At 62.4% G+C, this 56,774-nt stretch carries 49 protein-coding genes, 1 tRNA gene and 1 pseudogene (1 of these 51 running past the window's edge); 21 read left to right on the plus strand and 30 right to left on the minus strand.

The genetic code is table 11. The features are described 5' to 3' along the window. Positions 1 to 115: 115 nt before the first annotated feature. From PG896_RS08160 to PG896_RS08185, 6 genes are all read right to left on the minus strand, one after another. Positions 116 to 1,081, minus strand: coding sequence for an alpha-L-glutamate ligase-like protein (locus PG896_RS08160; protein ID WP_039039849.1), 966 nt, complete (start codon positions 1,079 to 1,081; stop codon positions 116 to 118). A 3-nt stretch (positions 1,082 to 1,084) separates the two neighbouring features. After that, a complete protein-coding gene (locus tag PG896_RS08165) occupies positions 1,085 to 2,623 on the minus strand; it encodes an inactive transglutaminase family protein (RefSeq protein ID WP_010674088.1) in 1,539 nt (512 codons plus the stop codon). 3 nt (positions 2,624 to 2,626) lie between these two features. Beyond that, positions 2,627 to 3,415 (minus strand): ATP-dependent zinc protease family protein, encoded by a 789-nt coding sequence (locus tag PG896_RS08170; protein ID WP_039039848.1) that lies wholly within the window; start codon positions 3,413 to 3,415, stop codon positions 2,627 to 2,629. Between the two features lie 52 nt (positions 3,416 to 3,467). Next, on the minus strand, positions 3,468 to 4,445 hold the full coding sequence (gene cmoB / locus PG896_RS08175; RefSeq protein ID WP_161469606.1) for a tRNA 5-methoxyuridine(34)/uridine 5-oxyacetic acid(34) synthase CmoB: 978 nt from the start codon (positions 4,443 to 4,445) through the stop codon (positions 3,468 to 3,470). Between the two features lie 3 nt (positions 4,446 to 4,448). After that, positions 4,449 to 5,186 carry a carboxy-S-adenosyl-L-methionine synthase CmoA gene (gene cmoA, locus PG896_RS08180; protein WP_010674091.1) on the minus strand — a complete coding sequence of 246 codons (738 nt, stop codon included), beginning with the start codon at positions 5,184 to 5,186 and terminating at the stop codon, positions 4,449 to 4,451. Positions 5,187 to 5,519: 333 nt separating this feature from the next. After that, on the minus strand, positions 5,520 to 6,368 hold the full coding sequence (locus tag PG896_RS08185; protein ID WP_010674092.1) for a DUF72 domain-containing protein: 849 nt from the start codon (positions 6,366 to 6,368) through the stop codon (positions 5,520 to 5,522). A gap of 428 nt (positions 6,369 to 6,796) precedes the next feature. Here PG896_RS08185 and aspS point away from each other — a divergent pair, with 428 nt between their 5' ends. From aspS to PG896_RS21185, 4 genes and pseudogenes are all read left to right on the plus strand, one after another. Then, the gene (gene aspS, locus PG896_RS08190) at positions 6,797 to 8,563 is read left to right on the plus strand and encodes an aspartate--tRNA ligase (RefSeq protein WP_045525291.1); all 1,767 of its coding nucleotides are present in this window, start codon (positions 6,797 to 6,799) and stop codon (positions 8,561 to 8,563) included. Positions 8,564 to 8,663: 100 nt separating this feature from the next. Further along, the gene (locus tag PG896_RS08195; RefSeq protein ID WP_010674094.1) at positions 8,664 to 9,404 is read left to right on the plus strand and encodes a YebC/PmpR family DNA-binding transcriptional regulator; all 741 of its coding nucleotides are present in this window, start codon (positions 8,664 to 8,666) and stop codon (positions 9,402 to 9,404) included. A gap of 585 nt (positions 9,405 to 9,989) precedes the next feature. Then, the gene (locus PG896_RS08200) at positions 9,990 to 11,615 is read left to right on the plus strand and encodes a phosphoethanolamine transferase (protein ID WP_041212708.1); all 1,626 of its coding nucleotides are present in this window, start codon (positions 9,990 to 9,992) and stop codon (positions 11,613 to 11,615) included. Positions 11,616 to 11,761: 146 nt separating this feature from the next. Next, positions 11,762 to 11,862, plus strand: a pseudogene (locus PG896_RS21185) (phosphoethanolamine transferase); the annotation flags it as partial. Between the two features lie 69 nt (positions 11,863 to 11,931). On the opposite strand, the gene nagC reads toward PG896_RS21185, so the two are convergent. From nagC to nagB, 3 genes are read right to left on the minus strand one after another with little or no spacing between them, the layout of a single operon-like run. After that, entirely contained in the window at positions 11,932 to 13,146 is a 1,215-nt protein-coding gene (nagC, locus tag PG896_RS08205; protein WP_010674096.1) for a DNA-binding transcriptional regulator NagC, read from the minus strand. Between the two features lie 4 nt (positions 13,147 to 13,150). Next, entirely contained in the window at positions 13,151 to 14,296 is a 1,146-nt protein-coding gene (gene nagA, locus PG896_RS08210; RefSeq protein WP_039039842.1) for an N-acetylglucosamine-6-phosphate deacetylase, read from the minus strand. A gap of 9 nt (positions 14,297 to 14,305) precedes the next feature. Then, positions 14,306 to 15,106: a glucosamine-6-phosphate deaminase gene (gene nagB, locus PG896_RS08215; RefSeq protein WP_010674098.1), complete on the minus strand. Its 801-nt coding sequence runs from the start codon at positions 15,104 to 15,106 to the stop codon at positions 14,306 to 14,308. Between the two features lie 272 nt (positions 15,107 to 15,378). On the opposite strand from nagB, the gene nagE reads away from it, so the two are divergent. The 3 genes from nagE to glnS all read left to right on the plus strand — a co-directional run bounded on the left by nagE (position 15,379) and on the right by glnS (position 21,623). Then, positions 15,379 to 16,833 carry an N-acetylglucosamine-specific PTS transporter subunit IIBC gene (gene nagE, locus PG896_RS08220; protein WP_039039841.1) on the plus strand — a complete coding sequence of 485 codons (1,455 nt, stop codon included), beginning with the start codon at positions 15,379 to 15,381 and terminating at the stop codon, positions 16,831 to 16,833. 122 nt (positions 16,834 to 16,955) lie between these two features. Further along, positions 16,956 to 19,619: a beta-N-acetylhexosaminidase gene (locus tag PG896_RS08225; RefSeq protein WP_244812367.1), complete on the plus strand. Its 2,664-nt coding sequence runs from the start codon at positions 16,956 to 16,958 to the stop codon at positions 19,617 to 19,619. A gap of 342 nt (positions 19,620 to 19,961) precedes the next feature. Continuing rightward, positions 19,962 to 21,623, plus strand: coding sequence for a glutamine--tRNA ligase (gene glnS / locus PG896_RS08230; protein WP_139736996.1), 1,662 nt, complete (start codon positions 19,962 to 19,964; stop codon positions 21,621 to 21,623). A gap of 99 nt (positions 21,624 to 21,722) precedes the next feature. Here the strand turns inward: glnS and fur are convergent, their stop codons facing one another. Further along, on the minus strand, positions 21,723 to 22,151 hold the full coding sequence (gene fur / locus PG896_RS08235; protein WP_010674102.1) for a ferric iron uptake transcriptional regulator: 429 nt from the start codon (positions 22,149 to 22,151) through the stop codon (positions 21,723 to 21,725). A gap of 231 nt (positions 22,152 to 22,382) precedes the next feature. Here fur and PG896_RS08240 point away from each other — a divergent pair, with 231 nt between their 5' ends. Beyond that, the gene (locus tag PG896_RS08240) at positions 22,383 to 22,856 is read left to right on the plus strand and encodes a DUF4442 domain-containing protein (protein ID WP_010674103.1); all 474 of its coding nucleotides are present in this window, start codon (positions 22,383 to 22,385) and stop codon (positions 22,854 to 22,856) included. A gap of 68 nt (positions 22,857 to 22,924) precedes the next feature. On the opposite strand, the gene fldA is transcribed toward PG896_RS08240, so the two are convergent. The 4 genes from fldA to PG896_RS08260 are packed head-to-tail and all read right to left on the minus strand — an operon-like array spanning position 22,925 to position 24,848. Continuing rightward, the gene (fldA, locus tag PG896_RS08245) at positions 22,925 to 23,449 is read right to left on the minus strand and encodes a flavodoxin FldA (protein WP_010674104.1); all 525 of its coding nucleotides are present in this window, start codon (positions 23,447 to 23,449) and stop codon (positions 22,925 to 22,927) included. Between the two features lie 40 nt (positions 23,450 to 23,489). Further along, positions 23,490 to 23,786 (minus strand): LexA regulated protein, encoded by a 297-nt coding sequence (ybfE, locus tag PG896_RS08250; RefSeq protein WP_005325670.1) that lies wholly within the window; start codon positions 23,784 to 23,786, stop codon positions 23,490 to 23,492. 20 nt (positions 23,787 to 23,806) lie between these two features. Beyond that, entirely contained in the window at positions 23,807 to 24,028 is a 222-nt protein-coding gene (locus PG896_RS08255; protein ID WP_010674106.1) for a DUF2788 domain-containing protein, read from the minus strand. 55 nt (positions 24,029 to 24,083) lie between these two features. Next, positions 24,084 to 24,848, minus strand: coding sequence for an alpha/beta fold hydrolase (locus PG896_RS08260; protein WP_109112016.1), 765 nt, complete (start codon positions 24,846 to 24,848; stop codon positions 24,084 to 24,086). 290 nt (positions 24,849 to 25,138) lie between these two features. Between PG896_RS08260 and seqA the strand changes: the two genes are divergently transcribed. Then, the gene (seqA, locus tag PG896_RS08265) at positions 25,139 to 25,648 is read left to right on the plus strand and encodes a replication initiation negative regulator SeqA (RefSeq protein ID WP_010674108.1); all 510 of its coding nucleotides are present in this window, start codon (positions 25,139 to 25,141) and stop codon (positions 25,646 to 25,648) included. 53 nt (positions 25,649 to 25,701) lie between these two features. After that, on the plus strand, positions 25,702 to 27,351 hold the full coding sequence (gene pgm, locus PG896_RS08270) for a phosphoglucomutase (alpha-D-glucose-1,6-bisphosphate-dependent) (protein ID WP_010674109.1): 1,650 nt from the start codon (positions 25,702 to 25,704) through the stop codon (positions 27,349 to 27,351). Positions 27,352 to 27,424: 73 nt separating this feature from the next. Here the strand turns inward: pgm and PG896_RS08275 are convergent, their stop codons facing one another. Continuing rightward, positions 27,425 to 28,306, minus strand: a complete 882-nt coding sequence (locus tag PG896_RS08275) for a DMT family transporter (RefSeq protein WP_202043974.1) — start codon at positions 28,304 to 28,306, stop codon at positions 27,425 to 27,427. A gap of 94 nt (positions 28,307 to 28,400) precedes the next feature. Between PG896_RS08275 and PG896_RS08280 the strand changes: the two genes are divergently transcribed. Further along, entirely contained in the window at positions 28,401 to 28,883 is a 483-nt protein-coding gene (locus PG896_RS08280) for a MarR family winged helix-turn-helix transcriptional regulator (RefSeq protein WP_119196808.1), read from the plus strand. A gap of 44 nt (positions 28,884 to 28,927) precedes the next feature. Here the strand turns inward: PG896_RS08280 and mltB are convergent, their stop codons facing one another. The 10 genes from mltB to PG896_RS08330 form a co-directional block, all read right to left on the minus strand. Beyond that, positions 28,928 to 30,025: a lytic murein transglycosylase B gene (gene mltB / locus PG896_RS08285; RefSeq protein WP_010674112.1), complete on the minus strand. Its 1,098-nt coding sequence runs from the start codon at positions 30,023 to 30,025 to the stop codon at positions 28,928 to 28,930. Positions 30,026 to 30,119: 94 nt separating this feature from the next. Next, positions 30,120 to 30,722, minus strand: coding sequence for a CDP-alcohol phosphatidyltransferase family protein (locus PG896_RS08290; protein WP_161469602.1), 603 nt, complete (start codon positions 30,720 to 30,722; stop codon positions 30,120 to 30,122). Further along, positions 30,715 to 31,377 (minus strand): ATP-binding cassette domain-containing protein, encoded by a 663-nt coding sequence (locus tag PG896_RS08295; protein ID WP_171864868.1) that lies wholly within the window; start codon positions 31,375 to 31,377, stop codon positions 30,715 to 30,717. The genes PG896_RS08290 and PG896_RS08295 overlap by 8 nt, the downstream gene beginning before the upstream one ends. 4 nt (positions 31,378 to 31,381) lie before the next feature. Further along, on the minus strand, positions 31,382 to 33,019 hold the full coding sequence (locus PG896_RS08300) for an ABC transporter permease (protein WP_171864869.1): 1,638 nt from the start codon (positions 33,017 to 33,019) through the stop codon (positions 31,382 to 31,384). 6 nt (positions 33,020 to 33,025) lie between these two features. Beyond that, on the minus strand, positions 33,026 to 34,195 hold the full coding sequence (locus PG896_RS08305; protein WP_161469599.1) for an ABC transporter substrate-binding protein: 1,170 nt from the start codon (positions 34,193 to 34,195) through the stop codon (positions 33,026 to 33,028). A gap of 19 nt (positions 34,196 to 34,214) precedes the next feature. Next, positions 34,215 to 36,371 (minus strand): FAD-dependent oxidoreductase, encoded by a 2,157-nt coding sequence (locus tag PG896_RS08310; RefSeq protein ID WP_244812368.1) that lies wholly within the window; start codon positions 36,369 to 36,371, stop codon positions 34,215 to 34,217. Next, positions 36,368 to 36,943, minus strand: coding sequence for a carboxymuconolactone decarboxylase family protein (locus PG896_RS08315; RefSeq protein ID WP_244812369.1), 576 nt, complete (start codon positions 36,941 to 36,943; stop codon positions 36,368 to 36,370). The genes PG896_RS08310 and PG896_RS08315 overlap by 4 nt, the downstream gene beginning before the upstream one ends. Next, a complete protein-coding gene (locus tag PG896_RS08320) occupies positions 36,933 to 37,643 on the minus strand; it encodes a DUF1499 domain-containing protein (RefSeq protein ID WP_119196805.1) in 711 nt (236 codons plus the stop codon). Before PG896_RS08320 ends, PG896_RS08315 begins: the two co-directional genes overlap by 11 nt. 127 nt (positions 37,644 to 37,770) lie before the next feature. Continuing rightward, on the minus strand, positions 37,771 to 38,049 hold the full coding sequence (locus tag PG896_RS08325) for a peptidylprolyl isomerase (protein WP_010674120.1): 279 nt from the start codon (positions 38,047 to 38,049) through the stop codon (positions 37,771 to 37,773). 59 nt (positions 38,050 to 38,108) lie between these two features. After that, on the minus strand, positions 38,109 to 38,504 hold the full coding sequence (locus PG896_RS08330) for a hypothetical protein (RefSeq protein ID WP_043154193.1): 396 nt from the start codon (positions 38,502 to 38,504) through the stop codon (positions 38,109 to 38,111). Positions 38,505 to 39,040: 536 nt separating this feature from the next. Between PG896_RS08330 and tamA the strand changes: the two genes are divergently transcribed. Together tamA and tamB are read left to right on the plus strand one after the other, a co-directional pair. Further along, positions 39,041 to 40,816, plus strand: coding sequence for an autotransporter assembly complex protein TamA (gene tamA, locus PG896_RS08335; protein WP_042017328.1), 1,776 nt, complete (start codon positions 39,041 to 39,043; stop codon positions 40,814 to 40,816). Between the two features lie 76 nt (positions 40,817 to 40,892). Beyond that, positions 40,893 to 44,666: an autotransporter assembly complex protein TamB gene (gene tamB, locus PG896_RS08340; protein ID WP_244812370.1), complete on the plus strand. Its 3,774-nt coding sequence runs from the start codon at positions 40,893 to 40,895 to the stop codon at positions 44,664 to 44,666. A 207-nt stretch (positions 44,667 to 44,873) separates the two neighbouring features. On the opposite strand, the gene PG896_RS08345 is transcribed toward tamB, so the two are convergent. Continuing rightward, positions 44,874 to 44,958: transfer RNA gene (locus PG896_RS08345), tRNA-Tyr, on the minus strand. A gap of 126 nt (positions 44,959 to 45,084) precedes the next feature. On the opposite strand from PG896_RS08345, the gene PG896_RS08350 reads away from it, so the two are divergent. Next, positions 45,085 to 45,597, plus strand: coding sequence for a VC2046/SO_2500 family protein (locus tag PG896_RS08350; protein WP_102948204.1), 513 nt, complete (start codon positions 45,085 to 45,087; stop codon positions 45,595 to 45,597). 63 nt (positions 45,598 to 45,660) lie between these two features. Here the strand turns inward: PG896_RS08350 and hpf are convergent, their stop codons facing one another. Then, entirely contained in the window at positions 45,661 to 45,993 is a 333-nt protein-coding gene (gene hpf / locus PG896_RS08355; protein WP_010674126.1) for a ribosome hibernation-promoting factor, HPF/YfiA family, read from the minus strand. A 392-nt stretch (positions 45,994 to 46,385) separates the two neighbouring features. On the opposite strand from hpf, the gene PG896_RS08360 reads away from it, so the two are divergent. From PG896_RS08360 to yciA, 5 genes are all read left to right on the plus strand, one after another. Continuing rightward, complete coding sequence (locus PG896_RS08360; RefSeq protein ID WP_182954360.1) at positions 46,386 to 48,905, plus strand: putative bifunctional diguanylate cyclase/phosphodiesterase; 2,520 nt, start codon at positions 46,386 to 46,388, stop codon at positions 48,903 to 48,905. An 83-nt stretch (positions 48,906 to 48,988) separates the two neighbouring features. After that, the gene (locus PG896_RS08365) at positions 48,989 to 50,905 is read left to right on the plus strand and encodes a transglycosylase SLT domain-containing protein (RefSeq protein ID WP_244812383.1); all 1,917 of its coding nucleotides are present in this window, start codon (positions 48,989 to 48,991) and stop codon (positions 50,903 to 50,905) included. Positions 50,906 to 51,082: 177 nt separating this feature from the next. Beyond that, complete coding sequence (locus tag PG896_RS08370; protein WP_244812371.1) at positions 51,083 to 52,081, plus strand: LacI family DNA-binding transcriptional regulator; 999 nt, start codon at positions 51,083 to 51,085, stop codon at positions 52,079 to 52,081. Positions 52,082 to 52,326: 245 nt separating this feature from the next. After that, positions 52,327 to 53,139: an NAD-dependent epimerase/dehydratase family protein gene (locus PG896_RS08375; RefSeq protein ID WP_244812372.1), complete on the plus strand. Its 813-nt coding sequence runs from the start codon at positions 52,327 to 52,329 to the stop codon at positions 53,137 to 53,139. A 139-nt stretch (positions 53,140 to 53,278) separates the two neighbouring features. Beyond that, the gene (yciA, locus tag PG896_RS08380) at positions 53,279 to 53,677 is read left to right on the plus strand and encodes an acyl-CoA thioester hydrolase YciA (RefSeq protein ID WP_029314261.1); all 399 of its coding nucleotides are present in this window, start codon (positions 53,279 to 53,281) and stop codon (positions 53,675 to 53,677) included. 6 nt (positions 53,678 to 53,683) lie between these two features. On the opposite strand, the gene PG896_RS08385 is transcribed toward yciA, so the two are convergent. Continuing rightward, positions 53,684 to 53,908, minus strand: coding sequence for a hypothetical protein (locus PG896_RS08385; RefSeq protein ID WP_010674132.1), 225 nt, complete (start codon positions 53,906 to 53,908; stop codon positions 53,684 to 53,686). Between the two features lie 111 nt (positions 53,909 to 54,019). Here PG896_RS08385 and PG896_RS08390 point away from each other — a divergent pair, with 111 nt between their 5' ends. Next, positions 54,020 to 54,865 carry an endonuclease/exonuclease/phosphatase family protein gene (locus PG896_RS08390; RefSeq protein ID WP_029314263.1) on the plus strand — a complete coding sequence of 282 codons (846 nt, stop codon included), beginning with the start codon at positions 54,020 to 54,022 and terminating at the stop codon, positions 54,863 to 54,865. A 95-nt stretch (positions 54,866 to 54,960) separates the two neighbouring features. Here PG896_RS08390 and PG896_RS08395 read toward each other — a convergent pair whose 3' ends face one another. Further along, positions 54,961 to 56,211, minus strand: coding sequence for a LysM peptidoglycan-binding domain-containing protein (locus PG896_RS08395; protein ID WP_010674134.1), 1,251 nt, complete (start codon positions 56,209 to 56,211; stop codon positions 54,961 to 54,963). On the opposite strand from PG896_RS08395, the gene PG896_RS08400 reads away from it, so the two are divergent. Beyond that, the gene (locus tag PG896_RS08400; RefSeq protein WP_010674135.1) at positions 56,212 to 56,484 is read left to right on the plus strand and encodes a hypothetical protein; all 273 of its coding nucleotides are present in this window, start codon (positions 56,212 to 56,214) and stop codon (positions 56,482 to 56,484) included. A gap of 87 nt (positions 56,485 to 56,571) precedes the next feature. Here PG896_RS08400 and gloB read toward each other — a convergent pair whose 3' ends face one another. Next, positions 56,572 to 56,774: the final stretch of a hydroxyacylglutathione hydrolase gene (gloB, locus tag PG896_RS08405; protein ID WP_109112289.1), read on the minus strand. The gene runs 562 nt beyond the window's last position; the window shows 203 of its 765 coding nt (coding positions 563–765); its start codon lies off the right edge, out of view; it ends in the stop codon at positions 56,572 to 56,574.

The following is a 56,774-nucleotide window of genomic DNA, read 5'->3' on the forward strand; positions in this document are numbered from 1 at the left end:
TTTGGAGACAGCCAGTTTACCAGCACCCTGTCTGTCAACTTCCACTTCCCCAAGATCCCGCGAAGAACCATAAAAAAACGCGCCGGTGGGCGCGTTTTTGCAGAAGGGGGGCGGACTATTCGTCGAAGATACCGAAGTGATCCTTGGCGAAGTTGACCCGCTGCTCCACGTTCATCTTGACCTGACCCAGCTTCTCGATGGTCTTGAGGTTGGGCACCAGGCCGCGACCGTTGGCGATCTGGATGGCAAGGCCCGGACGGGCGTTGAGCTCCAGCAGCATGGGGCCGCGGAACTTGTCCAGCACCATGTCGGTCCCGATGTAGCCAAGACCGGACATCTCGTAGCAGGAGGCCGCCAGGTTGAGCAGGGTGTCCCAGTGAGGCACCTTCAGATCATAGAGATCCAGGCCGGTGTCCGGGTGGTGGCGCAGCGGGTTGCCAAACTGCACCGCCCGCAGGGCGCGGCCGGTGCGCAGGCACAGGCCCACCCCCACGGCGCCCTGGTGCAGGTTCGCCTTGCCATCGGAAGCCGAGGTCGAGAGGCGCATCATGGCCATCACCGGGAACCCCTTGAAGATGATCACCCGGGCATCGGGGACCCCTTCGAAGGAGTAGCCGTCGAACACGTCGTCGAAGTTGATGAGGCCTTCGACCAGCGCCACGTCGGGCTTGCCGCCGAGGGAATAGAGCCCCGCCAGGATGTTGGAGACATGGCGCTCCAGATCCTGGCCGTTGGCGGCGCTGCCGTTGGGCTTGTAGAAGAGGCCGTCCTCCTGGCGCAGGATCACTAGGATCCCCTTGCCGCCGGAGCCGCGGGCCGGCTTGATGCAGAAGCCCGGCCAGTCCTTCACCAACTCGGTGATGCGAGTCACGTCGTGCTGCTCGCGGATGGTGCCGATGAGTTCAGGCACCGTCACCCCCGCATCCAGCGCGATGCGCTTGGTCTTGAGCTTGTCATCCACCAGCGGATAGAGGCGGCGCGGGTTGTAGCGGCTGATGTAGGAGTGGTTGCGCTTGTTCATGCCGAGGATGCCTGCCTGGGACAGGCTCCACGGACTGGTGTATTTCTGCCAGAACCACATCTGTTACTTGTCCTTACCCGGGGTGGCACCAGACTTCATCTCGTCCACCAGCGGCTTGAAGCGCTTGAGCTCGCTCAACTTGTAGCCGGTGTAGTTACCCATCAACAGCACGGTCGCCATCAGCACCAGCTGCAGGCCGAGGAAGTTGAAGGTGAGGTGACGAATGAGCTCGTTGTCCATGGCCAGGTAGGCGATGACCGCCACCAGCAGGGAGCCGCCGCCCTGGCGGAACACCTCTTTGGGACCCTCTTCTTCCCACAGGATGGACATGCGCTCGATGGTCCAGGAGAGGATGATCATCGGGAAGAAGGTGATCTTCATGCCGTCGGTCAGCCCCAGCTTGAAGGCGAACGCAGAGAAGATGCCGATCATCGAGATCACCATGATGATGATCGCCGATATTCGGGCGACCAGCAGCAGGTTGAGCCTCGAGAGGTAGGAGCGGATCACCAGGCCGGTGCCGACGATCAGCAGGAAGCCGATGAGGCCGGTGACCAGCGAGGTCTGGATGAAGGCGACCGCGATCAGCACCGGCATGAAGGTGCCGGAGGTCTTGATCCCCACGATGACCCGCAGGAACACCACCATCAGCACGCCGATGGGGATGAGCAGCAGACCCTTGAACAGGGCTTGCTCTTCCAGGGGCAGGCTGTGGATGGAGAAGTTCATCATCTCGGATTTTTCGAACTTCTGGGCCAGGGCCACGTTGACCGGTTGCTCCTGCTCGATCATCGAGAAGGTGACGCGGGAGTTGTGACCGCCGGTGACGTCCAGGAGGGCGCCGGAGTTGTACTCCCACAGCAGCAGGTTGGCCGGTTGACCCTGTTCACCGCTTTGCGGGTTGAACAGCTTGTAGTCGGTCGGGCTGTTGAAGACCTGCAGGTAATCCACCAGCTCCTGACGGCGACGGCCATCTTCCAGGCTGAGGGCGTGGACCACCCGGGCCGGGACGTCCGCGTTGTTGAGCAGCTCGGCAATCAGATTGGCGCGGCTCTTGTGGGACTTGAGCAGCTCGGCATTCTGTTCCTGCTTCTCGATCTCCTTGATGATCTCGCGGGTCAGGGTGTAGCCGTCGGCGGAGCGCTCCTGGGCGCGCTCCAGGATCTGCTTCATGGCCGTGGCGTAGGGCTCGCTCTCGATCTGCTTCTCGATGGCGGGCGGCTGCGGGTTGGCGGCGGGCTTGGCATGGGCATCGGCCATCATGTCGACCCGGTAGTAGAGCTCCTGACGGCCGGAGGCGGTGCGGATGGACCACTCGGCGCGGGCATCCCCGTCTTTTTCCACGAACGACAGGCCATAGCCCGGGCTCGCGGCGTTCTCGTTCATCAGGGTGAAGCCGGGCTGGGTGCCCGGAATGGCCAGGGAGGCGATCACCGGCTCGCCGGTGGCCTCGAACTCGAGCTTGGCTTCGATGGACCAGATCTGGCGCTTTTCACCCGGCGTGAGCGGGACGTCCAGCGCGATGTGATGATAGAAGGTCATCCCCAGGCCGACGATGTAGAGCAGGGCGACCAGCAGATAGAACGGCTTACGGGAAACCATGGATTATTTCACATCCTTGAGCTTGGGTTTGGGTTGGATATATTCGCGGGCCACGTCGACCACGGCGATGTCTTTGAGGAATTCACGGCCCAGCAGCACGGGGAAGGTCATGTCGCTGCGGTCCTTCAGGGTAAATTCGGCCTTCTCGGTCATGTCGCCGATGCGCACGGCGAGGCGGACCACGGGGCGACGGTCGAGATCGTCGGCGGAAGCCTGACGGACCCGCACGTGACGCACCAGGGGGGCTTCAATCTGGATCTTGTCGTCCATCTCCTGGTGGCTCAGGAAGAAGCGCACCCAGTTCTTGCCGTTGCGCTCGAAGATGGTGATCTCCTGGGCGCTGATGGAGGAGGTGGTGGCGCCGGTGTCGACCCGGGCCTGGAAGGCGTCGTTGGCGGCGTCAACCCAGATCCACTCCGCTTCACCCACCAGCAGCTTGCCATCGACGGTGTGGCCCTGGCTCGGCGCCGGGCACTTCTCGGTGGGAATGGGCATGGCCTTGGGCGGCTCGGGAGGCAGGGTAGCCAGCTTGCTGTCGACTTTCTTCACGGACTCTTTCATGTTGGTGACATCGGTGTTGAGCTGAACCAGCAGGTGCTGTTGCTGCACATACTGCTTCTGTTGCTGTTCCATGGATGTTTGCAGACGTTGCTCGCTCAACGAGATCTCGTTGCGCAGCTCGGCCAGCGTCAGGGTCGGGGCCGGGGGGGCTTTTTCCATACTGACACACCCGCCGAGACTGAGCAGGGAGAGCAGGGTCATTCCTTTTAATTTGCTTTTCATGTCATTCATTTAACTGTGCTTCCTGGAATTGGGTCAGTGTAACTTCCACAGCCGCCATCGGCTAGTCTTTGGCCTTTCTGGCGATCAGTACGGCACGTTTGGGTGCCGGGTATCCTTCGACCGTGAGTGCAGGATTGTGTGGATCCAGATAGTCACTCAGGGACTCGTTAATCATCCAGTCGGTACGACGCTGTTCGTCGGTGCTGGTCATATTCTCGTCGACGATGCGCACATCGGTGAACCCGCAGCGCTCGACCCAGCGTGTGAGGGCCGCGCTCGAGGGGAGGAACCAGACGTTGCGCATCTTGCCGTAGCGATCGGAGGGCATCAGCACCTGGTTTTCGTCGCCGTCCACCACCAGGGTCTCGAGCACCAGCTCCCCATCGTCTTTGAGCTGGTTGCGCAACTGCTCGATGTGCTCGATGGGGGACTTGCGATGATAGAGCACCCCCATGGAGAAGACGGTGTCAAAGGCCCGCAGATCCGGCAGCTCCTGGATACCGAGCGGCAGCAGGTGGGCGCGCTGGTCGTTGTCCATGAAGTGGCGAATGGCTTCGAACTGGCAGAGGAACAGCGGGCTCGGGTCGATGCCGACCGCCAGTTTCGCCCCTTCCCCCACCATGCGCCAGAGGTGGTAGCCGCTGCCGCAGCCCACGTCCAGCACGTAGCGGCCCTGGAGCGGGCTGATGTGGGGCAGCACCCGATCCCACTTCCAGTCGGAGCGCCACTCGGTGTCGATGTGGATGCCGTGCACATGGAAGGGGCCCTTGCGCCAGGGCATGAGCTGGCGCAGCAGGCTCTCGGTCTTCTTGCGCTCACCCTCTCCCAGGCTATCGGGGCCGCCGATGGCGACCCGCTCTTTGAGCTCGATCCGGCCGGGGGCCACGACGGGCAGCTTGGCGAGGGCGCGGTTCCAGCGCGGCAGATCCCCGTGCAGGTTGTCGTGCTGCCAGGCGTGCAGCTGGGCGGGCAGGGTGTGCAGCCAGTGGCTCAACCGGTTCTTGGCGATCAGTTGATAAAAATGGGCGAAATCGATCATGGCTTAGTTGGTGTCGCTGGCTTTGATGGCAATCATGGAGCCGAAGTTGAAGCACTGGAACCAGAGGTCCAGGTGGGTGAAGCCGGCGTCCCGCAGGCGCGCCTGATGGACCGCCAGGGTGTCGGTGCGCATCACGTTCTCAAGGGCGGTGCGCTTCTGGCTGATTTCCAGCTCGCTGTAGCCGTTGGCCCGCTTGAAGTCGAGGTGCAAGTCGATGAGCAGCTCGTTGACCTGCTCGTCATCGAAGCGGAACTTCTCGCTCAGGATGAGGATGCCGCCGGGGCGCAGGCCGTCAAAGATGCGCGCGATGAGGGCGGCCCGCTTCTCGGGGGCGACGAACTGCAGGGTGAAGTTGAGCACCACCACGGAGGCGTTCTCGATGGGGATGTCGCAGATGTCCGCCTCCACCAGCTCCACCGGCACCTCGGACTTGAAGCCCGAGAGGTGAGCGCGGGCCCGCTCGATCATGGGGTGGGAGAGATCCACCGCCGTGATCTGGCAGCCGGGCTGGGTGACGTGGCGGCGCATGGCCTGGGTCGCGGCGCCGAGGGAGCAGCCGAGATCGTAGAGGCGGCTCTGGGGCTGGGCGTAGCGGGCGGCCATCATGCCGATGGCGGAGATGATGTTGCTGTAACCGGGCACCGAGCGCTGGATCATGTCGGGGAAGACGTCGACGACCTGCTCGTCAAAGCAGAAGTCTCCCAGACGGGCGATGGGGGCGGCAAAAATCTGATCGTGCATGCTGACGCAACCTGACAGCCGGTGTGGTGGGCGGCTGTTTTATTCAATTGAATCTTGGGTGGACGGGCATCGAAATGGCGTCGTCACCGGTTGACGAACGGGGTGGCTTGCTCCGGGATCCTTCGGGCTGCCCCTGTTCGCAACGGGCCATGGTCCGGGCCCTCAGGGTGCCGGGCTGGGGTGGGCAACGCATTGCCATGCACCCAGGCCCGGGACCTTACTTGGGGCGCTAGTGTAGAGGAAAGGCGGGCGTTTGTCTTGACGCCAACCCCGGTGGGACCACAAAAAAAGCGGCTTTTTTTGGGGATGGAGAAGGGGCGGGGAGGGGGCCGCTCAAAAGGGCAGCACCCCCTGGCGGGCGCGATCGTTTTCTCCCGGCCAGGGGGCCATCTCCTGGCCGAGCAGGCGGCTGATCTGCCGTGCGAGTTCGGGGGCCCGGGCATTGTCGGCGGTGTGAACAAAGAGGTAGAGATCCTTGCCCTCCTGGAGCCATTGTTTCCAATGTGGCAACCATGGTGGCAAAAATGGGTGATTGTCCTCGATTTGAGGCAAACCAATCAGGCGCACCACCGGGGCACCCCCCGTGGCCAGCAGATGGACCGGCAACCTGGGTTTCTTGCCCTGGGCATCGATCATGGCGGCCGTGGTGGCGGGCACCGAGAAGAGCGGGCGGCTGTCGAGCATGATGCGATTGATGCCCCGCGCCATCAGCATCCGGTTGAGGGCCCGTTCCGCCTCCCCCTTGGCGAAGAAATCGGGGTGGCGCACCTCGAGGGCATAGGTGAAATCCTGGGGCAGCCGCGCGAAGAAGGCATCCAGACGGGCCAGCCCCTCTGGCCCGAAGCGGGCGGGCAGTTGCAGCTTGAGTAGCCCCAGCTTGTCATGCAGGGGGGCCAGCAGGCGGATGAAGGCCGTCACCTGTTTGTCCGCGCTCACCAGATCGCTCTGGTGGCTGATCTCCTTGGGAAACTTGAAGCTGAAGCGAAAGTGGTCGGGGACCGCATCGGCCCAGCGCTGCACCGTCTCCGGGGTCGGCGAGGCGTAGAAGGTGGTGTTGCCCTCCACAGAGTTGAACACCCGGGCATAGTCGGCGAGGTGCTCGGCGGGCCTGGCATTCATCCCCAGCAACTGGCCGGGCCAGGCCGGGTGTGACCACTGGGGCAGGCCCAAATAGAGGCTCATGATGGTTCCTGTCGGCAGGTTGGCGCACTTTTGCCCTCCTTTTTGCGCCAGAACAACAAAAAACAGGGTAAAGGGGGCTGCGGGCCATTTTACCCAAATGGAGGTTTTCCTCTATAATGCCAACCCTTTTGTTTGCCACATTGTCGTAATGCGCGCGACCGAGCCCCCGGGTGACGATGATCGCGGCCCGGCAGTGGCCAGACAACGACGCCAGCCGATACCCCGGCGCCCACTCGTCATCCCGGTCGGGAGCGGGGGCATGCCTGGGACGGCGGCAAGAATCCGGCTCGGGGAGCCGGATGACCCGAGACAGATTTCAAACCGGGCAAGAAGCAGGATCTGGCCAGCTGTGAGACAGACGGTGCTTGCCAGTCGTGCCCGGCGACCCAGGATGAACCGTCTCTCTACCATTTCGAAGGAAGAAGTCCATGCGCTCTATCTATTGCGGACAGGTCAATGAGGCCCATGCCGGGCAGACCATTACATTGTGCGGTTGGGTCCATCGTCGTCGTGATCTCGGCGGCCTCATCTTTATCGACATGCGCGACCGCGAGGGCATCGTGCAGGTGTTCTTCGATCCGGACAAGCCGGACGCCTTTGCCCTGGCCTCCGAGCTGCGCGGCGAGTTCTGCATCCAGGTGACCGGCGTGGTGCGTACCCGCCCCGACTCCCAGCGCAACAGCGACATGGCCACCGGTGCCATCGAGGTGTTCGCCCACGAGCTGACCATCATCAACCGTGCCGAGCCGCTGCCCCTTGACTTCAACCAGGTCAACAGCGAAGAGGTGAGCCTCAAGTACCGCTACCTGGACCTGCGTCGTCCCGAGATGGCCAAGTACCTGAAGACCCGTGCCAAGGCCAGTGCCTTCGTGCGCCGCTTCATGGACGAGCACGGCTTCCTCGACATCGAGACCCCGATGCTGACCAAGGCGACCCCGGAAGGGGCCCGTGACTACCTGGTGCCGAGCCGCGTGCACAAGGGCAAGTTCTACGCCCTGCCGCAGTCCCCCCAGCTGTTCAAGCAGTTGCTGATGATGTCCGGCTTCGACCGCTACTACCAGATCGTCAAGTGCTTCCGCGACGAAGACCTGCGTGCCGACCGCCAGCCGGAATTCACCCAGATCGACGTGGAGACCTCCTTCATGACCGCGCCCCAGGTGCGTGAAATCATGGAAGAGATGATCCGCAAGCTCTGGCTGCACATCCTGAACGTGGACCTGGGTGACTTCCCCATCATGACCTTCGACGAAGCCATGCGCCGCTTCGGCTCCGACAAGCCGGACCTGCGCCTGCCGATGGAGCTGGTGGACGTGGCAGATCTCTTGACCGAGGTGGAGTTCGCCGTGTTCGCCGGTCCTGCCAAGGATCCGAAAGGCCGTGTGGCGGCCCTGAAGGTACCGGGCGGCGCGGAGCTGTCTCGCAAGCAGATCGACGAGTACACCAAGTTCGTCGGCATCTACGGTGCCAAGGGCCTGGCCTGGATGAAGGTCAACGAAGCCGGGAGCGGCCTCGAAGGGGTGCAGTCCCCGGTGGCCAAGTTCCTCTCTGACGCCATCGTGCGCGAGATCCTGGCCCGCACCGGCGCGATGGATGGCGACATCATCTTCTTCGGCGCCGACTCCAAGAAAGTGGTGTGCGATGCCATGGGCGCCCTGCGCCTGAAGGTGGGCCGCGATCTGGGTCTGGTGGAGAACGTCTGGAAGCCCCTGTGGGTCATCGACTTCCCCATGTTCGAAGAAGATGGCGAAGGCGGCCTGGCGGCCATGCACCACCCCTTCACCGCCCCGAGCAACCTGGGCCCGGCCGAGCTGAAAGCGAACCCGGTGGGCGCTTACGCCAACGCCTACGACATGGTGATCAACGGTTACGAAGTGGGTGGCGGCTCTGTGCGTATCCACAACAGCGAGATGCAGTCCACCGTGTTCGACATCCTGGGGATCACCCCGGACGAGCAGCGCCTGAAGTTCGGCTTCCTGCTGGATGCCCTGAAATACGGCACCCCGCCCCACGCCGGCCTGGCCTTCGGTCTGGACCGCCTCAGCATGCTGCTGACCGGCACCGACAACATCCGGGATGTCATCGCCTTCCCGAAAACCACGGCGGCCGCCTGTCTGATGACAGACGCCCCGAGCTTTGCCAACCCGGCCCAACTGGGCGAGCTGGCGATTGCGACCACCGTCAAGGGTGACGAATAAGCCGTTATCGGCAACAAAGGCCGCAGCGATGCGGCCTTTCCCGTTTCCCCCTGGGCGCAACCAGTGTTACTGAAATTTCCAACTATAACGGAGAGTCCCTATGGCAGGTCACAGTAAATGGGCCAACATCAAACACCGCAAGGCGGCGCAAGACGCCAAGCGCGGCAAGATCTTCACCAAGCTGATCCGCGAAATCACCACCTCCGCGCGTCTGGGTGATGCCGATCCTGCCAACAACCCCCGCCTGCGTGCAGCGGTGGCGGCAGCCCTGACCAGCAACATGACCCGCGACACCATCAACCGCGCCATCGCCCGTGGGGCCGGCGGCGGTGACGGCGAGCAGCTCGAGACCATCGTGTACGAAGGGTACGGCCCGGCCGGTTCCGCCGTCATGGTGGAGTGCCTGACCGACAACCGCAACCGTACCGTGGCCGAAGTGCGTCACGCCTTCAGCAAGTGCGGCGGCAACCTGGGGACCGACGGCTCCGTGGCCTATCTGTTCACCAAGAAGGGGGTGCTGACCTTCGTGGGCGCCGATGAAGACGCTCTGATGGACGCCGCGCTGGAAGCCGGTGCCGACGACGTGGTGACCGAAGAAGATGGCACCATCGAGGTCTACACCACCCCGAACGACTTCGGCACCGTGCTGGACGGTCTGGAAGCCGCCGGCTTCAAGCCCGAGAGCGCCGAAGTGACCATGATCCCCTCCACCGAGGCGGAACTGGATGCCGAGACCGCGCCCAAGCTGATGCGCCTCATCGACATGCTGGAAGATCTGGACGACGTGCAGGAGGTGTACCACAACGGCTCCATCTCCGACGAGATCGCCGCGACCCTGTGATCCCCCAGGGCAAGGGGAGGGCGACCACAACGGTCCTCTTCCCCGGCTCCGACGAGATTGCCGCGACCCTGTGATCCCCCAGAGCAAAGGGGAGGGCGATCACAACGGTCCTCTCCCCCTGCTCCGACGAGATTGCCGCGACCCTGTGATCCCTCAGGGCAAAGGGGAGGGCGACCACAACGGTCCTCTTCCCTGGCTCCGATGAGATCGCCGCGACCCTGTGATCCCCCAGGGCAAGGGGAGGGCGACCACAACGGTCCTCTTCCCCGGCTCCGACGAGATTGCCGCGACCCTGTCATTGTCTCTCGTGACCCTGTTCAGGTTCGCGAACACACAGGTGCGACACCTTGTTCACCTTCGCAAAAACGGCAGCCCGGGCTGCCGTTTTTTATGTTGCCAGACCGAGCACCTCCCCTTGTGGTTCGATTTCCTCTCTTAATGTTCGCTTAAGTTTGCCGTCCTAGGATGACCCCGTATCTGGACCTCCCTGGCTCTTGTCCTGTTTTTCCAGGGCCGAGCGCCGGGATGGTCACCACGAAGCCTGCTGGCAGGTTGTTAGTTCCACTGGTTTGTCGGAGTCTCTCTATGCGTCTCACTCTGGGAGTGATGAAGGTCAATCTGTTGCTGGTGCTGCTGTTTGCACTGGTCTTCAACTGGCCCATTTTCCTGCACTTTTATCGCATTCTCAGCGCCCTTGAACACGTCAAGGCGGGGTTTGTCCTCTCCATTCCCCTGGTACTGGTGGCGGCCCTCAACGCGGTGTTCCTGCCCTTTACCTTCCGTTATCTGCTCAAGCCCTTTTTCGCCTTGCTCATCCTGACCGGCTCCCTGGTCAGCTACGCCATGCTCAAGTACGGGGTGATCTTCGACATGGGCATGATGCAGAACATCATCGAGACCAACAGCGGGGAGGCGGGCTCCTACCTCAACGGCTCCGTGGTGCTCTGGTTCCTGCTGACCGGCCTGCTGCCGGTGCTGGTTCTGTTGTGGGTGAAGATTGAGTATCCCCGTCCCTGGTACAAGGGGCTGGGTCTGCGCCTCGGTTCCATCGCCCTCTCCTTGCTGTTTCTGATGGGGGCTGCCGCCCTCTATTACCAGGATTACGCCTCGGTCGGGCGCAACAACAAGTCCCTCGGCAAGGAGATAGTGCCCGCCAACTATGTGCACGGGCTCTACAAGTACGCCCGGGATGTGGTCTTCGCCACTCCCATTCCCTACCAGCAGATCGGCACCGATGCCAGGGTGATCGGCCAGCATGAGAAGCCGACCCTGATGTTCCTGGTGGTGGGGGAGACGGCCCGCAGCCAGAACTACTCCCTCAACGGCTACAAGAAGGAGACCAACGGCTTCACCGAGAAGGAGGCCAATGTCGTCTCGTTCAGGAACGTGCGCTCCTGCGGCACCGCCACTGCGCTCTCCGTGCCCTGCATGTTCTCGAACATGACCCGGCGTGGCTATGACGAGGCCAGGGCCCAGTCCCAGGATGGCTTGCTGGACGTGCTGCAACATGCCGGGATCTCGGTGCTCTGGAAGGAAAACGACGGCGGCTGCAAGGGGGTGTGCAAAAACGTCCCCACCATCGAGATTGAGCCCAAGGCATTCCCCGCATACTGCTCCGGCAATGCCTGTCATGACGAGGTGCTGTTGCAGGGGCTGGATCAGCAGATCGCCGACATGCAGGGCAAGCAGGGCAGCAAGCTGGTGGCCTTCCACCTGATGGGCAGCCACGGTCCGACCTACTATCGCCGCTACCCGGCCGCCGATCGCGTCTTCCTGCCGGACTGCCCGCGCAGCGACATCGAGAACTGCAGCAACGAAGAGCTGGTGAACACCTATGACAACACCATCCGCTACACCGACAAGGTGCTGGCCCAGCTCATCGACAAGCTCAAGAGCCTGGAGAGCCAGTACAACGTGGGGCTGGTCTATCTGTCGGATCACGGCGAATCCCTCGGTGCCATGGGGCTCTATCTGCACGGCACCCCCTACAAGTTCGCACCGGACGATCAGACTCGGGTGCCGCTCCTGACCTGGTTCTCTCCCCAGTTGCAGGCAGACCGTCAGCTCAATCTGGATTGCCTGCAACAGGAGGCAGCCAGCAAGCGCTTCTCCCACGACAACCTGTTCCACTCCATGCTCGGTATCATGGACGTGCAGACCCAGGTCTATGACGGCAAGCTGGATCTGTTCAAACCGTGCCGGGCGGGGTAAATGGGCCCGAGCGGTTGAGCGGCGCGACAACCTGTTGCCCCGCACCATGCTCGGCATCATGGACGTGCAGACCCAGGTCTATGACGGCAAGCTGGATCTGTTCAAGCCGTGCCGGGCAGGGTGAATGGGCCAGAACGGTTGAGCGGCACGACAACCTGTTACCCGCACCATGCTCGGCATCATGGACGTGCAGACCCAGGTCTATGACGGCAAGCTGGATCTGTTCAAACCGTGCCGGGCGGGGTGAACCGGCGAAAACAGACCATAAAAAAACGGCAGCCACTGGCTGCCGTTTTCGTATCCGAAGGGGTGGGCCTTACTTCTGCTCCATGATGATCTGCAGCAGATCCCCTTCCAGCAGGGAGCGCTTGACCAGGGCGAAGCCGCCGATGGTGGGCTGGTTCTGGAAGCGCGCCTTCACGATGGGCAGGCCGCGATGGAAACTTGGCAGAGACTGGTGCTCGACGCAGCGGCGGATGGCCGGGATCAGGATCTCTTCGGCGGCGGTGATTTCACCGGCGATGAGCACCTTCTGGGGGTTGAACAGGTTGACCGTGATGGCGATGGCGCGCCCCAGGTGCTCCCCCACGTTCTCGATCACGCTGCGGGCCAGCTCGTCACCGGCCACCGCCGCCTTGCACACCTCCTGGATGGTGATGTGCTTCTCTTGCAGCGAACTCAGGTGACCGCGGCTGATGAGCTCCTTCACCTTGTCGACGATGGCCTCGTTGGAGGCGATGGTCTCGAGGCAGCCGAAGTTGCCGCAGTGGCAGCGCTTGCCGAGCGGTTCGACCTGGATGTGGCCTATTTCGCCGACGTTGCGGTTCTGGCCGAGAAACACCTTGCCCTTGGTGATGATGCCCGAGCCCGTCCCCTGGTGGACACTCACCAGGATGGAGTCCATGCAGTCGCGGGACTCGCCGAAGAAGTGTTCGGCCAGCGCCAGCGAACGGGTGTCGTTGCCCACGTAGCAGGGGAGGTTGAAGTGGTGCTCCAGGAGCTTGGCGAGCCCCAGGTTGCGGATCTGGTAGGTGGGGGTGTAGATGACCATGCCGGATTCCGGGTTGACCAGACCCGGCATGGTCAGCGCGATGCTAATGAGGTTGCGGCTGCGATCCTGATTGGCGTCGATGAAGGCGCCAATCTCCCGCAGCAGCATGTCCACCACCGGTTGCTGCTCGATCTCGGTCACCTGGGTGATGTGCTGATCGAGCTCCTTGCCGTCGAGGTCATACAGGGAGAGCTGCAGGTAGCCGCGACCCAGCTTGGCGGACACAAACTGGAAGCGATGCTTGATGGTGGTCAGGGAGATGGCGCGGCGCCCGCCAGTGGAGGCTTGCGGCGAGGTTTCCCTGATGAGACCGTGCTCGATCAGTTGCCGGGTTATCTTGGTCACGCTGGCCGGGGCCAGCTGACTCAACTCGGCAATTTTGACCCGCGAGATGGGCCCCTGCAGGTCAATGAGGCGATAGACGACCGCACTGTTTACCTGCTTGATAAGATCTACGTTTGCTATTTGTCCGCCAGTCATAGTGTCACTGTGTTGTGTAGTGTCCGTTAACCACGGTCCCGCAGACCGCGAAGGCCTGATCAAAGACGGTGAGGTTGGCAATTTTTCCGACCTGGATACTACCGAGACGCGAGTCCCATCCAATGGCGCGAGCGGGGTAAAGGGTGGCCATTCTCAGTGCTTCGTCGAGCGGCAATCCGACCTGTTTGACCAGATTTTCCACCCCTTCGATCATGGTGAGGGCGGAGCCGCCGAGTGTACCATTCTCATCGACGCACTGACCATCGCGGAAATAGACGGTTGCGCCGCAAAAATCAAATTTCTCAAAGCCTTCCGGTGCACCTGCCGCCGCGGTGGCATCGGTGACCAGCACCAGCCGCTCCCCCAGCATCCTGTGCGCCAGGCGCACGTTGGCCCAGTGTACGTGGTGGCCGTCGACGATGATGCCCGCATAGACATCCTTGCGATCGTAGATGGCACCGACCACGCCGGGCTCGCGACCGTTCAGGGTCGGAGTCATGGCGTTGTAGAGGTGGGTGGCAAAGCGCATGCCGTTGTCAAAGCCCGCCATGGCCTGGTCGTAGTTGGCGGCGGTGTGGCCGGCGGAGACCAGGATGCCGGCTTCCACCAGACGGCGGATGTGTTCGGGCTTGTTGCGCTCGGGTGCCAGGGTGATCTTGGCGATGGCGTCCGCGTTGTCGCAGAAGAAGTCGATCATCTCGTCGGCGGGCTGGCGGATCTGTTCGGCCGGGTGGATCCCCTTGCGCTTGAGGTTGGTGTAGGGCCCTTCCAGATGGACGCCAAGCACCTCGTTGGGGTGGGCGGCCATGTAGTCGCGGGTGACGGCGACGGCCTGCTTCATGTCCGCATCCGGGCTGGTGATCAGGGTCGGCAGGAAGCTGGTGGTCCCGGATTTCAGGTTGGCCGCCTGCATGGTGGCCAGGGTGTCCGTGGTGATGTGACCGTTGAACATGACGCCACCGCAGCCGTTGAGCTGGACGTCGATGAAGCCGGCGCTGAGGTTGGCGCCCTGGAGGTCAATCTGCTCGATGCCGGCTGGCAGTTCTGCCTGGCGGGAGATGGCGACAATCTTGTCGCCATCGATGACCACGCCATAACCGGTCAGCACGCAGCTGCCGGTGTAGAGAGTGCAATTAGTCAGAGCGTACATGGGAGCTCCTCAGAGGTGCTTGATGTTGTCGGCTTCCAGTTGCTGGAAGTAGCGCACCGTCTTGACCTTCAACTCCATGGTGGAAGGTTCGTCGCACACCACAATCCCTTTCGGATGCAGTTGCAGGGTGGAGATGGTCCACATGTGGTTGACGCTGCCCTCCACGGTGGCCTGCAGGGCCTGGGCCTTGGCGTGACCGACCACCAGGATCAGGATCTCTTCGGCGTCCATCAGGGTGCCGACACCCACGGTCAGGGCCAGCTTGGGCACCTGCTCCATGTCGCCGCCAAAGAAGCGGGAGTTGGCGATGCGGGTGTCTTCGGTCAGGGTCTTGACCCGGGTACGGGAAGCCAGGGAAGAGGCCGGTTCGTTGAAGGCGATGTGGCCGTCATTGCCGACGCCGCCCATGAACAGGTGGATCTTGCCGTAGGACTTGATCTTGTCTTCGTAACGCTGGCACTCGGCCACCAGATCCTCGGCGTTGCCATTGAGGATGTTGATGTTTTCCGGGCGAATGTCAACGTGATTGAAGAAGTTGTTGTGCATGAAGCTGTGGTAGCTCTCCGGATGTTCCTTGGGCAGCCCCACATACTCGTCCATGTTGAAGGTGACCACGTTCTGGAAGCTCACCTCGCCGGCTTTATGCAGCTCAATCAGGCGCTTGTAGGTGTTGAGCGGGGTGCCGCCAGTGGGCAGACCCAGCACGAAGGGGCGCTCGGCAGTGGGTTTGAACGCATTGATGCGGTCAACGATGTAACGGGCAGACCAGAGACCCACCTGGCTGGCAGACTTCAACGGGATCAGGCGCATTCTATATACCTCAGTACGGTTGCCGCACAGGGAGTGACGGCAAGGGACCAGACACGGATTCAAGTTGTTTTATAGCGTAAATAAAGATTGCGAACTAAGCCACATCTATCGGCTACCTTTATCTCTGTTGAGTGATAATGATCACGAAAGCTGGTTTATTAATTTGCGCAGCGAAATAAAACACATAGACTGCCAATCAAGCCTTGATGGCTTATGCGTCGAACGTGATAAGCACTTAATTTCTAGAAAAACACCAACTAAGGAGAGGAACCGTGAACATTCTCGGTTATTTACAAAAGATCGGCCGTGCCCTGATGGTGCCGGTAGCGGTATTGCCTGCCGCCGCGATCCTGATGGGGATTGGCTACTGGATTGACCCGAACGGTTGGGGTGGCGGAAGCCCTCTGGCTGCGTTTCTGATCAAGGCGGGCGCTGCCATCATCGACAGTATGCCCATTTTGTTCGCCGTCGGCGTCGCTTACGGCATGTCCAAGGATAAAGACGGTTCCGCCGCGCTGGCCGGTCTGGTCGGCTTCCTGGTGGTCACCACGCTGCTGAGCCCGGGCGCTGTTGCCCAGATCAAGGGTATCCCGGCCGATCAGGTTCCGGCTGCCTTTGCCAAGATCAGCAACCAGTTCGTCGGTATCCTGTGTGGTGTCATCGCCGCTGAGCTCTACAACCGCTTCAGCAGCGTGGAACTGCACAAGGCGCTGGCCTTCTTCTCTGGCCGCCGTTTGGTGCCGATCGTGACCTCCGTGGTGATGATCGTCGTCTCCTTCATCCTGATGGCCGTCTGGCCGGTCATCTACGGTGGCCTGGTGAGCTTCGGTGAATCCATCGTCAGCATGGGCTCCACCGGTGCCGGCATCTATGCCTTCTTCAACCGTCTGCTGATCCCGGTCGGTCTGCACCACGCCCTGAACTCCGTGTTCTGGTTCGACGTGGCCGGCATCAACGACATCCCGAACTTCCTGGGTGGCCAGTCCTCCATCGACGCCGGCAAGGCTGTCGTGGGCGTGACAGGCATGTACCAGGCCGGCTTCTTCCCCATCATGATGTTCGGTCTGCCGGGTGCCGCACTGGCCATCTACCACAGCGCGAAGAAAGAGAACAAAGAGAAGGTTGCGTCCATCATGATCGCTGCCGCCTTTGCCGCCTTCTTCACCGGGGTGACCGAGCCGCTCGAGTTCTCCTTCATGTTCGTGGCGCCGGTACTGTACGTCATCCACGCCCTGCTGACCGGTATCTCTGTGTTCATCGCAGCCTCCATGCACTGGATCGCCGGTTTCGGCTTCAGCGCCGGTCTGGTGGATATGGTGCTCTCCAGCCGCAACCCGCTGGCGACCCAGTGGTACATGCTGCTGGTACAGGGTCTGGTCTTCTTCGGCCTCTACTACGTGGTCTTCCGCGCCGTGATCGCCAAGTTCAACCTGAAAACCCCGGGTCGTGAAGATGACGAAGCCGTGCCGGTACAGGCTCAAACCACCGACCGCACCGAGCTGGCCAAGCAGTATCTGGAAGTGCTGGGTGGTCAGGAGAACCTGGTGACCATCGATGCCTGCATCACCCGTCTGCGTCTGACCCTGAAAGACCGCAGCATCGTTGACGAGCGCAAGCTCAAAGCCCTGGGCGCGGCCGGTGTGGTCAAGCTCGGTGAGCAGAACCTGCAGGTGATTCTGGGCCCATTGGCCGAGATCATCGCCGGTGAGATGAAAGCCCTGCGTTAATCGAGCGACTCGCTCACCTCAAGTCTAAGTCCATTGTTGACATAACTAAGGGCCCCGCCTCGGGGCCCCATATAAAAAAAGCCAAGAAAATCCAACCTTTACTTCAAATGAGAGCAGCAGTTATGAACTTGAAACATTCTCTGTTAGCCATTGCCATGTCTACCGTTTTCGCCGGTCCCGCACTTGCAGCCGATGCTGCCAGGCAAGCGGTGGTCGACGCCCTCGCCAGCAACCTCGTCGTCAAGTACGACGTCGTCACCAATGACGGTGCCGGCGCCGGTCTTGACTGCCAGGCGCTGGGCTCCGAGTGGGCGAGCTGCGGCGTTGCCAAGCTGCACCTGACCAATACCGGTGCCGACGTCACCTCCAAGGACTGGAGCATCTATGTCTCCTCCATCCGCCGCATCCAGCGGGTGGACAACGAGCAGTTCACCATCACCCACCTGACCGGCGACCTCTATCGTTTGACGCCGACCGAGAAGTTCCAGGGCTTTGCCAAGGACGCCACGGTCGAGGTGCCCCTGGTGGTGGAATACTGGGTATTGTTCGAATCTGACATCATGCCGAACTGGTATGTTGCCAGTGAAGGGGCCGAGCCGAAAGTGCTGGCCAGCATGAGCAACATCGACGATGCCAGCACCTACGAGAAGCCGATGCCTGCCGATGGCTGGAAGCGCACCAAGGATGACAACAACATCCTGATGAACAGCGAGACCCGTTTCGCCGCGAACCAGACCAGTACCCTGCTGCCTGCCGGCAAGATTGACGACCGCATCCTGCCAAGCCCGATGAAGCAGGTGGTCAAGGCCGGCCCGCAAGTCGACTTCTCCACCATCAAGCTCAATGCCCTTGACCTGCCGAGCGATCGCGCCGAGGCCCTGAAGGCGCAACTGACCAAGCTGGGTGTTACCCTCTCCGACACCGGCTACCCGGTCACCATCAAGCTCGGCAGCAAGCTCAAGCAGGCCGAAGGCTACGACATGACCATCGGCCAGAAGGGCACCGTCATTCAGGGGCACGACGTTGACGGCGCCTTCTGGGGCGCCCAGTCCCTGATCTCCCTGCTGGGGGTTGACGACAAGCTGGTGAGCCAGATGAGCGTCGAGGATGCGCCGCGCTTTGAATACCGTGGCATGCAGACCGACGTGGCCCGTCACTTCAGAAGCCCCGAGACCATGAAGAAGCTGGTGGATCAGATGTCCGCCATGAAGCTCAACGTGCTGCACCTGGGGCTGACCAATGATGAAGGCTGGCGTCTGGAGATCCCGGGCCTGCCGGAGCTGACCGACGTCGGCAGCCAGCGTTGCCATGACGAGTCCGAAACCAAGTGCCTGATGCCGCAGCTTGGCTCCGGCCCCACCAGCGACAACCAGGGCTCCGGTTTCTACAGCAAGGCGGACTACATCGACCTGGTACGCTATGCCAAGGCCCGCGGTGTGACCGTGATCCCCGAGATCAACATGCCGGCCCACGCCCGTGCCGCCGTGGTCTCCATGGAGGCACGCTACAAGCGTCTGATGAGCGAGGGCAAAGAAGCCGAGGCCAACCAGTTCCGTCTGACTGACCCGGCCGATACCTCCAACGTCACCTCGGTACAGTTCTACGACAAGATGTCCTTCATCAACCCCTGCCAGCCGGGTGCCGCCACCTTCGTGGCCAAGGTGATGGATGAAGTGGCCCAGATGCACCAGGCCGCCGGCCAGCCGCTGACCGCCTGGCACTACGGTGGTGACGAGGCGAAGAACATCATGCAGGGCGGTGGTTACCAGGATCCGGCCGTCACCAAGAAAGAAGATCTGGTGGCCTGGAAGGGCAACGTCGACTCCAGCAAGCAGGACAAGCCGTTCGGCAAGTCCCCGATGTGCCAGAAGATGATCGACGATGGCAAGATCAAGGACGTGGCCGAGCTGCCGGTCTACTTTGCCAAGGAAGTGAGCGAGATGGTCAAGGGTCACGGCTTCTCCACCCTGCAGGCGTGGGAAGATGGTCTGAAATACGCCAACAGCGCCAAGGACTTCGCCACCGACAACACCCGTGTCAACTTCTGGGAAACCCTCTACTGGGGTGGCTTCAACGAAGCGATGAAGTGGGCGCACAAGGGTTATGACGTGGTGCTCTCCAATCCGGATTACCTCTACTTCGACTTCCCGAACGAGGTACACCCGGCCGAGCGTGGCTACTACTGGGCAACCCGCTTCAACGACACCCGCAAGGTGTTCGCCTTCGCCCCGGAAAACCTGCCGCAGAACGCCGAGACCTCGGTTGACCGCGACGGCAACGCCTTCGTGGCCAAGGGTGACCAGGATCCGGTCAAGTTCAAGGGGATCTCCGGTCAACAATGGAGTGAAACCGTGCGCACCGATGCCCAGTACGAGTACATGGTCTATCCGCGCATCTTCTCCGTGGCCGAGCGCGCCTGGCACAAGGGCGGCTTCGAGCTCGATTACGTGAAGGGTCGCGAGTTCTCCGGCACCACCAAGCATGTCAACAAGGCCACCCTGAACAAGGAGTGGAACCAGTTTGCCAACGTGCTGGGTCAGCGCGTGCTGCCCAAGCTGGACCAGGCCGGGGTGGAATATCGCCTCTCCGTACCGGGTGCCAAGGTGGTGAACGGTGTGCTGGAAGCGAATGTGGATCTGCCGGGTCTGCCCATCCAGTACAGCCTGGATGGCAAGAGCTGGAGCGCCTACGACGCTGCCGCCAAGCCGACCGTGGATGGCAAGGTCTACCTGCGTACCACCAGCTTCGATGGCAAGCGCACCAGCCGCGTCACCGAGCTGAACTGATAGCTAGCCTTCAATCCATAACGCAAGGTGGGTCGCAAGACCCGCCTTTCCCAAGGTCGATGGCCATCGGGTTTGGGAAAGGTTGACTCTGCGTGTGAACCTTTGTTGTGTGTGTTTTGTCTGTTTTTCATCACTTGAGACCCCGCCCCGTGCGGGGCTTTTTTTGACCAGGATCTCTGCAATTTCTCCCGTTTCGCCGTTTTTGGTGCGCCAATGACCCGAATTGGCCAAATTCAGGTTGAGGCAGGGCGCGTAATGAGGGATCATACCCGGCTTGACGGCGGGGGTATGAGGGTGCCAGCCGGCACAACGTCCGCCAGTGACGCATTTTTGAGGTGAGCCATGAGTCAGGCGAACAGCCCAACTAACTTTATTCGTCAGATCATTGATGAAGATCTGGCCAGCGGTAAGCACAGCAGCGTGCATACCCGTTTTCCGCCGGAGCCGAACGGTTATCTCCATATCGGCCACGCCAAATCCATCTGCCTGAACTTCGGCATCGCCCGCGACTATCAGGGTCAGTGCAACCTGCGTTTCGATGACACCAACCCGGCGAAGGAAGACATCGAGTTCGTGGAGTCCATCAAGCAGGACGTCCAGTGGCTGGGCTTCCAGTGGAGCGGCGAGATCTGCTACTCCTCCGACTATTTCCACAAGCTGCACGGCTACGCCATCGAGCTCATCGAGAAGGGACTGGCCTATGTGGACGAGCTCTCCCCGGAGCAGATGCGCGAATACCGCGGCACCCTGACTGCCCCTGGCAAGAACAGCCCGTTCCGCGATCGCAGCGTGGAAGAGAACCTGGCCCTGTTCGCCAAGATGAAAAACGGTGAGATGGCCGAAGGCTCCGCCTGCCTGCGCGCCAAGATCGACATGGCATCCCCCTTCATGGTGATGCGCGATCCCGTCATCTATCGCATCAAGTTTGCCCACCACCACCAGACCGGTGACGAGTGGTGCATCTACCCGATGTATGACTTCACCCACTGCATCTCGGACGCCCTGGAGGGGATCACCCACTCCCTGTGTACCCTGGAGTTCCAGGACAACCGTCGCCTGTATGACTGGGTGCTGGACAACATCAGCATCGACTGTCACCCCCGTCAGTACGAGTTCTCCCGTCTGAACCTCGAATACACCGTCATGTCCAAGCGCAAGCTGAACCTGCTGGTGACCGAGGGGCACGTCAGCGGCTGGGATGATCCGCGCATGCTGACCGTCTCCGGTCTGCGCCGCCGTGGTTACACCCCGGCCTCCATCCGCGAGTTCTGCAAGCGCATCGGTGTGACCAAGCAGGACAACATCGTCGAGATGAGCATGCTGGAAGCCTGCATCCGCGACGATCTCAACGAGAACGCCCCGCGCGCCATGGCCGTGCTGCACCCGGTGAAGGTGGTGATCGAGAACCTGGCGGCCGATGAGGTGCTGACCGCCCCTGCGCACCCGAACAAGCCGGAGATGGGGACCCGTGAGCTGCATTTCTCCCGCGAAATCTTCATCGACGAGGCGGACTTCAAAGAGGAAGCCAACAAGCAGTTCAAGCGTCTGGTGCTGGGCAAGGAAGTGCGCCTGCGCAACGCCTACGTCATCAAGGCCGAACGGGTCGAGAAGGATGCGGACGGCAAGGTCACCTGCATCTACTGCTCTTACGACCCCGAGACCCTGGGCAAGGATCCGGCGGACGGCCGCAAGGTGAAAGGGGTGATCCACTGGGTCAGCGCCACTCACTCCCTGCCGGCCGAAGTGCGTCTCTACGACCGTCTGTTCAAGGTGCCGAACCCGGGCGCCGAGGATGACTTCGAAGCGGCTCTGAATCCGGAATCCCTGGTGATCATCGAAGGGGCCCGGGTGGAAGCTTCCCTGAAGGATGCCAAGCCGGAGTTTGCCTACCAGTTCGAGCGTGAAGGTTACTTCTGCGCCGACAACAAGCTCTCCAGCGCCGAGCGCCTGGTGTTCAACCGCACCGTGGCCCTGCGTGACGTCTGGGGCAAGGCCGAGGTCTGATAGAAGAGGGCAGGGGAAACCCTGCCGCTTCTGGTCCGGATTGCGGACACAAAAAAGCCAGCATGATGCTGGCTTTTTTATTGCGCTGACCCGGCCGAATCAATCGTCGTGCTTGCAGTCACCGTTGGCGCAGTGGCCATACAGGTAGAGGCTGTGGTTGGTCAGGCGGATGTTGTGCGCCTTGGCGATGTCGCGCTGGCGCTGTTCGATCACCTCGTCGGAGAACTCGATCACCTTGCCGCAGTCGAGGCAGACCAGGTGGTCGTGGTGCTCCTGGGTGGCCAGCTCGAACACCGACTTGCCCCCTTCGAAGTGGTGGCGGGTGACGATACCGGCATCATCAAACTGGTTGAGAACGCGATAAACGGTAGCGAGACCAATCTCCTCGCCCTGATCGATCAGCCGTTTGTACAGATCTTCCGCACTGGTGTGCTGGCAGTCCGGCTGTTGCAGGATTTCCAGGATCTTGACACGGGGCAAGGTGATCTTGAGCCCGGCCTTTTTTAACGCTTGGTTGTTGTCTGCCATTTCTATTTATTCGCATTCTCGAAGGTGTGGTTATTCTGATTGACTGCCGCTGTAATGGCAACCACGAACTCGCTTGGCCTGTCATTATAGGTCGTAGCCAAGTTAAAAATAAACCCAGCAATTCAAGGGCTTTAGCTCATCAAGCCCGTCATGGGAATATTCAGGCCCGCTTGCTCGACCAGAGAATGTTGATACTATGTGACTTCTTTATAGTCTGGTCGGATGAGATCCATGGATTGGCTTTTCGGCAATGCCGCCTGGGTGCGCTGCGCCCTCAACGCCTGGCCCCCCTTCTGGGGTGCAGGCATCAAGATAGAAACCCTGAGCCCCGATTTTCGCTTCTGCCGGGTCACTCTCAAGTCCCGCTGGTGGAACAAGAATGCCAACCGGACCCAGTTCGGTGGCAGCATGTTCGCCATGACGGATCCCATCTACCCGTTGATGCTGATGGGCTATTTCAAGAACCGCTACTACGTGTGGGACAAGGCGGGCAGCATCAATTTCATCAAGCCGGGCAAGGGCAAACTGGTGGCGGAGTTCACCCTGAGCGACGCCAAGCTGGCATCGATCGTGGCGGCGACCGAGGGGGGGGAGAAGCACTTTCCCGAGTTCGAGGTGCAGGTGCAGGATGGCCAGGGCGAGCTGGTGGCCCAGGTGAAGCGCACCCTCTATGTCAGATCCAAGCCCCAGCACAGGGGTGGCTGAAAGCCTGCTGCAGATGCAACAAGGGCCCCGTCGGGGCCCTTGTTGCATGAAGAGGGAGGGAGATCAGATCACTCCAGCTCGCCCAGGCACATCTCTTCGTGCAGCTGTTTGCACCAGCCCTTGACGCGCTCGGCAGTCAGCTCGGGTTGGCGATCTTCGTCGATGCCCAGGCCCACGAAGTGCTTGTCATCCACCAGCGCCTTGGAGGCTTCGAACTCGTAGCTCGCGGTCGGCCAGTGGCCGATGATGATGGCGCCCTTGGCTTCGACGATGTCACGCAGGGTGCCCATGGCGTCGAGGAAGTACTCGGCATAGTCTTCCTGATCGCCGCATCCGAAGATGGCCACCAGCTTGTTGTTGAAGTCGATCTCTTCGAGTTCGGGGAAGAAGTCGTCCCAATCGGCCTGGGCTTCGCCGTAGTACCAAGTCGGGATGCCGAACATCAGCAGATCGAAGCTGTCGATGTCGGCCTTGCTGCTCTTGGCAATGTCACGGACTTCAATCAGTTGTTTGCCCAGTTCTTTCTGGATCATCTTGGCGACAGCTTCGGTATTACCGGTATCGCTGCCGAAAAACAGACCTACACTAGCCATAGTGTTTCGTTACCCGTATCTGGTGTTGATGCTTGACGGTTCAGATTGCGATGCCTGCTGCATGAGCAGACTCGATCTGTTGCTTCAGGATAGATTGGATCAGCTCGGCTCGGCTGACGTTCTGTTGCAGCGCAAGTTGGTTCAGGCGCTCCAGCAACTCGGCTTCCACCTTTAACTCGACCCGTTTCAGCCCGTTCTCACGATCGCGCTTGAGCTGGTTGCGCTTGTTGATCTTGAGCTGGGTCTCGCGGGGGAGTGGATTGGTCTTTGGCCTGCCGGGGCGCTTCTCAGTTGCGAACAGATCCAGTGTTGTTCGATCAGTTTGCTGTTTGGCCATACATCACAGATGAAAAGTAGTTAGCCGATCCCTGAGCCTTCCCAGCCCATTTCGATCAGCCCCTTGGCGACAAAACCCGCGCAACCCAGAAACAGCACCAGCCAGACGATGAAGCGGCCGAAGCGGGGCACATTGCCCCGTTTGAGCACGTCCTGAATGGCCAGACCAATCAGCAGGAAGATGGCCACGAAGAACAGTTTCAGGCCCAGACTCTCGATGAGATCGATGTGTTCACTCAGCATGGATTGCGCGCACTCCTTAAGACGGGCGCACTATATCACAAAGGATTTGAAACTGTTAACCGCCTGTCGACAGGAAATCCACAACCAGTTTGTTGAACAAAACCGGCTTTTCCGCGTGCAGCCAGTGACCCGTGCCGGCGATGACGCGGGCCTTGGCGGCCGGGAACTGGGCCATCGCGGCCCCGGTGTATTCGGGCAGCATATAGTCGGAGTCGCCCCCCTTGATGAAGAGTGTCGCGCCTTCGAAGCGGCGTTCATCGTCAGGCCAGCCCATGATGTTGGCGTAGTTGCGCTCAAGGGCCGGCACGTTGAAACGCCACCCCCATCCAGACTCCCCTTTGGCGAAGGATTTGAGCAGGAACTGGCGCACCCCGGCGATCTCGATGTACTCGGCCAGCATGGCTTCCGCCTCGCTGCGGCTCTGGGGGGGCGTGGCCAGCGTGGCATTGAGCCCGGCAAACACGTTCTTGTGGCGGGCGTGGGGATAGGCCACCGGGGCGATGTCCGCCACTACCAGCTTGCTGACCCTGTGAGGGGCCTGCTTGGCGACCTGCATGGCGACCTTGCCCCCCATGGAGTGACCCACCAGGGCCACCTGTTCAAGTCCAAGATGGTCCAGCAGGGCCAGGATGTCCTCAGCCTGGGACGGGTAGCTCATCTCGTCCGAGTGAAAGGAGGCGCCGTGATTGCGTAGATCGACGCTGATGACCCGGTATTGTTCGCTGAGGGGGCGTGCCAGCAGGCCGAGGTTGTCCAGGCTGCCAAAGAGGCCATGGATCAGTACGATAGTCGGGCCTTCGCCCTGTTCCTTGAAGTTCAATCGTGGGTATTGTTGCAAAATGACACCTTATCGGTCGTGGGCTCTATCGCCATAATTTTTAACACACTGAAAGAAAAGGATTTCATTCCTGGTGGGGGATTTTTTTGTGGTTTTTTTTCAAAAATATCTCCCCGGGATCGGCTATCAGTGCGGGGGATCACACACTTGGCCCGTCATTATGCCGTATTCTCAAGGAGATTCATGCACATCTGTCCGCCCCTTGCTTGGGCTGCCGGGTCTGCCTATGTATAATCGCCGCATCCGAATTTCGACGAGTCCAGCGCATCCCTATGAAAACCATCGAGCTTGATGACGATCTCTACTTCTTTATCGCGAGCCAGACCCGGCACATCGGCGAGAGTGCGTCCGATATCCTGCGTCGCCTGCTGGAGCAACCCGCCCAGGCCGGCACGGCAACCGTGGCGGCCGCGCCTGCGATGCAACCGCAACCCGTGGCCGATGCCATGGGGCTGGAGGCACTGCTGGATTCCGGCGAGCTGCAGAAAGAAGAGAAGTCCATCAACCGCTTCATGCTGGTATTGAGCACCCTCTATCGGGACAACCCGGAAGGCTTCACCCAGGCGACCGAGATAAAAGGGCGCAAGCGCGTCTACTTCTCCCGTGACCCGGAAGCGCTGCGTGCCAGTGGCAGCACCACCAAGCCCAAGCCGGTACCGGAGACCCCGTTCTGGGTGATCACCAATACCAATACCAGCCGCAAGCAGAACATGGTGGCCCAGCTCATGAACAGCATGGGTTATGACGAGGATCTGACGGCTCGGGTGTGCGGCGCCGTTTAACCCATCAACGACTTCAGGCCTTGCCGGGCAAGGCTCAGCTCAAGGAAAACGCCATGGCACAGCATTCCCACGCCGGTCAGCCGGCTCGTCTTTGCGATCTGACCAACATTCCCCGTCTGGTCAGCGCCTACTACCTCAACAAGCCGGACATGAGCCGCCCTGAGCAGCGGGTCGCCTTTGGCACCTCCGGTCACCGCGGCAGCGCCCTGCACAGCGCCTTCACCGAATCCCACATTCTGGCGGTGACCCAGGCGCTGGTGGAGTACCGCCAGCAGGCCGGTATCACGGGGCCGCTGTTCGTCGGCATGGATACCCATGCGCTGTCCGAATCCGCCTTTGCCAGCGCGGTGGAAGTGCTGGCGGCCAACGGTGTCGAGACCCGCATTCAGGCCGGCCTCGGCTTCACGCCGACCCCGGTCATCTCCCATGCCATCCTGCGCCACAACGCAGGCAAACCCGTGGCCCAGGCGGACGGCGTGGTGATCACCCCGTCCCACAACCCGCCGGAAGACGGTGGCTTCAAATACAACCCGCCCCACGGCGGTCCTGCCGAAGGCGAGATCACCAAGTGGGTGGAAGACCGCGCCAACGCGATCCTGGAAGCGGGCCTGGCCGGTGTGAAGCGGATGCCGTTTGCCGAGGCTCTCAAGAGCCCGTTCGTGGTGGAACACGACTATGTCACCCCTTATGTGGATGATCTCGAGAACGTGCTGGATCTGGCCGCCATCAAGCAGGCTGGCATCAAGATAGGCGTGGATCCGCTGGGTGGCTCCGGCGTCGCCTACTGGGACGTCATCGCCAGGCGCTACGGTCTGGACATCGAGGTGGTGAACTACAAGGTCGACCCGACCTTCTCCTTCATGACCCTGGACAAAGACGGCAAGATCCGGATGGACTGTTCCAGCCCGTTCGCCATGGCGAGCCTGATTGCCCTGAAAGACAAGTTCGACATCGCCCTTGGCAATGACCCTGACTACGACCGTCACGGCATCGTCACCAAGGCGGGCCTGATGAACCCGAACCACTATCTGGCGGTGGCCATCCAGTATCTGTTCACCCACAGAACCGGCTGGCCCAAGGGGGCGGCCGTCGGCAAGACGCTGGTCTCCTCTTCCATGATCGACCGGGTGGCCGGCGAGATCGGTCGCACCCTCAAAGAGGTGCCGGTCGGCTTCAAGTGGTTCGTGGACGGTCTCTACAGCGGCGAGTTCGGCTTTGGCGGCGAGGAGAGCGCGGGTGCCTCCTTCCTGCGCAAGGACGGTACCGTCTGGACCACCGACAAGGATGGCTTCATTCTGGCGCTGCTGGCGGCCGAGATCCTGGCGGTGACCGGCAAGGATCCCCAGGCCCACTACGATGCGCTCGAAGCCAGATTCGGCCGCTCCAGCTACCGCCGCATTGATGCCCCGGCCAACAGCGCCCAGAAGGCGGTGCTCTCCAAGCTGGATCCGGCCCTGGTGGAAGCCTCCACCCTGGCTGGCGAGCCCATCCTCGCCAAGCTGACCAAGGCGCCTGGCAACGATGCCGCCATCGGCGGCCTGAAAGTGGTGACCGAGAACGGCTGGTTCGCGGCGCGCCCCTCCGGCACCGAGTCCATCTACAAGATCTACATGGAGAGCTTCAAGGGGGAGGCGCACCTGGACCTCATCCAGCAGGAAGCCCAGCAGATCGTCTCCGCCGCCCTGGCCAAGGCAGGCGTTTGACCCTAACGGCAACAACCCATGTGAAAGAGGAGCCCTGGTGGCTCCTCTTTTTTTGTGTCGGGTTGACTGCGGATCAGCCGTTGTCGACGCTGCCGATGGCGGCCTTGCGGTTCTGCCAGCGCTTGAGGAAGGAGCGGGCCGGCAGCTTCATCAGGAAGAGAGAGAGCAGGATGATGCCGATGCCGAGCCACTGACGGCCATCCAGGGTTTCTCCCACCATCAGCACACCGCAGGAGACCGCCACCATGGGATTGGTGAGGGCCAGCATCCCCATCACCTCCGGGCCATGGCGTTTGAGTCCCCAGAGCCAGGCCCAGTAGGCCAGAGCCGTATTGAGGATCACCAGCCAGATAAGCCCGGGAGTGGCGTCAGCCCGGGGCAGGGGCATGGGGCCGGCCAGCCACCAGGCCAGCGGGATCAGCATCAGGCCGCCCAGCAGCAGCTGCCAGGCGGTCAGGGCCAGCAGATCGTCCACCGGCCAGCGTTGCATCCAGCGGCTCGACTGGCCGATGAGCAGGGTGGCGAGCAGGGCGCACGCCACGCCGACGGGATCCAGATTGGCAGAGGGATTGAGCAGCAAGAGCACCCCGACGAGCCCCATCACCCCCAGCAACAGCCACTTGAGCGTCGGTCTGACACCGTCTTGCAGCCAGGCCAGCCCCATCAGGATGAGGGGCAGCGTCGCTCCCAACGTACCCGCCACGGCGCCGGGCAGGCGAAACGCCGCCACGAACAGCAGGGCGAAGAAGGCGGTGATGTTGCAAAACGCCAGCAGGAACTGCCTGCTCCAGACGAGAGGCGGTCTGCGGGGATGGAGCAACAGCAGCAACACCCCGGCGGGGAGGGCGCGCCACACGGCCACCCAGTAGGGGGAGTAGTCGGTCAGGTAGAGACTGACGACGGCATAGGTGCTGCCCCAGAGCAGGGGGGCGAGCAGGGCGATCAGCAGCGGCATGGTTATCTCGTAACAAAGTATCTTTAAGTAAAGATACATTAGCCGCGAGTTGGTTTATTATCAAGTATCTTCATGTAAAGATAATGGAGCCCGAATGGAGAGTGATCATGTAGATCAGCTGCTGGCCCAGTGGGCCCGGCAGCGCCCGGACCTCGACTGCACCCCCATGGGGGTGCTGGGGCGGGTGGCGCGCATGGCGGCGATCGCCGGGCGCGAAGTGAGCGAGACCCTCAAGGAGTGCGGTCTGTTGGGGTCCGATTTCGATATCCTGGCGACCCTGCGTCGGGCCGGTGAGCCGCTGACCCCGACCGCGCTCTACCAGTCCGCCATGCTGAGTTCAGGGGCCATGACGGCCCGGCTCGACAAGCTGGAGCAGCGTGGCCTGATAAGACGTGAAGCCTCCCCCGATGACAGGCGCAGCCTGCTGGTCTGCCTGACGGAGCCGGGGCGGGAGCTGGTTGACCATGCGGTGGAACAGCACGTGGCGAACGAGCGCCGCCTGCTGGCCCCATTGAGCCTGGTCGAACAGGAGCAGCTGGCCGCCCTGCTCAAACGCTGGCTGCTGGAAAACGAATAAAAAAACGGGCCTGCGGGCCCGTTTTTGTTGGCATTGAGGCTGACTCAGTAGCCGCCTCTGGCATCCCTGACGGCAAGGCCAAGCTGCCATACCGCCATGGCGTAGTGGGTGCTGTGGTTGTAGCGGGTGATGGCGTAGAAGTTCGGCAAGCCGTACCAGTACTGGTAACCGGTGCCGACATCCAGACGCAGCAGGCTCGCCTCCTTGTGATTGCCAAGGGATCCGGTTGGGGTCAACCCGGCACCGCGCAGGGTGGCTACCGGGTAGCGGGTCTGGAAGCCGTGCTCATAGCCCGGAAGCTGTCCCTGACCGCGTACTGCCACCGGCTGCCCTTTCTCCCAGCCGTGGGCCTTGAAGTAGTTGGCCACGCTGCCGATGGCATCCACCGGATCCCACAGGTTGGTGTGGCCGTTGCCGTTGAAGTCCACCGCGTAGTTGCGAAAACTCGACGGCATGAACTGGCCGTAGCCCATGGCCCCGGCATAGGAACCCTTGGGTTCGGTGGGATCCATCCCTTCATCCCGGGTCATCACCAGGAAGGCTTCCAGCTCGCCGGTGAAGAAGTCGGCGCGGCGCGGGTAGTCAAATGCCAGGGTCGCCAGGGCGTCGAGAATGCGGGTTTTGCCCATCACCCGACCCCAGCGGGTTTCCACCCCGATGATGCCGACGATGATCTCGGGTGGCACCCCGTAGATCTGCTGCGCCCGGTTGAGTTCACTCTCGTATTCACGCCAGAAGTTGACGCCGTTCTGTACGTTGTCTGGAGTGATGAACTTGGCGCGGTAGCGGTTCCAGGCGCCGGTCGGACCGGTGGGCGGTCTGGTGGTGGGGGCCTGGGCGTCCATCAGCTTGATGATCCAGTCATAACGCTCGGCCTGGGCCAGTACCCGGTGCAGCTCGGCGCTGTCGAAGCCGTGCTTTTGCACCATCCGCTGCACGAAGTTGTCCACGTTGGAACGATTGGCGAAGTCCCCCTTGCTGACCCCGGGCTGGCTCACCTGCCCGTAGAAGGGTTTGCTCGGCGGCGTCTGGTTGATGAAGGCGCTGTTGGGTTGGGGTTTGACCACGGGCTTGGGCGCCGGCGTGCTGCTGCAGCCGTAGATCAGGGGAAACAGGGAGAGGACACAGACAAGGCGACGCATAGGGTTCTCGTGAGCCTGAAAAAGAGTGCCGTCATGGTAAAACATTGGCGTGCAGGCGCAAGTGCTCCGTGCCGGCGCGCCCCCGGGGATCCCGTCAGTGCAGGGTGTGGTAGCCGCTCCAGATCCGGGTCAGGGTCGTGATGGCACAGAGCAGGGCGAAACCGTAGGCCAGTGGCACGAAGGCGGCGGGCCAGAGGCACATGAGCACGAAGAGGGCGATGGTTTCGCTCCCCTCGGTGAGCCCGCCCAGATAGTAGAGGGATTTGTGGTGGTAGACGGGGCTCTCGATGCCCCGTTTGCCCGCCATGATGGCAAAGGCCAGAAAGCTCGATCCCGTGCCCATGAAGGCGAACAGCAGGGTGGCGGCGGCCAGGGCGTTGGCCGGGTCGGCGAGGGCAAAGCCCAGCACCACGGCGGCGTAGAAGATGAAATCCAGCGTGATGTCGAGAAACCCGCCGCAGTCGGTGATGCCCGTTTCCCGCGCCACGGCGCCATCCAGCCCGTCCAGCAGCCGGTTGAGCAGAATCGCCGCCAACGCCCACTGATAGCAGCCAAAGGCCAGCAGCGGCAGCGCCAGCATGCCGATGAGAAAGCCGGCGAGGCTCACCTGGTTGGCGCTCACCCCGGCCCGGCACAGTGGGAGGGCGAGCGCGGCGAGGGGGCGGCGGATAACCGGGATCAGGTGGCGATCAAACAAGGTGGTGCTCCTCTTCTGGGATGGCTGGGGGGATCAGCTGCAAGATGGTGCCCGGCGCGTCATCTTCGTCGTGGGTCACCAGAATGGCGGGGATGGCCAGTGCCTTGATCTGCGCGAACACCAGTTCACGAAAGGCGGCCCGCAGCGGCTTGTCGAGGCGGGAGAAGGGTTCGTCCAACAACAATGCCCTGGGCTCGGCCAGCAGGGCACGCAGCAGGCTGACGCGGGCTTTCTGGCCACCTGAGAGCGCCCCGGGCAGCTTGTCCACCTGAGCCTCCAACCCAACCTCGGCCAGCGCCTCGCGGGCCCGGGTCTGCCTTGCCGCCATCCCCTTGAGATGCGCCGGCATGCCGAACATCAGATTTTCGGCCACCGTCAGGTGGGCAAACAGCAGGTCATCCTGAAACAGGATGCCGACGCCCCTCTCCTGAGGGGGCAGCGGGGTGAGGCGACGTGCGCCGAGCAGGATGTCCCCGGTCAGCCGGATGGGCCCCCCGGGTGGCAGCACTCCCGCCAGCGCCGCCAGCAGGGAGCTCTTGCCACAGCCGCTCGGTCCCATCAGGGTGAGCACCTCGCCCGGGGCCACCCTGAGGGGAGGGAGCGTCAGCAGGGGGGCGCCGTCGAGGAAGAGGGTGAGTGCGGAGGTATGCAGCATCGGGTCAGGGCCTCAGAGCGGGGTTGATGCGCCGCGGCAGCCAGAGCGCCAGGGCATAGATGAAAAGGGGCAGCAGCAGTTGCAGCAGGCCGTAGAGCCCCGCCAGCCGCCGGTTGAGGCCGCTGCCGATGGCCACCGCCTCCGTGGTGATGGTGACGACCCGCCCGCCCCCGAACAGCAGGGTCGGCAGGTATTGGGCCAGGCTCACCGCCGCTCCGACACCGAAGGCGAACAACAGGGGACGGGCGAGCAGGGGACCCTTGACTCGCCACCAGGCCCCCCAGGGGCTGGCCCCGAGCGTGAGGGCCACCCGGGTGAGGCGCTCGTCGAACTGGCGATAGGGGCCGTGCAGGCAGAGATAGACGTATGGAAAGACGAAGATCAACTGGCTCCAGAGTACCCAGCCTGGGCCTATGCCAGTGAATCCCAGCCCGTCGGTCTGAAGGCGCAATCCAAACAGCAGGCTGGCCTGGGGCAGCAGCAGAGGCAGGCAGACAAGCCAGAGGGTGCGTGTGGCGCGGCGCGCAGGCAACGCCTCGAGGCAGAGCACCGCCAGCAGCAGGGAGAGCGCGGCGCAGAGCAGGGCCAGCCACAGACTCTGCCACAGCAGCGGGCCCAGGCTCGGCAGCAGAGCCTGCCAGTGGTGGCTGCTCCATTCGCTCGGCCAGAGGGCGGGAAAAGACCAGCGCCGGGTCAGGGACCAGAGCAGCAGGGCGGCGAGCACCAGCAGATTGGTCAGGAGCAGCCCCCACACGCCGATGCGGGCAATGAGTGCGGGCCAGGGCGAGGCGGGGGCGCGTCGCCCATCCAGCCAGCGAGCCTTGCCGAGGGTGAGGTGGGCCCGCTCCAGCAGCCTGAGGGCGCCAAGCAGCAGCAGGTTGAGGGCGAGCAGCAAGAGGGCGCCGCTGGCACTGGCGCCGCGCCAGGCGGGGTCGGCATCCTGATACCAGAGCCAGAGTCGCACCGCCAGGGGCGGCGGGGCATCCGGCCCCAGCAGCAGGGCGAGATCCACCACCGCCAGACCATAGGCGGCCACCGCGTAGAGGGGCAGTCGCAGGGCGGGCCAGAGGGCGGGCAGCAGCAGGCGCCACCAGATCCGGGGGGCACTGAAGCCGAGGCTGGCCCCCAGCCACTGCTGGCGCGCCACCTTGGCGGGATCCAGTGCCGCCAGCGCCATCAGCAGCAGGAAGGGGGTCTCCTTGAGGATGAGCACCACGATGAGGCCAAGCCCCCAGGGATCCTTGAGGGTTTGCCAGTCCGGGGGTTGATGGGTGAGGTCAAGCAGGGGGGCGACGAGGCGCAGCAGCCAGCCGGAGGGAGCGATCAGAAAGGCGATGCCGATGGCAAAGGCGACGTGGGGAAGCGCCAGCAGGGGGGAGAGCAGGCGGCGCAGCCAGCGCATCCAGGGACGCCCGTCCCCCTGGGCGAGCAGCAGGGCGGTGGCGCCGAGAGCCCCCAGGGTGGAGGCGCCCGCCACCCAGAGGCTCAACCCTGCGGAGTGCCAGAGTCCGGGCTGGGGGAGCAAGAGGGATAGATTGGCGGGGGCGAGCCCCTCGATGACCAGCAACAGCAGGCCCCCGGCGAGCGGGATTCCCAGCATCAAAAAGGGCAGCAGGAGGAGAAGAGGGGCGCGCACCTGCATGATGGATCAGTGGCCGTAGCGCTCGGCCCAGGCCGCTTCCAGCCGCGTCTGCCAGCTGGGATGGGGCTCTGCCACTCCCTTGAAGCGCAATGCCGGACGGGTCTGGCCTGGCAGCGCCTCCTGGCGCAGCACGCTGGGATCCCCCCAGAAGGCGGGGTCGCTCTTGCGCGCCTGGGCGGCGGGGCTCAGCAGGAAGTTGACCACCACCTTGGCCCCGGCCCGGGCGGAGGCATTGAAGGGGATGGCGAGGAAATGGCTGTTGGTGAGCGCCCCTTTTTCCATGGCGATGGCCTTGACGGTGGGGGGCAGGGTGCCGTTTTGCACCGAACTCTGGGCTTCCCCCGGGTTGAAGCTGATGGCCATGGCCAGCTCGCCGTCATCGAGCAACTGCCTGGTCTCGGCTGCGCCGGTGGGGAAGAGCCTGCCCTTTCGCCAGAGCGCGGGGTGAAGCTGGTCGAGCCAGGCCCAGAGAGGGGCGGTGATGCGAAGGAAGTCGGCATCGGTCGCCTCCCGATAGAGGGGCGCCGGATCCGGTGTCAGCTCCAGCAGGATCTGCTTGAGAAAGCTCGAGCCGTGAAACTGGGGAGGCTTGGGGTAGGTGAAGCGGCCGGGGTGAGCCTTGGCCCAGGCCAGCAGGGCGGCCGCCGAGATGGGAGGTGTGTCTACCTGGTCGTCATCCACCATCAGATTGAGCTGGCCTATGCCCCAGGGGGCCTCCAGCCCCTCGACCGGCACGGTGAAGTCCTCACTCACCGGCAGGGCGGTGTCCACCAGGACCATGTTGGGCAGCTCGTCGGTAAAGGGAGCCCCCAGCAGCCCCTGCTCCTTGAGCGCCTTGAAGTTCTCGCCGTTGACCCAGAGCAGGTCGATGGGGCCGTTCGACGTCTTGCCAGTCTGTTTGCCGGCCAGCAACTGGCTCACGCTCTGGGCGATGTCATCCACCTTCACCTGCACCAGCTCGACCTGGTACTGGCGAGCGATCTCCTGCCTGGCCCACACCAGGTAGGCGTTGATCTCGGGGCTGCCCCCCCAGGCGTTGAAGTAGACGGTCTGCCCCCTGGCGGCCAGCAAGGTCTGCTGCCACGATGCGTCATTGGCGTGGAGCGGGGAGGCCAGCAGCAGGGGGACAGCGGCTATCAGGGGACGGAGCAGGGCGCGAAGTCGGGTCTTGAACATGATGGTTGCCTCGTCAGAGTCAGGCGCCGCGGCGCCAGCGGTGATAACGGGCCAGCAGCGCCAGCAGGCGCCCGGGCTGGCGGGCACGGCGCCAGGCGCCAGCCACGTACTTGTTCCCCTCCATCAGGGTGGGGTAGGGGTGAACGGTGGCGAGGATCTTGCCAAGTCCCAGGCGGTGGCGCATGGCGAGAGCAAACTCGGCGATCCGCTCGCCGGCGTGAGCACCCACTATGGTGGCCCCGAGTATCCTGTCACGGCCCGGCACCGTCAGCACCTCGACAAAGCCCCCTGACTCGCCGTCGGTGATGGCTCTATCCAGCTCGGCCATCTCGAAGCGGGTCGACTCGAAGGGGATGCCTCGGGCATGAGCCTCTTTCTGGTTGAGGCCGACCCTGGCTATCTCCGGACTGGTATAGGTGGCCGCCGGCATGACCCTGTAGTCTGCCCGAAAGCGCCTGAACTGGCCAAAGAGGGCGTTGATGGCGGCATACCAGGCCTGATGGGCGGCAAAATGGGTGAACTGGTAGGGGCCGGCAACGTCCCCCACCGCCAGGATGCTGGGGTAGTTGGTGGTGAGGAAGCCGTCGATGGCCAGGGTGCCGTCGGGGGCCAGTTCAACCCCCAGCGCCTCCAGCCCGAAACCGCTCACGTTGGCCTCCCGGCCAAGGGCCAGCAGCAGCTGGTCCCCCTCAACCACCAGCGTCTCGTCCCCCCGGCGCAGGTGCAGCCGGATGGGCAGGTTGGTGTCTTTACCGTCCATATACCCGGCCGAGGTAGCCTGCCAGCCGAGGTGCAGGGTGACGCCGTCGTGCTCCAGCTGTGCGGCCAGGGCCCCGGCGACGTCCCTATCTTCCCGGGGCAGCAGCTGAGGGCCTTGCTCCACCAGGGTGACGGGGATACCGAGCAGGGCCAGGCTCTGGGCCAGCTCGCAGCCGATGGGGCCCCCTCCCAGCACCAGCAGATGGCGGGGGGGCTCGCGCAGTCGCTGCCAGAGGGTGTCGGAGGTGAGGTAGGGAACCCTGTCCAGCCCCGGCAGTGCGGGCACCCGGGGGCGGGCGCCGGTGGCGATCACGATATGACGGCTGGTCAGGCGCTTGCCGTTGACCTCCACCTCCCAGGGGGAGGTGACTCGCGCCCGCCCCTGGATGCACTCCACCCCAAGTCCTTCATAGCGCGCCACCGAGTCGTGGGGTTCGACCTCCTCGATGACCCGGGCGACCCGCGCCATCACGGCGGCGAAGTCGGCGCGGCTCTGGCTCGGGGTAAAACCAAGCTCCCCGGCCTTGCGCTGTTCAATGGCGAAGCGGGCGCTTCGGATCAGCGACTTGGAGGGGACGCAGCCGGTATGGAGGCAATCCCCTCCCATCCTGTGCTGCTCGATGAGGGCCACTCTGGCTTTCACCGCGGCGGCGATGTAGCTGGTGACCAGGCCTCCGGCGCCGGCACCTATCACCAGCAGGTTGTAGTCAAAGCGCGCAGGCTTGCGGTAGGGGGCGTGCAACCGGTAGAGGGCGAGACGGCGCTGCAAGGCACGCATCAGCCAGGGCATCAGGCCGAGCAGGGTCAGGGCGGCCAGCAGGCCGGGGGAGAAGAGGTTGCCTGTGCTGGTGAGGGTAGCCAGCTCGCTTCCCGCCAGCACGTAGACGAGGGTGCCCGGCAGCATGCCGAGCTGGCTGACCCAGTAGTAGGTGCTGACTCTGATGGGGGTGAGCCCCATCACCAGGTTGACCAGAAAGAAGGGGAAGAGGGGGATGAGGCGCAGGCTCAGCAGATAGAAGGCCCCCTCCTTTTGCATGCCGGCCTGAACGCTCGCCAGCTTGTCGCCAAAGCGTGTCTCGACCCAGTCCCGCAGCAGGAAGCGGGCGCTGAGAAAGGCCAGGGTGGCGCCGAGGGAGCTGGCAAAGGAGACCAGCAAGAGCCCCCACAGGATGCCGAAGACGGCGCTGCCCGCCAGGGTGAGCAGGGCCGCCCCCGGCAGGGAGAGGGCGGTGGTGAGCACATAGATCACCAGAAACAGCAGGCTGGCTGCGACAACATGGCGGTCGACCCAAAGGGCCAGGCGCGCCTGATGAGCCTGCAACTGGGTGAGGCTCAGATAGTGGTCAAGGTCGAGGGCAAAGAAGGTGCCGACCAGGACCCCCATCGCCAGCAACAGCAGCAGGCGTGCCCTGTTCATCCCTGCCCCTTGTCGAGGGGACTCTCGGGTTGCACCGGCAACTGGCAGAACCCCTGGGGAGCGATGTCGAGAGCGGCATTGAACTTGGCGGACATGTTCTGGAAGGCGATGAGGCCGGTGAGCTCCACCAGGGCGTCGTCATCGAACCAGGGCTTGAGGCGGGCGGCCTGCTCGTCGCTCACGCCATCCAGCCCGGTCATGGCCTCGGCATAGTCCAGCACGGCCCGTTCCCGCTCGTCGAACAAGGGGCTGTCGCGCCACCGGGCCAGCGCCTCCACCTTGTCGCTGGAGCCTGCCCGCTTGACGAGGGTCATGGCGTTGATGTCGACACAGAAACGACACCAGTTGAGCTGGGAGACCCGCACCGTCACCAGGGAGCGCAGCACGGGGTCGATGGGGGAGCGCTTGCGGTTGATGACGCCGTAGAGGGTGGCGACCGCGGCGAACAGCCTGGGGGAGCGCCCCCAGCACTTGCCCGGGATCAGCACCTGACCGTAGTTGCGTTTCTGCAGCCAGAAGAAGGGGCGGATGAACCAGTCGTAGGCCCGGTCCGGTTTGACCTCAATGCGCATCTTGTTCCTCTTTGAGCTTCTCCATCTTGGGCTTGTAGGCCCCGCCCAGACGCTCGTTCAACCGATTCAGGAAATCGATGATCCGTGCCCGGTTGACCCCCAGATCGCTGCGCCCCTGGCGCGAGGCGGAGCGCATGTCGATACGGGTCTCTTTGGGCCCGGCAAAGACCCGCAGGGCCACGTCATCCTGAAACCCGAACCAGCCGGTGGTGACGACGGCATCGATACCCTCGCTGCCCGGGCGAACCTGCCAGCCCAGCTCCGTCATCAGTTCCTCGGCTTCCGCGAGCACTTCGACCGGGGATGCCCGGGTATAGAGAGGACCGGGGTTGCCTGGAAATAGTTGCAGGGGCGGGGGGGAGACCGGGAGATCCTCCGGGCTTCTGAGCAGCTCGGCCCACTGGAGCCGTGGCGGATGGTAGGGATCCGTGCTGACGTCGTTGGTGAGGGGGGAGCGCAACGCCTGGACGAGAAACAGCAGGGGCAACAGCAGGGGAGTTATGCCCCAGATATCCGGCCAGAGGTTGGTGGTGCGGCGATAGCGCCAGGGCAGGCGCAGCAGCAGCACGAGGCTGAGGAGGGCGCTGGCGAGACAGAGGATGAAGCCGAGCCACCAGGGCCAGAGATGGGCGCGGCTGCCAAGGGCCCCGCAAAGGGGCAATAGCCAGGTCAGCAGCGGCCACCACAAAGAGCTGTGCATATGAGGGATCCACGGGTCAGGATGGAACTATGCCCAGAAGGATAAACTTAATTGCCTGATAACGTTAGTAAATGATCATCAATCCCAGGCGTGCGGCTCAGAGAACCGATGGCCTCGTCGCCCTGGATCAGCTGCGATAGAGCACCTTGATGAGGTGGAAGCCGAACTTGGTGCGCACCGGCCCCAGCACGGTCAGCAACTCCCCCTTGAACACGGCATCGTCGAAGGACTTGACCATGTCCCCCTTGGAGAACTCTCCCAGATCGCCGCCACGCTTGCCGGAAGGGCAGGTGGAGAAACGCTTGGCCATCTGGCTGAAATCGGCGCCCTTGGCGAGCTTCTCCTTGATTTCCAGACACTGTTTCTCGGTCTTGACCAGGATGTGCTGGGCACAGGCTTTTTTCATCGGAATGCTCCTCGGCGAGGGGAAAGGGGGCGCAAGATTACTGCAATTGCGCCTCCGCGTCAGCCCCTCGGGCGCGAGACCCGGCTCCGGGGGCCGGCGGCCAGGGGGACCCTGGCCCGGGATTGCCAGAGGATCTCCAGCCCCAGCAGGGCATAGAGGCTCCAGATGGCCAGGGGGTTGAGCCAGTTGCCCCCCATCTGCAGGGTGGCCAGGGCTGCGCTCACCAGCAGCAGGACTATGCCGGGCAGGCGCCAGTGGGCAGACAGGGGAGCGAGCAGGGCCATGCCCAGCAGCAGGGCCAGGCCAAAGGGCAGATTGAGCGCAGTGAAGGCGAGGGCCTGCTGGCCGTTCATGCCGGTCAGCAAGGCCAGCAGGGCGCTGCAGCAGGCCAGGAAGGTGATGAACTCGAGTCGGTCGGCGATGTAGTCAGCCAGTTGTTCGCTACGTAGGTGCATGGGGTCTCTCCTGCGATGATTGGGATCAGTGTGGGACAGGCAGGAGCGCAGGGGCAGCGGGATAAATCGATTGAATTGAACGAAGCTTTAGTGCCATCTATTCAAGTGATTGATTTAAACTTATTTTCCTGTTCAATAGCAGGCAGGGCGGGGAAGAGGGCACGGAGCAAGTCGAGGGGGACGGGTTGACGAAACCCGCCGGATGCGGGGTGTCCGACAAGGGTTGTCGCGACGAGCCGGACCCTGCTGCCAGCCCAAGGCCGCCAGGGGAGATCCGGCGTGGCGGGGTCGGTGGTGGCGTTTTGTTCGCCCCTTGCCCGGATTGTGCGCAGTTTGGCTCCTCACACCCGGCTGGCTCCTTGCTGGGCCGAAGCGATCCCCGCACCGGGGGCGGCAGAGCGGCACGCAAAGGGGCCCCGAGCGTGGGATTTCGCCGTCGCGATTATGCTAGGATGAGCGGCACTCGCCCGGGATGAGTCTCGGTATCGTACTAAATAACACAATCTTTAAATCATGTTATTCGGGGAAAATGACGTTTGACAGGATGCTATCCTACTTTTCTCACCGGGAGCACTTCATCCGGGCGATCCCGTCGCCCCGGGCCCGGTCTCTTGCTGCTCGCCCTCGCTCTCTGGCTGATGGCGATGCCCGCCATGGCGGCCAAGTTGACCTACCAGATCAAGGGGGTCAGGGGAGAGCAGAAAGACAACGTCGAGGCCTACCTCAACGCCCTGCCCGTCTATCAGGAACGCCAGTACCGCCCCGCCCGCGCCAAGATCACCGAGAGCGTACAGAAGGCGCTGCAGGTCTATGGCTACTACCAGCCCAAGATCACTCTGAACCGCGACAAGAAGACGCCCGCCAAGGTGGTGATCGAGATTGAGCGGGGGGAACCCGTGATCATCTCGCGCCTCGACATCCTGCTGGAAGGGGATGCGGGGAGCGACGAGGTGTACAGCGAGCTGCTGGACAAGCTGCCCCTCAAGGAGGGAGATCCCCTCAACCACGGCAAATATGAATCCATCAAGGCGGATCTCGGCAGTCTGGGGCTGGCCCGCGGCTATTTTGACGCCAAGATCAGCAAGAGCCAGGTCAAGGTTTTCCCGGAACAGGGCAAGGCGGAGATCTACATCCTGTTTCGCTCCGGCCCGCGCTACCATTTCGGCGAGATCCGCTATGACGCGACGCCGGAGGCACTGCACCTTATTCGCCCGCTCATCAACATCAAGAGCGGCGACCCCTATCTGGCGATCCGTCTGGCGGAGATGTCCCAGGATGTCTCTTCCACCAAGCTGTTCAAGCAGGTGGACATCAAACCCCTGATCAGCCAGGCCGAGGGCAACCGGGTGCCGGTGCAGGTGACCCTCTCCAACCGGGTCGATCACGAGATTGAGACCGGTATCGGTTATGCCACGGACGTGGGGCCGCGCCTGAGTGCCACCTGGGAGAAACCCTGGGTGAACCGCTATGGTCACCGCCTCTCCAGCACCGCCAAGATCTCGGCGCCGGAAGCGGAGCTCAGCTTCGACTACCAGATCCCGGTGGGCAACCCGCTACGGGATTACTACTCCCTGCAGGCGGGCTATCAATACACCGACAACAACGACACCCGCTCCGATCTGGCCACCTTCGGGGTGCACCGCTGGACACGCCGACCGGAGAGCTGGGACAGAGACGTCTTTGTGCGCCTGGAGAACGAGCGCTACGTCCAGGGTCAGGACGAGGGGAACAGCCTGCTGCTGATCCCCGGCGTCTCCTGGTCACGGCTGCGGGTGCGCGGCGGTCTGGTGCCGGATTGGGGGGATCGCCAGCAACTGACGATGGAGTTCTCGAGCCCCTACTGGGGGTCCGATATCAGCTTCATGCGGGTGTGGGGGCGCAGCAAGTGGCTGCGCACCCTGGGCGAAGATCACCGTTTCCTGATGCGGGCCGAACAGGGGGCCATCGTCGGGGATGATTTCTCCCTGGTCCCCCCCTCCCTGCGCTTCTTCACCGGCGGCGATCAGACGGTCCGGGGTTACGGTTACGAGACCATTTCGCCACGGGGGGACGATGGCAAGCTGACCGGCGGGCGCTACGCAAGCGTCGGCAGCCTGGAGTACAACTACCGCTTCAGCGAGAAGTGGCTCGGCGCCCTGTTCGTGGACGCCGGGACCGCCACCGTCGACTACAGCGAGGCCTGGAAGATAGGCACCGGGGTCGGGGTGCGCTGGGTCACCCCCATCGGTCAGGTCAGGCTCGATCTGGCGGTGGGCATCTCCGAGGAGGACAAGCCGCTGCGGCTGCACTTCGCGCTGGGGCCGGAACTATGACCCGGCAACCAGGCGCACATCCTCTTCTTTCTCTTTTCTGGCCGCTGCGGCTGCTTTCCTTGCAGGGGTCTGCATCGTGATCTGGGTAAAACGCATTTTCTTGTGGCTCATGGGCCTCTTCTTCCTGCTGCTCATCGGCGTCAGCCTGTTGGGCTTCACCCATCAGGGCAACAAGTGGCTGTGGCAACAGGCCAGAGCCGCGCTGCCCTCCCTCAAGGGGGAGCTGGTGGCGGGGCAACTCGGGTATGGCTGGACCTTCGAAGGGGTTGGCTGGCGGGACGAGCTGGTGGATGTCACCGTGGAGCGGGCCGTGCTGGACTGGGATCTGGGCAAGCTCCTGCAGGGCAAGCTCTGGATCAAGTCTCTGGCGGTGACTCGCCCCGTTGTCCGGGTGGCGGAGTCCGAGCCGGTGCCGGAAGAGCCGTCGGAGCCCTTCGTCTGGCATCCGTTGCCGCTCAAAATCCAGGTCGACAGCCTCAAGGTTGCCGATCTCGATGTGGCGGTGCCCGGCGTGACGATCACCCTCAAGGATCTGGACATTGGCGCCGCCCTAGATCGCGCCGGGCTCATCGTGCGCGGCCCCGTGCTCGATGGCCTGAACGTGGTGCTGGCACCGTCCCCGGCGGAGGCGGCCAGTGACAAGGGCGCCAAACCGGCGGATGAGAAAAGCGCCACCCTGGCGGCCGGCGAGGGCAAGGCTGCCCCCGGTGACAAGATGCAGGCCGCAAGCAAGCCCGAGCCCATGGTGCTGCCGGCGGTGCGACTGCCTTTCCCCATCCAGCTGGAGGGGCTGAAAGCCACGGCGTTCCGTTATCAGCAAGGTGAGCTGGTGGAGGGGCTAGACAACCTCTTGCTGTCGGCCACCGCCGAGGAGGAGCGCATCGACATCCGGGAGCTCTCCTTGCGCCATGCCATGGCGGATCTGACCTTGAGTGGTCAGGTGCGCCTGCACGAGGATTACCCCCTCGCCCTGACTCTGGATGCCAAGGCGCGTCAAGGGCTGCTGGACGGGGAGCTCAAGGGGGAGCAGGTCAATCTCGTCCTGGACGGTTCTGTGGGCAAGCTTGGGCTGGCACTCAAGGCCAAGGGGCCGGTGGGCGCCAATCTCAAAGGATCCCTCGCGGCCCTCGACCCGGATCTGCCCTTCGATCTGGCGCTGGACTGGAAGAGCCTCTCCTGGCCCCTGCACAAGCCCGCCAAGGATGAGCCCAGCTATCGGCTGGACAAGGGCACCCTGAGCGCCAAGGGCAAGCTCTCCGGTTACCAGTTTGCGCTCAACACCGCCGGCAAGGGGACCGATGTGCCCCCCTTCAAGGTGGCGCTCTCGGGCAAGGGGGATCTCAACCAGCTGAGCCGCATCGAGCTGCTGCTGGGGGCCCTCAAGGGGGAGCTCAAGGTCGACGGCAAGCTGGCCTGGAGCAAGGGGGTCCAGTGGCAGGGGACGACCGAATTCAAGGGGATCAACCCGGCGGAGCTGGTGCCCGAGATCAAGGGGGTACTGGCGGGCAAGATCACCAGTCGCTTCGATCTGGATGAGGCGGGCCACTGGCAGCTGGTCCTGCCCGAGCTCAAGGTGGATGGCAAGCTCAACCAGTATCCCCTGGCCTTGCAGGGCAGGCTCAGCGGCAACGACAAGATGGAGTGGACCATCCCGGCCCTGGCGCTGCAAAGCGGCCCCAACCGGCTGCAGGCCAAAGGCTCGCTCACGACCCAGGCCTGGAAGCTGGATGCGGATCTGGATGCGCCCAAGCTTGGGGGTATCTACCCGGGTCTGGGAGGGGACATCAAGGGCCAGGTGCGCGTCACCGGCAACCAGCAGGCGCCGCGCGTGAATGCCGATCTGGTGTCGGGCCGACTCGCCTACGCGGGCACCGTCCTCAAGGAGACCGTCATCAGGGCCAACGCCCTGGTCGGGGAGAAGCCCGCCGGTGAGGTGGCGGTGACGGTGGCGAGCCTGGCGCAGGGGGAGACCAAGCTCTCGCAAATCGCCCTGAACCTGAGCGGCGATCTCGAGCGCCACGGGCTCACCTTGACCATGAAGGGGGATCCCCTGGCGGCAGACCTCAGCCTGAATGGCAGCCTGCGCGGTGACCGCTGGCGTGGCGCCCTTGCCGAGCTGAAGATCAAGACCCCCCTCAAGCGCTGGGCGCTGACCGCCCCCTGGTCTCTGGACCTGGATCTGCCGAAACAGCAGCTGACCATGGGGGATCTCTGCCTCGCGTCCCAGAAGGCCAGTCTCTGCGTCAAGGGGAGCCGGATAGCCCAGTCCCAGGGCAATCTGGAATTTGCCCTGAACGAATTTGATCTCAAGCGGCTGCGCCCCTGGTTGCCGGACAATTTCCGCTGGCAGGCGGTGCTGTCGGCCGACGGGCGCGCCAGCTGGCGCGGCAACCAGCCGACCCTGCACGCCACCGTGCGCACCACGCCTGGGACCTTCGTCGCAGACGAACTCAAGACCGACTACCAGCGCCTCGAGCTCGGGATCGACTTCGAGCGCCAGCAGGCCGCCATCCGGGTCGATTTCGCCTCCGAGCAGATCGGCAACATCGACACCGATCTGCTGATCCGGGATCCCGCCGGACGCGGCAACCTCGGCGGTCAACTCAGGTTTGACGATCTGAAGCTGGCGACCTTTGCGCCCCTCATTCCCGAAGTGCGCTCCCTGCAAGGGGTCATCTCGGCGGATGCCCGCTTCGACGGTACCCTGGCTGCCCCCCTGCTGTATGGCGAGCTGAGCCTGAAGGAGGGGGAGGTTCAGACCCACTCCGACATGGTGACCCTCTCCAAGCTGGTGACCCGCCTCAAGATAGAAGGCAACCGGGCCGAACTCGACGGCTCCATGATGGTGGGCAAGGGCCCCCTGGTGCTGGGGGGCTGGCTGAGCTGGGCCCAGCAGCCGGTGACTGGCAGCCTCACTATTCAGGGCAAGGAGCTGGAAGCCCAGTACCCGGGCATGGGCCGGGTCAGGGTGACACCTGACATCGCCATCTCTCTCGGGGAGGAGACCAGGGTGACCGGGCAGGTGGACATCCCCTGGTCGCGCATCCTGGTCAAGAGCCTGCCAGACAGCGCGGTAGCGGTCTCCGATGATGTCACCGTCATCTACGACGATCTGCCGCCGGTCCCCAAGGCGGCACCGCTGCCCATGGAGATCAGGCTCGCCATCCGGCTCGGGGACGACGTCCGCCTTGAAGCCATGGGACTCAAGACCAAGGTGGGAGGGGCCCTCAACATTCGCCAGGATCCCTCCAAGCCGCTCTCGGGCAACGGGCAACTGGAGCTCAGGGACGGGCGCTTCAAGGCCTATGGCCAGAACCTCATCATCAAGGAGGGGCGGATCCTCTTCTCCGGCCCCATCGATCAGCCCTATCTCAACATCGAGACCTATCGGGATCCGGACACCATCGAGGACAACGTGACCGTCGGGGTGCGGGTGACGGGGCCGGCCGCCAAGCCGAAGATCACTGTCTATTCCGAACCGCAGATGGCGCAGTCCGAACAGCTCTCCTATCTGTTGCGGGGCAAGGGATTGCAGACCAGCGGCGAGGATGGCGGCTTCAACGGCCTGCTGGTGTCGGGGGCCGTGAGCCAGGCGAGCGGCGTGGTCTCCAGCATCGGGGAGTCCCTCGGCATGAGCGACGTGGCCCTCGATACAGCAGGCAGTGGCGATGACACCCAGGTGACCCTGTCGGCCTACCTGCTGCCCGGCTTGCAGTTCCAGTACGGGGTCGGGGTGTTCAGCCCCATCGCCGAATTCAAGCTGCGCTACGAGCTGATGCCAAGGCTCTATCTGCAGGCCATGAGCGGGGTGGCCCAGGCGGTGGATATCTTCTATCGCTTCACCCTGTAAGGGGGGGCGGATGACAAGACAGATGCCTGGGGGGACGCTTATCCCCCTCTGCCCGACCTGCTGATGACAGCTGTCGCCAGCAGGTTCGGGGTGAGAGCGTGCATATATTGACGGGAGGCCTGGCCTCCCGTTTTTTTGTAGAGAAGAAGGGGATTTGTGGAAGGCAGAAAAGCGAAAACCCGGCACAAGGCCGGGCTTTCTGAAAGATGGTGGAGGGAGAAGGATTCGAACCTTCGAAGGCAGAGCCGTCAGATTTACAGTCTGATCCCTTTGGCCGCTCGGGAACCCCTCCCCAAGTGCGAGGCGCATACTAACAGATCTGTCGCGCTTGTGAACCCCTCTGCTGGGATTTTTAATGCTTAAAGGATCGGGTTGATGGCCGATAAGCAATGAAACCTTCATTTCCAAGATTTATCTCATGCTGCCCAGTGCGATTCGTGACCGCTTGCTCGTGGATGAGGCCCAGTTGGGCCAACGGCTCAACCAGGATCTCCGTTCGGGGGACCGTGCCGACTTCAGGCTGCATCTGGCGCTGCTGACTGATGCAGTGGAAGAGCAGCCCTGGTTTGATGCCCCGCCCAAGCCTGCGTCGGGTGAGCTGGATTGGCGCTCCCGTTTCGGTCTGATGCCCCGGGCGTCCCTGCAAGGCGGGGTGGAAGAGATCGATGCCACCAGCCTCAACGAGCGTCTGCAACAAGGCGGGTGCATGACGGATGTGAGACTCTGGCTGGCGCTGCGCTCCCCGCCACTGGTGAGCCGAACGCCCGCGCTGGATCCCGCGGTGTACGACAACCTCTCGGCACTGGGTCGCGAGCGCTGGCAGGCCCGACCTATGGGCGCTGACCCCAGGGAGGAGGCTCCGCTGATGATGCTGCCGCTGCTCGATGAGCTTGCGCAAGGGGTGGATGCCAGACTGCGCTGGCTGGGGTGACGGCACGGTAGAATGCAAAAAGGCGGGATAACCCGCCTTTTGCTTTATGAGTGGTGAACCTTGTCAGGCGTCTGCTTCGTCCGGTTGGGGCACTTCCTTGCCGGCGGCACGACGGGCGATGGGTTTTTCCGTGTGACGGTTGAGCTGGCGTTCCAGCTTCTGGCCCAGGTCCGTGATGGCAGCATAGAGATCCTCGTGCTCTGCCTGCGCAAACAGTTTGCCGTTGGGAATGCCGATAGTGGCTTCGACGATATACATCAAACGCTCTTTGGAGATGATCACATGGGGTGTGATAAGAGGCACCTGAAGACGCTCGAGCTTTTCAAAACGGGATTCAATGCGCTCGCGGATGGCTGGGGTGATGTCGATGATTTTACTGGTCATTTCGATTTTCATAATGGCCCCCTTCGGGTCGTCTTGCTTGTGTCTTCACCTCCAGATTACCCATGTCGCCAAATCAAAATGTGATCTGTGTCACGAAAAATACCCTTGGGAATCCCGCTGTCCATAAATTGTGAGCTTTTCCCGTTTCATGCCAAAAACCGCTTGAGCTCAGTGAAACAGGCAGGCAGTATCAGCAAATAGGATCGTTTCTGTCCCCCCTCGGCAGCGCCTTGTGTCGACCCGATGTTTGGTTTTTGCCGCATAGTCTCGAATTTTCTCCACCCACATCGCCTCATCGCATCGCAAAATCATTGCCATGCGCCGGTGGAGATATGCGCGCAAACGGATATGCTTTTCTGCAGGAGTCGGGGTGGATAACGTGGTTGTAGTGGTTGGAGTCGTAGATGAAGCAGCAAGCCACCCAGATGATGTGGTTTTATGATCGGCAGCATGGGCAATGGAGCCTGTCTGATCATGTCTCTTGTGAACCCTGGGCAGGGGAGGAAGCCCACCCCTGGGCCACCCAACTTGAGCGGGAAGATGAAGCGGGTTTCGCCGATTTTCTTGCAAGACTCCACGATTCCTGCCAGCCAGGCCAGTTCATCGGCCACCTGCGCGATGAGGACGGCAAGGTACACCATGCGCTCTGGTACGGTCAGTATGTGCCTGCACAGGGGCTCTGTTGTGGCTGGCTTGCCCCCCTCGAAATGATGCATCGCGAGATGGATCGCGCCAACTCCCCCGCAGGCGTGACACCGCCGCTTCCCATGTTGCAGGCCCCCTTGCTGGCCAAGCTGGCGCAGGCGCTCTCCGCCAAGACGGGGCTCGATTTTTGCCAGACCCTGGTCAACGAGCTGGCCCATATCCTGGGAGCCACTGCCGTCTGGCTGACGGAGCGGGTTGGTCTCGACAGGCTGAGAGTGCTGGCGAGCCACGGCATCGACGTCAAGGAGTATGCCCTCTGTGACATGCCCTGCCAGCAGCTCTATCGCCAGGGGCCCTCCAGCGCGGTCCCCGTGAGTGAACCCCTGACCGGGTATCCTGACCTGCCCCCGGGCCAGCACTATTACGCCCAGCCGCTGCTCGATCGCAACGGTCAGATCCTGGGTCATCTCGCCCTGTTGTTCCCGAGCCAGACCCGGACCACGGATCTGGATTCCGTCCTGACCATCTTCTCGGTGCGCATGGTGGCCGAGCTGGAGCGCCTGCAGAGCGATGCCCTGATGCGGCTGTCTGCGGTGGCCTTTGAAACTCACGAAGGGATCATCATCACGGATCCCGAGTTCAAGATCCTGCGGGTCAATTACGCCTTCAGCCAGATCACCGGCTTTGACAACCAGGGGGTGATTGGTCTGCATCTTGGCAACGATCTCTGGTCGGGGCTGGGAGGCCTGGGTTACGAGCTCAACGCCCTGGATCGCTGGCAGGGGGAAACCCTGCGCCTGCACGCCGACGGTCACGCCTATCCCCAGTGGGAGATCGTCACGCCGGTGCAGGATGAAAAAGGGGGGATCAGCCACTATGTCATCTTCTTCGAGGATATTTCCGAGCGCAAGGCGGCGGAGCGCCGCATTCAGGATCTCGCCTTCTATGACGAGCTGACCGGCCTGCCCAATCGCCGTCAGTTGCACGAAACCCTGACCCAGGCGTTCACCGATGCAAATCGCAGTCACCTTATAGGGGCCCTGCTGTTCATCGATCTCGACCACTTCAAGACCATCAATGATTCCCTGGGTCACGCCACTGGCGACTGGCTGCTCAAGGAGGTGGCCAGCCGTCTCAAGCGGCTGGTGCGCCAGGGGGATTGTCTGGCCCGTCTCGGCGGCGACGAGTTCGTGTTGTTGCTGCCAGCGCTTTCCATCAGCCCGCCCCAGGCGGAGATGCAGGCCGACCTCATCGCGGAGCGGCTCATCGGGGAGATCGCCGCTCCCTATGATTTCAGAGGCCAGGTGCTGCACATCGGCGCCAGTGTCGGCATCACCCTCTTCCCCGGTCGGGAGCAGGAGGCGGGGGATCTGCTCAAGCAGGCTGACACCGCCATGTATCAGGCGAAATCGGCGGGCCGCAAGACCCGGCGCTTCTTCGATGCCTCCATGCAGTTGCAGGCCGACCGGCGTCTGCACATTCACAACGAGCTGCGCAGTGCCCTCGACAATGGGGAACTGACTCTCCACTACCAGCCCCAGCACATGGTGGCGGGGGGGGAGATCATCGGTGTCGAGGCACTGATCCGCTGGCAACCTCCCGGGCGTGCCCTGGTGTCGCCTGCCGAGTTCATCCCCATTGCCGAGGAAACGGATCTCATTGTCGACATCGGCAACTGGGTATTGCACGAAGCCTGTACCCAGTACGTCTCCTGGGAGGAGAGCGGGATCCACGTCCCCCAGCTCTCGGTCAACGTGAGTGCCAAACAGTTCCATGCTCCCGACTTTGTCGATCGCATTCACGACGTGCTGGCGGCCACCGGCATGGATCCCGCCTGCCTCAACCTGGAGATCACCGAGTCGGTGGTGCTGGGTCATGCGGAAGACACCATCAGCAAGATGGCGGAACTCAAGACCTTGGGCATCAGCTTTGCCATCGATGACTTCGGGGCGGGGTACTCTTCCCTGAGCTACCTCAAGCGGCTGCCGGCGGACGAGCTCAAGATCGACCGCTCTTTCATCCAGGACATTCCCAAGGATGGTGACAACATGGCCATCGTCGAGGCCGTGATCGCCATGGCCCGCCACATGGGGTTCAACGTGACGGCGGAGGGAGTGGAGTCCCGCCAGCAACTGGAGTTTCTGCAGGCGCAGGGCTGCCATTTCTTCCAGGGATACCTCGCCTCCAAGCCGCTCCCTGTTCCCTACCTTGAACGCTATGTCAGCCGCCAGGTACGCGGTGATCGCCCCGTCTGCACCGATAAAAATAGTGTGGCGTAGCCCCCGTGCTTAGCGGGTAGAATGAAGGTATGTCACCACCGCCCTTTGGCGGTGGTTATGCCTTCAAGGGGAGAATGCCATTCGTGAAAGTCGTGCAGGGAATCATCTTGTCTGCGCTCTGGATGCCGGGGCTGTTGGCTCCTGCCTTCGCGCAGACCATGGAGCAGTCTCTCTATCGCCAGGCCCATGAGGCCGTGCGTGCCAATGATCAGGTCAAATTCAGCCAGCTTCGGGCACGCCTGATCCACTATCCGCTGTTGCCCTATCTGGATTACTACCAGCTTGCGTTCCGTCCCGGGGCGGCAGACTACAACGATGTGACCCGCTTCATCCGCCAGCACGGGGACACCCCCCAGTCCAACCGGCTCGAGCGCAGCTATCTCACCTATCTTGCCCAGAGCCAGCAGTGGTCCCAGTTCCTGCGCTTCTATCCGGCCAAGCCAAGCTCCACCGATCTGCTCTGTCAGCACTATCAGGCCCGCTACTACACGGGGCACCAGAGTGAAGCCCTGCAGGAGGCAGGCAAGCTCTGGTTGAGCGGTCAATCCAGGCCCGATGCCTGCGATCCCCTGTTCCAGCTCTGGCAGCAGGCGGGTCTGCGTACTCAGGAGAAGATCTGGGAGCGCATGAACCTGGCTTTCGAGGCCCAGAACCCCAACCTCATTCGCCACCTCGGGGCCCAGCTCGGCAGCGGCATGAAGGGGTATGGCGATCAGATGATCGCCCTGTATGACCAACCCGTGCGGGCGATGAATCCGGCCAACTTCACGGCGGCGCCCCCGTCGCGGCATCTGCTCTCCCTGGGGCTGGCCCGCTACGCCAATCAGGAGCCCGACGCGGTTCTGCGCCAGCTGGGGGAGATGGCCCGTCGCTTCGGCCTGAACCATGCCGAGGTGAATCGGGTGGAGAAGGCGGCCGCCCGCCGCCTGTTGCTGGACCGCTCTTCTGACCAGCGCGCCTGGCTGGATACGGCCCTGGTGCGGCTCAAGGATCCGGAGCTGGTGGAGCTGCGGGCCCGTCTTGCCATCTGGGAGCAGGATTGGCGCGGCCTCGAAGGCTGGGTCAAGCGGATGCCCATGGGGCTGCAAAAAGAGGATCGCTGGCGTTATTGGATGGCGCGCTCGCTGGAGAAACAGGGGCGGCAGAAACCGGCGCGGGACCTCTATCTCGAGACTGCGAACCTGCGCGGCTTCTACGGCTTCATGGCGGCCCAGCGCATCGGTGTGCCCTATCGCATGAAGAACCAGAGCGTGGCGCACAAGGTGCCGGACTGGCAAAGTGCCAGTCGCCGTTGGCCCTTCCTGCTGCGGGTGCGTGAACTGCTGGCGATGAACGAGATCACGGCGGCCCGCTCTGAGTGGATCCACAACATGGATCGCAACAGCGTGGCCCAGCGTCTGGAGTTTGGTCACATCGCCCTCAACCAGGGCTGGCACGAGCTGGCGATCCTCTCCAGCATCCGTGCCGAGGCCTGGGATGCGCTGGATCTGCGCTTCCCGCTGCCCCTCAAGCGCACCTTCTCCCAGATGGCACAAGAGCGCACCATGAACACCAGTCTGCTCTACGCCATCTCCCGTCAGGAGAGCGCACTCTATCCCCTGGCCCAGTCACCGGTCGGGGCGCGGGGGTTGATGCAGCTGATGCCTGCCACCGCGAAAGAGACGGCCGGCAAGCTTGGGGTGCCCTATCGCAACGAGCAGCAACTGTTCGACCCGGCCATGAACATTCGTCTTGGCAGCGCCTACCTCAAGCGCCTGCTGGATGTGTATGACGGCAACCGGATCCTGGCGGCGGCGGCCTACAATGCGGGTCCTGGCCGGGTCAAGCGCTGGCGCGAGCAGAGCGACAACAAGCCGATGGATGTCTGGGTGGAGAGCATCCCCTATCGGGAGACGCGCAACTATGTCCAGAACGTGCTCTCTTTCGATCTCATCTATCAACACAAGCTGCAGCAGCCTTTGCGTTTCATGTCGGAACGCGAGCTGAATCACGCCTATTGAGTTCGGGGGCAGTCGTTGTCGCGGCTGCCTCCCATTCTTGCCCCAGAATGGTTATCATCCCTTAAGCTTTGTTACAAAAGGAAACCTGCCAGGTGATCGGGCGCCGCGTCTTGGTCTGTCAGGTTCGATACAATGCCCGATCATCACTGACAGGCTTTTCCAACAAAGGAATCGAGAGTGGCAACGATCAAAGATGTGTCTCAGCTGGCGAATGTCTCCATTTCGACAGTGTCTCGAGTGATCAACAACACGGCGCAGGTGGCGCCCGAGAAGCGCGAGGCTGTCCTCGCGGCCATGAAGGAGCTCAGCTTTCGTCCAAACAGCTTCGCCCAGGCCCTGGTGAGCAAACGCTCCAACTGTATCGGTGTGCTGGTGGGGGATCTGTGTGGCGGCCCCTTCTTCGCTCAGATGATGCGCGGCATCGAAAGCATGGTCGACAAGGCGAACAAGTTCACCATCGTGGTGTCCGGCAACCACGACGCGGCCCGTGAGCGGCACGCCATCCAGGCGCTGCTGCAGCGCCAGTGTGATGCCCTGATCCTTCACAGCAAGGCGCTGCCTGACGAAGAGCTCAGCGAGCTGGCGTCGGGCACGACCCCCATCGTCTTCATCAACCGTCAGGTGCCAGGCTGCGAGGATCGCTGCGTCTGGCTGGACAACCAGGCCGGCATCACCACGGCTTGCCAGCATCTGCTGGACGCGGGACATCGCAAGATTGCCTTCGTCACCTCCGATGACGAGGAGTTTGTGGATGGTCAGCAGCGGATGGCCGGCTATCGCTTCGCCCTGCAACTGGCAGGTATCGAGCTGGATCCTGCCCTCATCGGCCGTGCCTATGCCGATGAAAAAGGTGGCTATGTGGCCATGAGCGAGCTGCTGGCGCGCGGCGTCGAGTTCAGCGCTGTGCTTGGTTTCAACGATGCCATGGTGGCGGGGGCCATCTCCTGTCTGCTGGAGCGGGGTTACAAGATCCCCCAGCAGGTCTCTGTGGTCGGTTTTGATGATATCCCCTATGCCCGATACATCTATCCCAAGCTCACCACGGTACGTTACCCCATCGAGGAGATGGGAGAGCGGGCAGCTGAGCTGGCCCTGAGGCTGCTGGATCACAAGCCGGTAGAGGGATTGGCGCTCAAATTCGAAGCCGAACTGGTACGGCGGGAATCTGTGGCCTGAGTCATGAAGTTGGCCCCGTGCGGGTCGACTTTTTTGCAAAACAGTGAAAGCGCTTTCAGAAATCCTTTTCAACTGTGATCCGCTTCAAAGCTTTTTGACCGCGCTGCCACTAGGATAGGCCCACGAATTAGGAGCGTGCGCTCCCGATTTTCCCGCTGTGGGAGGTAACCGGTTAATCCGGCTATTTCCTTCGTTACTTTCGACGGTCATCATTGGATGGCCGTTTTTTTTGTCAGGATCCGGGTATGACGAACGAATTTGAGTATCAGACGGGTATCGTGGGCGCCGGCTGGCTGGGGTTGCCCCTGGCCAGGGCATTGCAAGAGCAGGGGCAATCTGTCGCGGTGACGGTCAGTACGGCCGAAAAGGCTGAACGGCTGCGGGGGGAGGGTATTGCCGCCTGGCCGCTGTTGCTTACCCCTGACATGGGATCACTGCCTTTTCGCTGTCATGACCTGGTGATCTGTGTGCCCCCCAGCAAGACCGGGGATTACCCGGCGTCCGTGGCCAGCTTGTGTCGACAGGCGAGGGAGGGGGGGGTTCAGAGGGTTCTGTTTATCAGCGCGACTTCGGTCTGGGGGGCCGGACAGGGGGAGGAGGATACGCCCGCTCCAGTCCATGACAGAGGCTTGCGGATGCGGGCGGCCGAGCTTGCCGTGCTGGAAGGGCATGTTGACTGCGCCATGATCTTGCGCCCGGCCGGACTCTATGGTCCTGACCGTCACCCCGGCCGTTTTCTGGCGGGCAAGACGCTGGCCGGGGGAGGCCAGGCTGTGAACCTGGTGCATCTGGACGACGTGGTAGCCGCCTGTGAGCTGATGCTGGCCCGGGGGCAGGATGGGGATGCCTACAATCTGAGTGCCCCCGTCCACCCGCGCCGGGAGCAGCTCTACCCCTTCGCGAGCCGCCTGCTCGGGCTGGTGCCGCCGCAGTTCGTTGAGCCGGCGGGGGAGTTTGCTCCCATCGAAGGTCAGCGCATCTGCCAGCAGCTTGGTTTCGTCTATCGCTGGCCGGATCCGGCCCACTGGTTTGCGGACGGTGCGGCCTTGAAGGGCTGAACGGGTCGTCGCCATCCGGGCCCCGGAGTCGGTCATCTGGCGTGCAAACCAGATACGGCGCGCGCTCCGGGACAATTGAGGTTTGCCAAGGGGGGGATCGCCCCCTATCATGCCGCCATCCATGATAAAGAGAGCGGTAATGATGGAAGAGACCAAGCGCCACCCCGATGGGGAGCTGTTGCTGAGAACCCTGGCAATGCCAGCCGATACCAACCCCAATGGCGATATCTTCGGCGGGTGGATTATGTCCCAGATGGATATAGGTGGGGGCATCATGGCCAAGGAGCTGGCAAAAGGGCGCATCTGTACCGTCTCGGTGGAGGGGATGACCTTCCACAGCCCGGTCAAGGTGGGTGACGTGGTGTGCTGTTACGGTCGCTGCCTCAAGATTGGTCGCAGCTCCATGCGACTCAAGCTGGAGGTCTGGGTCAAGCCGGTATTGCGGGAGAACGAAGCCCAGCGGTACTGCGTGACCGAGGGCGTCTTCACCTATGTGGCCATCGACGATCAGGGCAAATCCCGCCCCGTCCCGGTCTGAGTCTGCTCAGATGAGCCGGGCATTGATGATGGATATTTCCTGCTCAAGCCCGGTTTTTTGCCGTATCATGCGCTCCAGCATCTCTTCCGACCCCACGCACTGCCGGGTGTCGAACAGACAGAGATCACATTGGGGATCCCGCCTGATTTGATAGACGGTGGAAAGCTCCACTTGATGACAGGTTCCCTGTTGATCGTAAAATGTCACGCGGTACTGGTGCTGTCTCGCCATCGTTGAATTCCTTCTGGATGAGTCGGGCCGGACACGAATAATGAGACTAGTCGGCGACCGTGGCCTGTGTGAGGGCCATGTCGTCTTGCAGAGGCAGGTGATTGTTAGCCAATGAAAAATAGTTATCGGATTCTGGGAACGTCCCTGCTGACGTTGGGGCTGGTCGGTTGCTTCGAGGTACCGGATCAAGATCATCTGGTGACTGCGGCAGGTATCATACCTGGCGCAAGCTGTGACAGACCACCTCTGGTGGCGCTCGCCTCCACGGCCTTGCCGAGGGAGTTTGGCATCACCGTCTGGAACCTCTACAAGGGACAACGCAAGAACTGGCGGGAAGGGCTGGATGAGTATGCCAAGTCCCAGGATCTGGTGCTGCTGCAAGAGTCGGCGACCCGGCCCGAGATGCTGGACTGGCTGAAGAGAGGCGATTTCCAGTGGCAGCAGTTGCAGGCCTTCACCCAGGGAGGTGTCTCCTTTGGCGTGATGACAGTGGCGAAAACGCCGCAGGCGTTTGTTTGTGGCGTCCGTTCCCCCGAACCCCTGCTGCGTATCCCCAAGTCAGGTCTGGTCAGTCTCTATCCCTTGCAGGGGGATCCTGACGGCGTGCTGGTGGTGAATCTCCATGCGGTCAATTTCGAACTGGGCATGGCGACCTTCCGCGAGCAGCTCAACGATCTGACTGCGTTGATCCATCGCCACCAGGGGCCGGTCATCCTGGGCGGCGATTTCAACACCTGGAGCGACAAGCGCGCGTTCTGGTTGAACAAGCTGGTGGGCGAGCTTGGCCTGCAGGAGGCCATACCTGTGCCTGATCTGCGTCGCACCGCTTTTGGCCGCCCGCTGGATCACCTCTACTATCGCAATCTGGATCTGGTGGAGGTGAGTTCACCTGCTACCGATGCCTCTGACCACAACCCCATTCTGGCGCGCTTTGCGGCCCAGGCTATCACTCCCTGAGTCATCCCTCAGGGGAGAGCGGAGTCGCCGCTGGTTCATGCAGACAAAAAAATACCCCGCATCAAGCGGGGTATTTTTTGGATTGCGACGAGCGATCAGCTGTTGTTCTTCACGAACAGGGTCAACTCCTGACCCGGCTTGAGATAGTCACTCTTGCCGAGCTGGTTCCAGCGCATCACATCGTTGACGGCGACCTGGAAGCGGGCTGCGATGGAGGAGAGGGAATCACCGCGGCGCACCTGATAGACCATGGACTTGTTGCTGCTCTTGCCCTGCTTGGGCCAGACCACCAGCTTCATGCCAGGCTTGAGGGCCGACTTGGCGTTCAGGCCGTTCCACTTGGCCAGGTCGGCGTGGGTGACCCCGTGTGCCTGGCTGATGCTCCACAGGTTGTCACCGGAGCGCACCTGATAGTTCACCTTGCCACCACTGCGGCTGGCGAGCTGCTGCGGCTTGCTCTGGGCAACCTGGGTTGCGCGCCCGCCATTGGGGATGATCAGGCTCTGGCCACGGCGCAGGTTGTTGCCACGCATGTTATTGGCCAGCTTGAGCTGTTGCACGGTCACCCCGTGATTCTGGGCGATCCGTGACAGCGTATCACCACTGGTGACCTGATAGGAGCGCACGCCACGGGTACGTTCACGCTGGGGCAGATCGGCCAGGGCCAGCTCCAGGGTGTCGGCGTACTCGACGGGGACCAGCAGGTTGTAAGGGCCCTGCGGCGAGGTCATGCCACGCTTGAGCGCAGGATTGAGCGCCTTGAGCTGGGAGGCGGAAACACCAGCCAGCTGGGCGGCCACGTTCAAATCAATCTGGCCACCGGTATTGATGGTTCGCAATTGCGGCTTGTTGGCCAGCACCGGCAGGGTGACATTGTATTTGTCCGCATTGCGGATCATGTCGGCCATGGCCAGGATCTTGGGCACATACATCCGGGTTTCGCGGGGCAGGTCCAGCGACCAGTAGTCGGTCGGACGACCAGCCCGTTCGTTGCGGGTGATGGCGTTGCGCACCCGACCTTCACCGGCATTGTAAGCGGCCAGGGTCTGCAGCCAGTCACCGTCGAAGAACCGGTTCAGGTACTCCAGGTAATCCAGTGCGGCATTGGTGGATGCCAGGACATCGCGTCGACCGTCGTACCAGTTGTCGTGGCGCAGGCCGAAATTCTTGCCGGTTGCAGGAACGAACTGCCAAAGACCGACCGCATTGCTGCGGGAGCGGGCATTGGGATCGAACATGCTCTCGATCATGGGGATGGTAATAAGCTCCATTGGCAGCTCACGCCGTTCGATTTCCTCTACCATCAGATACAGGTAGGGCTCAGCCCGGCTGGCAATGGTCGCCATATGCTTATCATTGCGCAACAACCAATCACGCTGTTGGCGAACCCGGGCATTATCGTGCGAGTCCAGCTGCATATCATCGCTGATACGCACCCACAGGTTATCAGTGTCATCCAGCTCTTCTATCTGTTCGTCGCCGAACAGCATCCGCGAAGAGTGTTTTTTGTACGTTTTCTTGCTGACTTGGGGGGATTTGATCGGCTCGATTGCCGTTACCGCCCGGTCATCCTGATGGCTCAGGTTTTGACAGCCGCTGAGAAACAGCGCTGCCAATAAGGCCGTTCGTAGCTTCATCTCGCTCAGGTCATCTGTGGAAAAACAGCTCGCATCATAAGGGGCAATGCCCCCCTGATCAAGGTTTGTTCAAAAAACGTCCTTCCAGGCCCGCAGAACAGCGAAGGTATCCTCTGGATTTTCCAAGCATTTAAGGGCGTATTTCTCAGCAGAAAATTTTACCGAGTCCTGCTCGCAGCGCAGAAAAACATTGAAATTCCGCTCATCTCCCAGCCGGGAGGGGAGACTCGGGAGGCCCTGCTGACGCAGTTTGCTGATCACGCCGATCTGCC

This window comes from Aeromonas sp. QDB30 (genome assembly GCF_027707645.1).
GTDB classification, from domain to species: Bacteria; Pseudomonadota; Gammaproteobacteria; order Enterobacterales; family Aeromonadaceae; genus Aeromonas; species Aeromonas caviae.

Excerpts from the sequence above, each read along its gene's own strand:
- PG896_RS08160 (WP_039039849.1), bottom strand. The coding sequence starts at position 1,081 with ATGTGGTTCTGGCAGAAATACACCAGTCCGTGGAGCCTGTCCCAGGCA.
- PG896_RS08165 (WP_010674088.1), bottom strand. The coding sequence starts at position 2,623 with ATGGTTTCCCGTAAGCCGTTCTATCTGCTGGTCGCCCTGCTCTACATC.
- PG896_RS08170 (WP_039039848.1), bottom strand. The coding sequence starts at position 3,415 with ATGAATGACATGAAAAGCAAATTAAAAGGAATGACCCTGCTCTCCCTG.
- cmoB (WP_161469606.1), bottom strand. The coding sequence starts at position 4,445 with ATGATCGATTTCGCCCATTTTTATCAACTGATCGCCAAGAACCGGTTG.
- cmoA (WP_010674091.1), bottom strand. The coding sequence starts at position 5,186 with ATGCACGATCAGATTTTTGCCGCCCCCATCGCCCGTCTGGGAGACTTC.
- PG896_RS08185 (WP_010674092.1), bottom strand. The coding sequence starts at position 6,368 with ATGAGCCTCTATTTGGGCCTGCCCCAGTGGTCACACCCGGCCTGGCCC.
- aspS (WP_045525291.1), top strand. The coding sequence starts at position 6,797 with ATGCGCTCTATCTATTGCGGACAGGTCAATGAGGCCCATGCCGGGCAG.
- PG896_RS08195 (WP_010674094.1), top strand. The coding sequence starts at position 8,664 with ATGGCAGGTCACAGTAAATGGGCCAACATCAAACACCGCAAGGCGGCG.
- PG896_RS08200 (WP_041212708.1), top strand. The coding sequence starts at position 9,990 with ATGCGTCTCACTCTGGGAGTGATGAAGGTCAATCTGTTGCTGGTGCTG.
- nagC (WP_010674096.1), bottom strand. The coding sequence starts at position 13,146 with ATGACTGGCGGACAAATAGCAAACGTAGATCTTATCAAGCAGGTAAAC.
- nagA (WP_039039842.1), bottom strand. The coding sequence starts at position 14,296 with ATGTACGCTCTGACTAATTGCACTCTCTACACCGGCAGCTGCGTGCTG.
- nagB (WP_010674098.1), bottom strand. The coding sequence starts at position 15,106 with ATGCGCCTGATCCCGTTGAAGTCTGCCAGCCAGGTGGGTCTCTGGTCT.
- PG896_RS08225 (WP_244812367.1), top strand. The coding sequence starts at position 16,956 with ATGAACTTGAAACATTCTCTGTTAGCCATTGCCATGTCTACCGTTTTC.
- glnS (WP_139736996.1), top strand. The coding sequence starts at position 19,962 with ATGAGTCAGGCGAACAGCCCAACTAACTTTATTCGTCAGATCATTGAT.
- fur (WP_010674102.1), bottom strand. The coding sequence starts at position 22,151 with ATGGCAGACAACAACCAAGCGTTAAAAAAGGCCGGGCTCAAGATCACC.
- PG896_RS08240 (WP_010674103.1), top strand. The coding sequence starts at position 22,383 with ATGGATTGGCTTTTCGGCAATGCCGCCTGGGTGCGCTGCGCCCTCAAC.
- fldA (WP_010674104.1), bottom strand. The coding sequence starts at position 23,449 with ATGGCTAGTGTAGGTCTGTTTTTCGGCAGCGATACCGGTAATACCGAA.
- ybfE (WP_005325670.1), bottom strand. The coding sequence starts at position 23,786 with ATGGCCAAACAGCAAACTGATCGAACAACACTGGATCTGTTCGCAACT.
- PG896_RS08255 (WP_010674106.1), bottom strand. The coding sequence starts at position 24,028 with ATGCTGAGTGAACACATCGATCTCATCGAGAGTCTGGGCCTGAAACTG.
- seqA (WP_010674108.1), top strand. The coding sequence starts at position 25,139 with ATGAAAACCATCGAGCTTGATGACGATCTCTACTTCTTTATCGCGAGC.
- pgm (WP_010674109.1), top strand. The coding sequence starts at position 25,702 with ATGGCACAGCATTCCCACGCCGGTCAGCCGGCTCGTCTTTGCGATCTG.
- PG896_RS08275 (WP_202043974.1), bottom strand. The coding sequence starts at position 28,306 with ATGCCGCTGCTGATCGCCCTGCTCGCCCCCCTGCTCTGGGGCAGCACC.
- PG896_RS08280 (WP_119196808.1), top strand. The coding sequence starts at position 28,401 with ATGGAGAGTGATCATGTAGATCAGCTGCTGGCCCAGTGGGCCCGGCAG.
- mltB (WP_010674112.1), bottom strand. The coding sequence starts at position 30,025 with ATGCGTCGCCTTGTCTGTGTCCTCTCCCTGTTTCCCCTGATCTACGGC.
- PG896_RS08295 (WP_171864868.1), bottom strand. The coding sequence starts at position 31,377 with ATGCTGCATACCTCCGCACTCACCCTCTTCCTCGACGGCGCCCCCCTG.
- PG896_RS08300 (WP_171864869.1), bottom strand. The coding sequence starts at position 33,019 with ATGCAGGTGCGCGCCCCTCTTCTCCTCCTGCTGCCCTTTTTGATGCTG.
- PG896_RS08305 (WP_161469599.1), bottom strand. The coding sequence starts at position 34,195 with ATGTTCAAGACCCGACTTCGCGCCCTGCTCCGTCCCCTGATAGCCGCT.
- PG896_RS08310 (WP_244812368.1), bottom strand. The coding sequence starts at position 36,371 with ATGAACAGGGCACGCCTGCTGCTGTTGCTGGCGATGGGGGTCCTGGTC.
- PG896_RS08315 (WP_244812369.1), bottom strand. The coding sequence starts at position 36,943 with ATGCGCATTGAGGTCAAACCGGACCGGGCCTACGACTGGTTCATCCGC.
- PG896_RS08320 (WP_119196805.1), bottom strand. The coding sequence starts at position 37,643 with ATGCACAGCTCTTTGTGGTGGCCGCTGCTGACCTGGCTATTGCCCCTT.
- PG896_RS08325 (WP_010674120.1), bottom strand. The coding sequence starts at position 38,049 with ATGAAAAAAGCCTGTGCCCAGCACATCCTGGTCAAGACCGAGAAACAG.
- PG896_RS08330 (WP_043154193.1), bottom strand. The coding sequence starts at position 38,504 with ATGCACCTACGTAGCGAACAACTGGCTGACTACATCGCCGACCGACTC.
- PG896_RS08350 (WP_102948204.1), top strand. The coding sequence starts at position 45,085 with ATGCTGCCCAGTGCGATTCGTGACCGCTTGCTCGTGGATGAGGCCCAG.
- hpf (WP_010674126.1), bottom strand. The coding sequence starts at position 45,993 with ATGAAAATCGAAATGACCAGTAAAATCATCGACATCACCCCAGCCATC.
- PG896_RS08360 (WP_182954360.1), top strand. The coding sequence starts at position 46,386 with ATGAAGCAGCAAGCCACCCAGATGATGTGGTTTTATGATCGGCAGCAT.
- PG896_RS08375 (WP_244812372.1), top strand. The coding sequence starts at position 52,327 with ATGACGAACGAATTTGAGTATCAGACGGGTATCGTGGGCGCCGGCTGG.
- yciA (WP_029314261.1), top strand. The coding sequence starts at position 53,279 with ATGATGGAAGAGACCAAGCGCCACCCCGATGGGGAGCTGTTGCTGAGA.
- PG896_RS08385 (WP_010674132.1), bottom strand. The coding sequence starts at position 53,908 with ATGGCGAGACAGCACCAGTACCGCGTGACATTTTACGATCAACAGGGA.
- PG896_RS08390 (WP_029314263.1), top strand. The coding sequence starts at position 54,020 with ATGAAAAATAGTTATCGGATTCTGGGAACGTCCCTGCTGACGTTGGGG.
- PG896_RS08395 (WP_010674134.1), bottom strand. The coding sequence starts at position 56,211 with ATGGCGACCATTGCCAGCCGGGCTGAGCCCTACCTGTATCTGATGGTA.
- PG896_RS08400 (WP_010674135.1), top strand. The coding sequence starts at position 56,212 with ATGCTTATCATTGCGCAACAACCAATCACGCTGTTGGCGAACCCGGGC.